This window comes from Streptomyces sp. NPDC087901 (assembly GCF_044742205.1).
Lineage (GTDB): Bacteria > Actinomycetota > Actinomycetes > Streptomycetales > Streptomycetaceae > Streptomyces.
Genome location: NZ_JBIUUC010000009.1, coordinates 282,078 through 339,748, shown reverse-complemented (window position 1 = coordinate 339,748; position 57,671 = coordinate 282,078). Strand labels below are relative to the sequence as shown.

Below are 57,671 nucleotides of genomic sequence, written 5' to 3'. Positions count from 1 at the left end.
ACGTGGCCCCCGGCCGGCGTAAGGCGGCCGAGTTCTCCATGATGCCGTCTCACCCACCGAGGAGGCTGAGCACGCGGGGCCAGGCATCGGCCTGTGCGTGGGCGTTCCCGGACACGGTCCCGCCGAGATCCATGTAGCTGCCCGAGATCGGGTTCTTGGCGTACCGGGCCGTGGCGCTGTAGGGATACCAGCCGATGTGGTGCCCCGCGTTCTTGTAGACCAGTGCCTCGCGCTGCCGGCCCGGGCGCGTTCGCTCGTCCCCTATGCTGCGGGCGGCGTCGGCCGACTGCCAGAGCCGGTCGTCGTTCCCCGCGACGGCCAGGATGTCGCCGTTGACGTCGTCCAGTGGGATGGGTGTGAAATCGACCGGGTCGTTGTCCCGGGTCCATGCCACGCCGTGCGGGTACCCCGGGGTGGTGCTCCGGGACGGTGCGTAGAGCACGAGGTCGCTGACGAGGCCGGGGTAGGTGTGGGCGAGGAGCTGGGCTGCCTCCGTGCCGCGGGAGATCCCGATCACGACAGGTTTGCGGCTACCCGCGCCGTACCGCCGGTCCAGAAAACGGGCGGCCGTGGCGAAGTACTCCAGCTTGATGTTCTCCAGGGTCTCCGGACGTCCCGGGCAGCCGAAGTAGCAGAGAGCGAGAACGGGGTGCCCGTGGGAGGCGAGCAAGGCGGCGGCGAACGAGTTGCTGACTCCGCCTTCCGAGCCGCCGATGCTCAGGACCGGTGCGCGTCGAGGCGCGTGGGGCGGCGGCAGGTAAAGGGCCCCGAACACGCCGATCCTGCCCCCGCTCAACGCCTGGTGGGTCGTGCCCTCGCTCATCCACGTTCGCGTCAGCGAGCGCGTCGCGATCGGCTTGCCGCCCGCCTCCACAGCGAGATTCACCTTGTACGACGCCTGCTGTTCCGGCAGCTTCGGGAAGAACGCCGCCTTGCCCGCGTCCATGTCACGCGGCTTCATGGACCAGAACAGCCCCATGCCGTCCACGCCGCGGTAGGTGCCTGACCGGGATCGTGCACGGTCCAGGTCCACCGTTCCCGAATCGTTCGCGGTGACGACAGCCTGACTGGCCCATCGAACGCCCTCACGATCCACGGAGCCTGCGGTCAGGGTGACCTCCTCGTGCGGATGCAGGCCCGTGACCCGGACCTGGACAGGGGCATCCGCCAGAGATTCGGGCCGGTCCACCTGGATGCGCGCCCGGGTGCTGTGTTCGGGCCCCGACGAACAAGCCCCCGCACCCGACAGGGTCAGGCAGCACGCCGCCGCGACTGCGCGAGTCCGCCACCCTGCCGCACGGCCGTTCACGCTCTTCGTCCTCACGATGCGCCCCCTCAACTCGGCGTTGCCGCAGTAGCTGTACAGGGAAAGAAACCAATCACGTGGAGGAGGTTCCGCGCCGAGGATCGGACAACCCGTAATCGGACTTGTCGAATTCTTGGCCGAACGAGGCGCGAACCGAGAGGCGCGAACCGAGAGGCACGAACCGATAGGCGCGAGACGCGAAACCTCCGGCGGCGACGGTCGTCTGTCGCGGCCGGAGGCTGCCGGGGTGGCCCCTACGCCCTCACTGAGAGGTCAGGCGGCCTTGCGTGAGCGGCCCGCCGCCACTTCGCGGGCCAGCTCGGCGTAGCGCCGGCCGCTGCTCTTGACGGTGCGGCGCTGCGTCCCGTAATCGACGTGAACCAGGCCGAACCGCTTGTCGTAGCCGTACGCCCACTCGAAGTTGTCCAGCAGGGACCAGGCGAAGTAGCCGGCGAGCGGGGCGCCCTTGCGGACGGCGCGGGCGCAGGCGGCGAGATGCTCCTCCAGGTACTGGGTCCGTTCCGGGTCGTGCACCGATCCGTCGGCGAGGACGACATCCTGGTAGGCCGCGCCGTTCTCGGTGACGTAGATGCGCTGGACGCCGTAGTCCCCGGTCAGGCGCAGGAGCAGCTGTTCCAGGCCTTGCGCGTGGACCTCCCAGTCCATGTGGGTGTGGCGGGAGCCGGGCAGATAGACCTGCTTGGCGTGCGGCACGGGGCCATGCGCGTCGGCGGTGACGACCTGGCGGAAGTAGTAGTTCACGCCCATCCAGTCGAGCGGCGCCGCGATGAGTTCCATGTCGCCTTCCTGCACGGGGAGTTCGACTCCGTACAGGTCGACCATGTCCTGCGGATAGCCGCGCCCGAGGATCGGGTCGAGCCACCAGCGGTTGGTGTGCCCGTCACCGCGCACGGCGGCGGCCCGGTCCGCCTCGCGGTCGGTGGCGGCCTCCACCGGGCTGAGGTTGTTCACGATGCCGACCCGGGCGTCCGGGCACGCGGCCCGTATCGCCTTGACGGCGAGACCGTGTCCGAGGTGCAGGTGGTACGAGGCGCGGACGGCGGCGGTCAGGTCCGTGAGACCCGGCGCCATCGTGCCCTCCAGATGCCCGATCCAGGCCGAGCAGAGCGGTTCGTTGAGGGTCGCCCAGTCCTTCACGCGGTCGCCGAGGCGGTCCACGACGACGGACGTGTACGCGGCGAAGTGCTCGGCGGTCTCGCGGACGGTCCAGCCGCCGCGGTCCTGGAGCGCCTGCGGGAGGTCCCAGTGGTAGAGCGTGGCGAACGGGGTGATCCCGGCGTCGAGGAGGCCGTCGACCAGCCGGTCGTAGAAGTCGAGACCGGCCGCGTTGACCGGGCCGTCACCGCCCGGGACGATCCGCGGCCAGGCGAGCGAGAAGCGGTACGCGCCCGCCCCCACCTCCTTGATCAGGGCGATGTCCTCCGGGACCCGGTGGTAGTGGTCGCAGGCGACGTCCCCGGTGTCGCCGCCGTCCACCTTCCCCGGGGTGTGGGAGAAGGTGTCCCAGATGGAGGGCGCGCGGCCGTCCTCGGCCGCGGCTCCTTCGATCTGGTACGCGGCGGTGGCGACGCCCCAGGTGAAGTCGGCCGGGAGGGCGCTGAGGTCGTTCACGGACTTCCTTTCCGAAGTGGTCACTTGACGGCTCCCGCGGTGAGGCCGGCGACGAGGTAGCGCTGGAGGAGCAGGAACCCGCCGACGATCGGCACGCTGACGACGAGCGAGGCGGCCATGACCTGGTTCCAGTAGACGTCGTTCTGTGTCGCGTAGCCCTGGAGGCCGACGGCGAGCGTGCGGGTGGTGTCGTTGGTCATGACGGAGGCGAAGAGGACCTCGCCCCAGGCCGTCATGAACGCGTACACGGCGACGGCGACGATGCCGGGCACCGCGGCCGGCACGACGACCCGGAACAGGGCGCCGAGCGGTCCGCAGCCGTCGACGAGGGCGGCCTCGTCCAGGTCCCTGGGGATCGAGTCGAAGTAACCGATCAGCATCCAGATGGAGAACGGCAGCGAGAACGTCAGATACGTGAGGATCAGTCCGCCGCGCGAGCCGTACAGCGCGATTCCGGTGCTGTTCCCGATGTTGACGAAGATGAGGAACAGCGGGAGCAGGAAGAGGATGCCGGGGAACATCTGGGTGGAGAGCACCGTGACGGTGAAGACCCGCTTGCCGCGGAACGTGTAGCGGCTGACGGCGTACGCGGAGAACACCGCGATGATCACCGAGAGCACCGTCGCCGAGCCCGCCACCACCAGCGAGTTGACGAAGTACCGGGCGAGCGGGACGGTGTCCCAGATGTCGAGGTACGGCTTGACGGTCAGCCCGGACGGGATCCAGTGGAACTTCCCCGAGACGTCCTGGAGCGGCTTGAGGGAGCTGCTGATCATCACGTACACGGGGAGCAGGACGAAGGCCGTCAGGAAGGCCAGGATGATGCGGCGGGTCCAGAGGAAGGACTGCGGCGCGGCCATCGGCGACCGCGACCGTGATCTTGATTTGGCCGCTCTCGACAGCGCGGCCGGCTGGGCATGGCTAGGCATCTGCACCCTTCCTTCCGCGCGAGGTGATGAGCAGGTAGACGGCCGTCACGACCAGCAGGAACAGCAGCAGGAGCACGGACATCGCGGATCCGGTGCCGAAGTTCCAGGTGACGAACGACGACTGGTAGATATGGATCGAGATGAGGTCCGCGCTCGAAGGTGCCGCCTTGCCGAACAGCACGTACGGGGTGTTGAAGTCGTTGAACGTCCAGAGGAACAGGACGAGCACCAGGACCTGGTTGACCGGGCGCAGCGACGGCAGCGTGATCTTGCGGATCTGCTGCCAGATGCCGGCGCCGTCGATCGCGGAGGCTTCGTACAGCTCGCGCGGGATGTTCTGCAGCCCCGCCATCACGATGAGGAAGGCGAACGGCCAGCCCTTCCAGACCGAGACGACGATCAGCGCGTAGATGCTGTTGTCACCGATCAGCCAGAAGGACGGCTGGTCGGTCAGCCCGAGCTGGTCGTGGAGCACGTGGTTGACCAGCCCGTTGTCCCGCTGGAACATGAACGCCCAGGTGATGACGGCCGCGTAGACCGGCAGGGCGTACGGGACGAGGAAGATCGCCCGCAGGAATCCGCGGCCGCGGAAGTTCTCCTGGAGCATGATCGCCGCCGTGACACCGAACAGCCACGCCAGGCCGACGGCGAAGAACGTGAAGACGCAGGTGACGAAGAACGAGTGGAGCAGCGCCTCGCCGATCGGGGCGTTGAAATCGACGGCGATCCTGTAGTTGTCGAGGCCGGTCCAGGGCGCTGCGCCCCAGTTGCCGATGAAGAACTGTGTGAGCCGGCGGAAGCTCATCACGATCCCGATGATCATCGGGATCACATGGATGAGAAGTTCGAGCAGGACGGCCGGCAGGAGCAGGAGATAGGGCAGTCCGCCCTGGCGGATCCGGTCGGGGATGCGCGGCAGTCTCCTGCGCGCACCCCCGGTGCCCCGGCTCGTCACCCTGTCGGAATTCTCCGCCCGGCTGTCGGTGGTCACGGTGGCGGTCATCAGGAGTGCCTTACTGCTGCATCGTCTGCTGGGCCTTTTCGAGGCGCGCCTTGACGGATTCGGTGGTCACGGGGCGTCCGGCTGCGGCGTCGGCCCACAGTTCCTTGACCGCGGTGCCGACGGCCGTCTCGAACTGCGACTCGTTGGGCACCTGCGGCAGCGGGGCCGCGCTCTTGGCCAGCGTGTCGCGCAGGACCGCGAGGTCGGGCGCCGAGAACGCGGCGTCGGCCTGGGCGGTCTTGACCGGGGGGATGGACCCGTAGGTCTTGTTGAGCAGCTTCTGCTCGGCGTCGCTCGTCATGAACTTCACGAACTTCTTCGCGCCGTCGATGTTCTTGGTGTTCTTGAACACCGCCATGTTGATGCCGGCGACCATGGAGTTGATGTTCTTGCCCTGGCCGGGGGTGCCGGACGCGACGGGCACGGGGGCCGCTCCCCAGTCCTCGGGCTTCATGCCCTGGGAGGCGAACGTCGAGGCGGCGGCCTGCCACAGCACCATCGCGGTCTTGCCCTTGGCGAAGTCCGTCAGGGACTGGTTCTGGGCGTACTCGGCGTTGCCCGGCGCGATGATCTTGTCCTTGGCCATGAGGTCGATGTACTGCTTCACGGCCGTGACGGCACCGTCGGAGGTGAAGGTCGGCTTTCCGGCGGCGTCGAAGAAGTCCGCACCGTGCTGCTGGCCCAGGACGAATGTCTGGTGGATGTTGTTGGACAGGTTGGCGCCCTCGGCGCCCAGCCCCCACTTGCCGTCCTTGGACAGCTTCTTGCCGTCCGCGACCAGCTCGTCCCAGGTGGCCGGGGGCTTGGTGATGCCCGCCTCGGCGAAGCTCTTCTTGTTGTAGTAGAGGGCGTACGCGAGCGAGTAGAGCGGCACCGCGGAGGGGTCCTTGCCCTCCGCCCCGGCCGAGGCGACCGCCGAGTCGACGAAGCGGTCCCGGCCGCCGATCGCGTCGAAGTTCGCCTTGTCCCAGGGGAGCAGCGCGCCCGTCGCCTGGAGGGAGGCCGACCAGGTGTTGCCGATGTTCAGCACGTCCGGGCCCTGACCGGACGTGGTGGCGGCGAGGATCCGGTTGAGCAGGTCGGCCCAGGGGACGACCTCCAGCTTGACCTTGATGCCGGTCTGTTCCTCGAACTTCTTCAGCTCGGGGGTCAGGATCTTCTTGTCGGCCTCGATGCTGGGGCCCTGGTTGGACGCCCAGTACGTGAGGGTCTTGGGTGAATCGTTGCTGCCGCCGCCCGAGGACGTACCGCCTCCGCAGCCGGTGACTCCGGCGGCGATGGAGATCGCGAGGGTGGCGGCTGCTGCGGCTCTGATGGTGCGCATGCGGGATGGCCCCTTTCCGGGGAGGAAGGCCGCGTTCAAGAAACGAACGACCTTCAGGGCTTAATTTATGACGTGATTTAAGAGGTGAGAGAAGGTCGCGTCAAGTCCCGCGGTCACGGTATGTTGCGGGAAGGGAAGGAGCCACATGGCTGAGCGCAACAGACGGACCGTGCGTGACCTGCGACGGGGCAACCGGGCGAGGGTATTGCAACGGTTGTATTTCGACGGCCCGCTGAGCCGCCAGGAGCTCGGTCCCGTCACCGGGCTGAGTTCAGGTTCCATCAGTAACGTCGTCGCGGAACTTGCCGCGGAAGGTCTCCTGGAGGAGGCCGGTGTCGTCGACTCCGACGGCGGCCGTCCCCGCACTCTGCTGCGTGTGGCCCCCGGGGGTGGCCTCCTCATCGGCATCGACATCGGCGAGACCCGGATCAGGGTCGAGCTCTTCGATCTCGCCCTCACCGAACTCGCCCGCACGGAAAGGCTGCTGGCCCAGCACGGCTACGACGTCAACCGCATCGTCGGCCACGTCCGCAGCGGGGTCGCCGACGTCCTGCGGGACGCCGGCGCCGATCCGCGCCGGCTCCTCGGCATCGGGATCGGCGTCCCCGGCATCATCGAACGCGACGCACCGGACGGCTCGGTCGGGGACGTGGGCTCCGTCGTTCACGGCCAGACCATCAACTGGAGCGCCGTCCCCTTCGAGCGGCTGCTCCGTGACGCCGTCCGGGTCCCGAAGGAGGTGCCGTTCTTCATCGACAACGGTGCCAAGACGCTCGGCCAGGCCGAGATGTGGTTCGGCGGCGGACGCGGTGCGGGGGCCTCGGCCGTCGCTCTCATCGGCTCCGGCGTCGGCGCCTGCGTCAACCACGGCGACCTGCTCGACGAGGACCGCAGCAGCATGGCCCTCGAATGGGGCCACACCACCGTGCAACTGCGCGGCCGACGCTGCCGGTGCGGCTCGACAGGGTGCCTGGAGGCGTACGCAGGCGCCGAGGCGATGCGCGAGCGCTGGCACGAGGCGGGCGGCCCGCTGCCCGCCGACGCCGACGACGAGACCGCGCTCGCCGCGCTGCTCGCCGCCGCCTACCCCGGCCCCGGCGGCGAACCCGACCCGCTGGCGGTCTCGGTCCTCGACGAGACAGCCGCATGCCTGGGCGCTGCTCTGGGCGACCTGATCAACCTCTTCCTGCCCGAGCGCATTCTGCTCGGAGGGTGGGCGGGCCTGCTGATCGGCCCGCACCTGCTGCCCGACATCCGCCGTTACGCACGGGAGTACGCGCTCCGCCATGCCGCGGCCCGGACCACGATCGAGCTGGGCCGGCTCGGCCCCGACGCGGTCACGGTCGGCGCCGCGACCCTGCCGCTCGCCGACTTCCTGGCGAGGGGCGGCAGCCGCCCGTCGCCCGAGCCGCAGCCCGGCGGCCCGGCACCGGGTTTCCGGACCGCCGCGGATGCCGTACGGAACCGGGAACGGTCACGGACGACGTCGGACGCGACGGGGTGAGGTGAGACGCGAGGAGGCGGGCGCTGACGGGCGTGCATGGCGGCAGCGGGCATCGGCGACGTGCATCGGCGACGTCGGCACCTGGGCAGGGCCGGTATTCGGGTAGGGGCGGCATCGGGGCAGGCTCGGCATCCGGGCCGGGGAGCGACCGCAGGGCCGGCCCTCCCCGGCTCATGGCGAGGGCGACGACCGGGGCGTGGGGCGCCACGCGGCCGGCCAGGTCACCTCCCGAGCGACGGCCCCCGGCACGCCGAGGCTCGCCGGGCGCGTTCCACGTAGCGGCTCCTTTCCGTTGCGGCCGGGCAGCACAACACCCCCCGGGGCGGCGGACGATGACCGCACCAGCACCAGCACCAGCACCAGCACCGGCGCCCGCGTCCGCACCCGCATCCGGGCCGGCGCCCGCATCCGGGCCGGCGCCCGCACCCGGACCGGCGCCGGACTACGCCGAGTCGCGGACCACCAGCGCGGGTTCGAAGATCACCGACGTCGTCGCCCCGTCCGGCTTCGACAGCCGGTCGATCAGCAGCCGGGCCATCTCGGCTGCCATCGCCTCGACCGGCTGGCGGACCGTGGTCAGCGGCGGCCGGCAGGCGGACGCCGCGCTGCTGTCGTCGAACCCGATCACCGCGACGTCCTCGGGCACCCGCTTGCCGTGCTCCCGCAGGACGTGACAGGCGCCCATCGCCATCAGGTCGTTGGCGGCGAACACCGCGTCCAGATCCGGGTGCTCGACCAGCAGCCGTTCCATCGCCGCCTCGCCGCTCTCCTGGGTGAACTGCCCCTCGGCGATAGGGATGTACGGATGCCCGTGCTGTGTCATCGTGTCGCGGAAACCGGCCAGCCGCTCCTGCCCGGCCGGCACATTGAGCGGCCCGGTGATGGTCGCGATGCGCCGGCATCCGCGGGTCAGCAGATGCTCGGCGGCCAGCCGCGCACCGTCCTGGTGGGCGAGGTCGACATAGCTGATCCGGACCGGCCGGGCGGGCCGGGCGTACAGCACCGCGGGCAGTCCGGCGTCCGTGAGCAGACCGGGCAGCGGGTCCTCCGCGTGGGTCGAGACGACCAGTGCGCCGTCGGCGCTGCCCTGGCGCAGGAACGAGACCACGTCCTCGCGGGCGCGTGACGTCTCGGCGAACATCAGGACCGGGTGCATCCCGCGCGGCCGGAGGTAGTTGACCACCCCGGTGACGACCCGGCCGAAGAACGGGTCGGCGAAGACCTGCGCGGTGAAGGACGATCCGCTCTCCGGATCGGCCGCGTCCGCCGTCGGCCCCCCGTCGGAGGGTTCGGGCTCGACGCCCGCGCCCGACACCACCAGGGCGATGGCGTCCGTGCGCCGGGTCACCAGGGAGCGTGCGGCGCGGTTGGGCGCGTAGCCGGTGAGAGCCACCGCCTGGCGCACGGCCTCCTGGATCACGGGGTCGACATTCCGTACGCCGTTGATCACCCGGGAGACGGTGGCGCGGGAGACACCGGCCGCCCTCGCCACGTCCTCAAGGGTGGGTGTACCGGCCGAGCGCAGATCATCCGTCATGAGCGCATTTATAGCATCAGCGGAGAGCGCTCTCCGTGGCGATCCGAACCGTTACCGCAGCCCGTACCGGCCGGAGTGGTCGTTGCGGTCGCCGTCACTGTCGCGCCGAGCGGCAGATCGCCCGCCGAACGGCCGCTCAGCAGCGCGAAGTCGCCCGCCTCCGTGTCCCACCCGTGCAGCGGGACCGACCAGTGCGCCAGGGCCCGCCCGGACACCCGGACCACCGCGACCACGCTCTCGCCGGGATCCGCCTCGACCGCCGCGTACTCGATCAGGCGCAGGGCCGGCCGCTCGACCGCCGATCCGCTCCTGGCCACATAGACCTGGACCACCTCGCGCCCGCGCCGCCGTCCCGAATTGCGTACCCGTACGTGTACGTCGAAGGCCTCCCCGGCCCGTACCGTCGCCGGGGCCGTCAGCCCCTCGTACTCCCAGCTCGTGTAACCCAGGCCGTGGCCGAACCAGTAGGCCGGCACGGCCCCGGACCGGAGCCAGGCCGCATAGCCGATGTGCAGGCCCTCCTCGTAACGAAGCCGCCCGTCGGCTCCGGGGGCGGTGTCGAGCACCGGTACGTGGTCCTGGTCGGCGCCCCACGTGGTCGGCAACCGGCCGCCCGGCTCGGACCGGCCGAACAGGACGTCCGCCAGCCCGCTTCCGGCCTCCTGGCCCGGGAACCACTGGAGCATCAGCGCGGGCACCCGGGTGTGCCAGGGAAGGGCGACCGGGCCGCCCGCGTTCACCACGACCACCGTGCGCGGATTGGCCCGCGCCACCGCCCGTACGAGCGCGTCCTGGTCCTCCGGCAGGCTGAGGTTCTCGCGGTCATGGCCCTCCGACTCGCTCTCCTCGGTCGTGCCCACGACCACCACCGCGACATCCGCCGCCCGCGCGGCGGCCACGGCCCGGGCGAGCTCGTACCCGGCGTCCCCGGGCGGCGGGGCGGCGGCGAGAACGGTCGCCACTCCGGTCCCTGGATCCAGTGAGCGCCGTGCCACCACCTCCACCTCCCGGCCCGCGACCATTTCGGTCTGCACGGAGCGCAGGGGAGGCGCGACATGCACCCGGGTCGGGTCATCGCTGTCCAGCGGGAACGACCCGGAGAGGACTTCCCGGCCGCCCACGGACAGCGAGAGGTCGCCCCAGCCGCCCACCGCCCAGGTCCACACACCGCCCACGTCAGGCCGGACCAGGGACCGGATCTCCACGGCCGCGGAGCCTTCGGTCACGACGGAGGGCTCCACGATCCGCCCGGACAGCCGGTGCTCGGTGCGGAGTTCGTCCCCGTTCCCGTCCAGCAGCCTGACGAGCACGCCCGGTTCTCCGGTGCGCGGATCCCGCGCCCCTTCCCGGGTGAGCGGGAGGGGGCGGGCGGACGGCGGCAGCCCGGGGTGGTGGGTCACTGTCGCCGAGCCGTCGAGTGCCTCCTCGATTCCGGCCAGTGGCGTCACCACCGAGTCGGGGAACACCTCCGCGCTGCCCCCGCCCTGAATGCGCACCGCGGTGGCGTGCGGGCCGATGACCGCGACCGAGCGCAGCTCCGCCGGATCGAGTGGCAGCAGATTCCCGTCGTTGCGGAGCAGCACCGAACCGGCGGCGACGGCCCGACGCAGCAACGTCCGCTGGGCACCGGGCGCCACCACCGGCCGCCATACCGGCCCGGGTGATCCCAGCGCACCCACGCGCCCGGCGAGCCGGAGCAGGCGCCGCACCTTGTCGTCGATCGCCTCGGGGGAGACCAGTCCCTGTTCCAGGGCGGTGAGCAGGCCGGCCGCCCACGGGCCGGCGGGACCCGGCATCGCCAGGTCCTGCGCGGAGCGCGCGGTGTCCAGAAGTGTGCGCACGCCGCCCCAGTCCGAGACCACGGGCCCTTCGAACCCCCAGTCCTCCTTCAGCGGGTGCTCCAGCAGCGGAGAGGCGGACATGGTGACGCCGTCGACCTTGTTGTACGCGGACATGACCGCCCAGACGCCGGCCGCCACCACTGCCTCGAACGGGGCGAGGTAGAGCTCGTGGAGCGTCTGTTCGTCCATGCGCACGTCGACGTTCAGCCGTTCCGTCTCGGCGTCGTTGGCGACGAAGTGCTTGGCGGTGGCGGCGACCCCGCCGGACTGGATGCCCTTGACGAGCGCGGCGCCGGTCCGCCCGGTCAGGAGGGGATCCTCGGAGAAGCACTCGAAATGCCGCCCGCCCAGCGGGGACCGGTGCAGATTCAGCGTGGGCGCGAGGAGGACGTCCACTCCTTTGCGTCGGGCCTCCGTGGCGAGCAGCGCACCGAGATCCGTGAGGAGCCGTTCGTCCCACGAGGCTGCCAGCGCGGTCGGGGAGGGCAGGACGAGCGACGTCTCGCGCTCGTCCCAGGTCTCGCCGCGCACCCCGGCGGGTCCGTCGGAGAGGACGAGGGGTCGTAGTGCGACGGCCGGCTCGCCGTACGTCCGCCACGTACTCGCGCCGGTCAGCAGACGCACCTTCTGTGCCAGGCCGAGCTTCTCCAGCAGCGGATCGATCTCTTCGTCCGTCATGACGGTCATGCCCTTTCAACCCCCGCACCCCAGATGGATTGGAGAGCGCTCTCCCAAACTGCCGCGCCCAGCGTCGCTGGCCGACGCCGACCGTGTCAATGGGGAACGGTTCCGGACGGGCCAGGGGCTGCCCGCCGCCGACGGTGGCCGGAACTCGCTGTGCCCTTGTCATCACCCGTTGTCTGCACATAAGTTGACCGCTTGCGACGTGTCCTACTGCCTGTGGGGGAGCCACATCATGGCCGCGAACGGACGGCACCGCAGATACCAGCCCAGCCGCATCAACCGTGCTTCGCTCACGGTCACGGTGGGCGGCGCGGGCATTGCACTCCCGCTCATCACCGCCGCATCGGCCGGTGCTGCGTCAGGAGATGTCTGGGAGAAGGTCGCCGCGTGCGAATCCACCAGTAACTGGCACATCAACACCGGCAACGGCTACTTCGGCGGGCTTCAGTTCACCCGGTCGACCTGGGCGGCCTACGGTGGCACGGTCTATGCGCCGCGCGCGGACCTGGCCACCAGGGACCAGCAGATCGCCATCGCGGAGAAGGTCCTTCAGGGTCAGGGCCCGGGTGCGTGGCCGGTCTGCTCCGGGAAGGCGGGCCTGACGCGGGGCGGTGACGGACCCGACATCAACGCGCAGTCCGAGCGGACGGCCGAGGTCGCGACGCCGAAGAGGGCCGATTCCCGGACATCCGTGCCGACCAGGGCCGAGACGAAGAAGGCCTCGTTACCCGCCACCCCGACGACGGTGCCGGGCAAGCGGGACTCGTACACCGTGGCCCGCGGGGACTCGCTCTCCGGGATCGTGGCAGACCGGCGTCTGGAGGGCGGCTGGCAGCGGCTGTACTCGGCGAACCGCACGGTTGTCGGTGACGACCCGGACCTGATCTTCCCGGGCCAGCGTCTGAGCCTCGACCTGGCAGGGACCGCCAGGACCGCCACCGGCGCTGCTCCGAAGCAGGATGCCAAGTCGGAGCCGCGGGCCAAGGAGAAGGCGGCACCCGCACCGAAGAAGGCGGCACCCGCACCGAAGGGGACGGCGCAGCCCGAGCGAAAGCAGACGGCGCAGCCCGCGCAGCAGGCGAAGCCGAAGCCGGCGGCGCAGCCGAAGCAGACACAGCAGGCGAAGCCGACACCCAAGAAGACGGAGACCCACAAGACCGAGACCCACAAGACCGAGACCCACAAGACCGAGAGCCACAAGGCCCAGACCCGCAAACCCGAGACCCGCAAACCCGAGCGGGCGGAGAAGCACTCCGGGCTCACCGCACCGGTGGCGGCTCGCACAGGCACCCCGTATCACCAGGCAGGTTCCTGGTCCAGCGGCTATCACACGGGCGTCGACTTCCCCGTGCCCACCGGCACGTCGGTGAAGGCGGTCGCTCCCGGCACGGTCGTCTCGGCGGGCTGGGGCGGGGCGTACGGCTACCAGATCGTCATCCGGCACGGCGACGGCAAGTACAGCCAGTACGCGCACCTGTCGTCGCTGCTCGTGCGCTCCGGGCAGCACGTCGGCGGGGGACAGCGCATCGCCCGCTCCGGCTCCACCGGCAATGTCACAGGGCCGCACCTGCACTTCGAGGTCCGGACAGGACCCGACTACGGTTCCGATGTCGACCCGCTGGCCTACCTCAGGGCGGGCGGCGTCAGGGTCTGAACGCCGGGGCGCTCACCGGCCGCGGTGGCGGAGGCGGTGGACTCCGCGGATGACGCGCCCTTTCGCACGGCGCCTCCGCGCGGCCGCGGGTCCGGTCCGAACTCCGCCTGACCCACCCGGCGCTCCAGCGGCATCCGCACGGGCAGCGGCAGCAGCGGGGCGGGAAACGTTTCCGCGGCCGCCACTGGCGGCATCGGCCCCGTGGGTTCGGGAAAGGCCACCACGGTCGGCGTCGCCGACCGGACCGGGCGGGGCGGAGCGCCCGCCGGATCGGTCGCTGCCTCCGCCGGTTCCGGCGAGCCGGCGGGCCCGGCGAAATCCGCCGGGTCCTCGCCGGAGGCGCTGGACGCGGCGGGGGACAGGGGCCCCGGCGGAGATGAGGGGGCGGTGGCGCCGTCGCCGTCGGACGCCCCGTCCGCGCGGGCAGTGGCCTGCGAGTGCTCGCCGGGGGTCTGCCGGCCCTCCCGGCGCTCCGCGCTCATCCGTTCCGTGGTGAGCATGATCAGTCCGCCTGCCGCGACGGCCCCGCAGGCGAGGGCGAGCATCGTGCCCGCGGTGCCGTAACGGAACTGCTCACCGAACAGCGTGATGCCGACCGCGGCGGCCACCACCGGGTTCACCACGGTCACCGTGGCGAGCGGGGCCGTCAGACCCGCGCCGCGGTAGGCGGCCTGGGACAGCAGCAGCCCGGCCCCTGCGAGCGCAGCGATCACCAGCAGTGTCGGAAGGCCCGCGCCCACCGAGCCCGAGGTCCACTGCATGGCAACGGTCTTCGTGAACACCGACGCGATACCGAAGGCGACACCTGCGGCCCCGGCCAGGACCACGCTGCGCATCACCGGCCGGCGCATGGCCTTCGCGACCAGGATGAGCGCGGCCACCGCACCGAACGTCACGACGGCGAGCATCAGTTGCTGCGGCCCGCCCAGAGAGTGCGCATCGGAACTTCCGGTCAGGGCCAGCAGTCCCGCAAGCCCCGCCGTCGTCATGACCGCGCCGCGCCAGGCGGTCGCCCCGGCCCTGCGGCGTACGAAGAGGGCGGCCATCGGCAGGGCGAAGACGATGGTCAGGGCGCCCAGCGGCTGCACGAGGCTGAGCGGACCGTACGCCAGCGCCACCACGTGCAGGACGGCGCCCACACCGTTCAGCGCCACCGCGGCCCACCAGACCCGGTTGCGCAGCGGTGCGAGTGAGCGGCCGTCGGAGGCCGTGGCCACGCGCTCCTGGACGATCGCCCCGGCCGCGTAGGCGACCGCGGAGACCAGTGACAGGAGCACGGACAGCGCGAGGGAACTCATGTACACCACGATCTCCCTTCAAAGCGCCCGCGTCGTCGTCCCTGAGACGGCGATTCGGCGTACTGCTTTGGTAGTACGGGAGCGGTCCCGGTGTCCTCCTCCCGACGGTAGTCCTCCCTGTGGCCGACGTCAGAACGATCATCCCGCACAGTTACGGTGAACCGCGAGCCGCGGCACTGCCGGTGCCCGCGGGGTCACATCAGGTGGCCGGGCGGAGCAGGAGGCGGCAGCGCGATGGACGAGAACGAAGCGGCCGGCCCGGGCGGGTTCTTCGCGTTGCGGACGGCCCCGGTGCCGGACGGTGGGCACCTTGCGCTGGCACGGCTGTACGCGGGGGAGGACGCACCGCTCACAGCCCGGATCGACACCGTGGCGGAGCGCCTCGGCACGTCGGAACGACGGGTCGCCGCCTCCGTCGCGCATCTGGGGCTCGCCGCGCGGCTGTGGTCGACCGCTCTGGGCCCGGCCGCCCTCACCGGGGGATTCCCCGCTCTGCGGGCCGAGGACCTTCATTGGGACCCCCGGCTGTCCGCCCCGGACGACCTGCGGCTCGATGGAGGCGCCATGCTTCCTGGTTCGGCGTCCCGGATCAGGGACGCCGTCCACTACGGCCATCTCGAACCGCTCTGCGCCGCGATCCGCCGGGACACCCCCGTGCCGGTCCGCCTGCTGTGGGGCAACGCCGGTTCCGCGCTGGCGGGAGCCGTGCGCCAGCTGGTCGGGTGGGCGCGTACGCACAGCAGGCCGGATGTCGCCGCGCGCACCCGCGCCCTGGCAGCCGAACTCTTCGACCACGCGGATCTGCGCGATACGGGCGCACCGCACGGTCCGGGCTTCCGCAGGCGCACCTGTTGTCTCTACTACCGAGTCCCGGGCGGTGGGCTGTGCGGTGACTGCGTCTTCGACGATGCTCCCCGCACACCGCCGGGGCGGCCAGGACCGGGCTGAGCGGACAGCGCGCGCCGCGTGCCGGTCCGGCGCCGGACAGAGCCTTTCGGGTGTCTCCCGCCGGCCGTGCGGCACGTACTGCACCGGGCGGAAAGGCGCGGGTTGTGAAGTCGACGGAGAATGTGTCATCTCTGCGACGAGGAGCTCGAGCATGCAGCAGTCCACCGTGAGGGCGCTCGGTGCCGGGCCGCGTGCCCGCACCCGTGGGGCGATCGGCGCCACGCATGGTTCTTGACCTCGTCATCATCGGCCTCGCCATCAATGTGGGGCCCCTGCACAACAGCGCGTTCATCCTGTTGCTCTCCGCGCCCCGTGGTGTCCGGAAGGGACTGGCGTTCGTCCTGGCGTGGCTCGGCTGTCTGGTCCTGGTACTTGCCGTGGTGATTCTGCTGACCGGTGGCAAGCCGCCGGTTCCCCGAAGCGCGCCCTCCACGGTCGCCCTGGCGCTCAAGCTGGCGCTGGGTATCGGAATGGTGGTCTACGCGGAGTCGAAACGGCGCCGGAGCGGTGGCGGGCGGCAGCACCGGACCCCCAAGTGGCTGGGGAGACTGGACAGTGCCTCCGGGTGGACCGCTGCGGGGCTGGGCGTCATTCTGCAGCCCTGGGGTCTGGTCGCCGCGGGTGCCGCCACGGTCGTCCAGGCGCATCTGTCCTCGCTCGGCTCGTACGTGTCGCTCGTGGCCTTCTGCCTGCTCGCCACCTCCGGCCTGATCACGATGGAGTTGTACGCGACGTTCCGGCCCGCGAAGTCCCGCGCGAAGCTCGGTGCGCTGCGCGACTGGACCGAGAGCCATCAGGACCAGGTGATCGTCACGTTGTCGCTGCTGGTCGGAGTGTGGCTGGTCGCCAAGAGCATCTACCAGCTCGTCTGATCCATGGCTCCCTGCGTCCAGCCGAGCTGGTCTGATCCGTGATCTGGCCTTCCGTCGTACGCGCCTGATCCGCAACCCCGTCTCCCGTCGTGCGCGCATGGTCCGTGCCCCGTCTCCCGTCGTGCGCGCATGGTCCGTGCCCCGTCTCCCGTCGTGCGCGCCTGGTCCGCGACAAGCGCAACCCCTCGCCGGGCATGCCAAAAGACGGCGTGGCGTTCCGGTCCGCGCCGTGGTGCCAGGGGCTCTGACGTGGCCTCCTCCGGTGTTCCTCCGCTCCGCATCCGGGCTTGTCATGGACCTGGACAGCGCCACATGCGGCGTGCTGTCATGCCAACTGCCATTCCTTCCAACGTTGTACATCGTGTTGCAACGAGCCGCCACCCTTCCTCACCAAGGAGGATCCGTGCGCATCGACAAGAGACTGATTCTGTTCCTGGCAGGCGCTGTTGGGGCCGCCGGACTGTCTGCCGTACCCGCTGCTTCGGCGGTCGGGCAGCAGCCCGGAGGCTCCGCCGAAGTGCAGGGGCTGAAGGGGGAGTACTACACCCAGACGGCCCCGGGCGCCTTCGACTTCGGGGAGCTCAAGGCCACCGGATTCGATACCTCCATCGACTTCCCGACCCTGGAGTCGCGGCTGCTCTCGGCCACCGGACAGGCCGACGACGCCAGCATCCGGTGGACCGGGAAGATCGTGCCGGAGAAGTCCGGCGCTCATACGTTCTCCATGATCGGGGACAACGGCTTCCGCCTCTGGATCGACGGGAAGCCGGTCATCGATCACTGGGTCGACGACTGGGAACGGGAACAGACCTCCCAGCCGGTCGAGTTGACCGCCGGTACCGCCTACGACTTCAAGGTGGAGTTCTTCGAGCACCAGGGAGGCTCCAACCTCCATCTCAAGTGGACCGAACCGGGCGGCACGAAGGTGCCGGTGCCGCAGTCGGCCTTCCGGCTGCCGGACGACTTCGCGTACGACGGGGCCATAGGCGCCACCGTGCTCGCCGACGGCCGCACACTCAAGCTCGACTTCGCGCAGAAGCTCGGCACCCTGCCGGCCGGTCTGGTGAACCACCTGGACGCCGTCATCGGCGGGGCCGAGTGGCCGCTCGGGGCGGTCGAGGCCGACCCGGCCGACCCGCGCAGTCTGACCGTCGCACTCAAGGAACCGGTCGTCGGGAACAAGGCCGGTGACGCCACGGGCCTGGCCGACATCCGTTACGACGGGGACGGCGCTCTGTCCGGCGAGGACGGCAAGGCCGTCGGTGCCTTCTGGTCCAGCGGGCCCAACCACTCCACGTACCAGCTGCGCACGAAGTGGGCCGACGAGGTCGGGCCGAAGAATGCCCTGCCCGAGTATCCGCGTCCCCAGCTCACCCGCGACAACTGGCAGAACCTCAACGGGTCCTGGGAGTTCGCCGCGGCGAAGACAGGGGAGCAGCCGCCGGTGGGCAAGAAGCTCGGCGAGAAGATCCTCGTCCCGTACCCGGTCGAGTCGCAGCTCTCCGGGATCGAACGGCACGAGGACCGCATGTGGTACCGCCGGACCTTCACCGTCCCGAAGGACTGGAAGGTCGGCTCGGGCAAGCGTCTCCAGCTGAACTTCGGGGCCGTGGACTGGCAGTCCGAGGTGTACGTCAACGGCCACAAGGTCGCCGAACACAAGGGCGGCTACGACAAGTTCGGCGCCGACGTCACCGACGCGCTGAAGCCCGGCCGCACCCAGGAGCTGATCGTCGGCGTCTACGACCCGACGGACGCCGCGGACGGCGAGAACCCGCCCATGGGCAAGCAGCGCCTGGACCCGAGCGGCATCTGGTACACCCCGTCCTCCGGTATCTGGCAGACCGTCTGGATGGAGCCGGTCGCGGCCGACCACGCGGACTCCCTGAAGCTCACCCCGGACGTCCCGGGCGAGAGCGTCGCCGTCGAGGTGCGCGGGGCACGGGACGGGGTCCCGGTCACGGCGACCGCGTACGACGGCAAGCGCAAGGTCGGCACCGCCACCGGCCGGACCGGTTCGGCGCTGACGGTGCCCGTCCCCGATCCGCACCTGTGGTCCGCCGACGATCCGCACCTCTACCAGCTGAAGGTCACCGTCGGATCCGACCGGGTCGGCAGTTACTTCGGGATGCGGTCCATCGCCGTCGAGAAGGTGAACGGCACCCCGCGCACCGTCCTCAACGGCAAGCCGGTCTTCCTGATGGCCACCCTCGACCAGGGTTTCTGGCCGGACGGGCTGCACACCGCACCCACCGACGAGGCGCTCGCGTACGACCTGAAGATGCACAAGGCGCTGGGCTTCAACTCGGTCCGCAAGCACATCAAGGTCGAGCCCGACCGCTGGTTCTACTGGGCGGACAAGCTGGGTCTGATGGTCTGGCAGGACATGCCGGCGATGAACACCGTCAATCCGTCGGCCGCCGCGCGTGCCGAGTACGAGCACGAGATGAAGGAGATGATCGACGAACACTCCAGCCACCCGTCCGTCGTCATGTGGGTCACCTTCAACGAGGGCTGGGGCCAGTACGACGAGGCCCGGATCGCCGACCAGGCCAAGGCCTGGGACCCGACACGGCTGGTGAACAGCATGTCCGGCATCAACCTCGGCGTCGACGGCGGGACAGGGGACATCATCGACGAGCACGGCTACCCGAGCCCCGCGCTTCCGAAGCCGGACGGTCAACGGGCCCTGATCAGCGGTGAGTACGGCGGACTCGGCCTCGCGGTGCCGGGCCACGCGTGGGCCGTGCAGCAGTCGTACATCGCGGTCGACCCGGCCACCTACACCGACGACTACCTCACCAAGCTCGACGAGGTCCACGCGCTGGCCTGCAAGGGCGGCAACGGCGCGGTGTACACGCAGATCTCCGACGTGGAAGGTGAGCTGAACGGTCTGCTCACCTACGACCGCAGGGTCGTCAAGCCCGATGTGAAGCGGGTCCACGACGCCCAGCGGGCGCTGATCCGCGACGCGTCGAAGCCGGTCGTGGCGGGCTGCCCCGCCGCGTGACCTGTGGTGCCGCTCCGGTCCGCCCCGCATCGGGCGGACCGGAGCGGCACCGTCCGACCCCTTGACGCGGATCAACGGGGAACCAAGAATGATCGCGCTCTGACAACGTTGTCCGAAGGAGTATCCCCATGCACCGGACCCCACGGCCGCGCCTTCGCGGCCCGGCGGCCGCACTCGCCGCCGTCGCGCTCCTGGGCGGTGTCCTCACCACCGGGGCCACGGCCCAGGCCGCGCCCCGGACCGACGGCCGGCTGACCGACCTGGTCAACCCGTTCATCGGCACCCAGAACGAGGGCAACACCTACCCCGGCGCCTCCGTGCCCTTCGGCATGGTGCAACTCTCCCCGGACACCGGCCACAACACCGGCTACGACTACGGCGAGAACCACATCCGCGGCTTCTCCTCGGTCCACCTCTCCGGCGTGGGCTGCGGCCTGGGCGGCGACCTGCCGACCCTGCCCACCACCGGTGACGTCACCGAGACCGACTACGCGAAGTACGCGGCCGAGTTCAGCCACGACGACGAGAAGGCGAGCCCCGGCTACTACCGGGTCGGGCTCAAGACCGGCATCGAGGCGGAGCTGACCGCGACGCAGCGCACCGGCGTCCAGCGCTACACCTTCCCGGCCACCGACAAGGCCAACGTCCTGCTCAACGCGGGCCAGTCGCTGCACAGGACGCTCTCGTCCAAGGTCGAGATCCTGGACAACCACACCGTCCGGACCGCGATCACCGGCAGCGGCTTCTGCCAGGACACCAAGCCGTACACGGTCTACACCGTCACCCACTTCGACCGGCCGTTCACCACGTCCGGCACCTGGAACGGCGACACCGTCACCGAGGGTTCGAAGCAGTCCTCGGCCACCGATGCCCGCAACGGTGCCTGGCTGCGCTTCGACACCACCAAGGACCGCACGGTCGAGGCCACCACCGCACTGAGCTACGTCGACGCCAAGGGCGCCGCGCTCAACCTCCGTGCCGAAGGCGGCCACACCTTCGACCACGCCGAGCGCGCCGCGCAGCGCACCTGGGAGGAACGCCTCGAAGGCGTGAAGGCCCAGGGCGGCAGCGACGAACTCCGCCGCACCTTCTACTCCTCCCTCTACCGGTCCTTCCTCGCGCCCAACGTCGGCAGTGACGTGGACGGCCGCTACACCGGCTGGGACCAGAAGAAGCACCGCGCAAACGGATTCACGTACTACCAGAACTGGTCCCTCTGGGACACCTACCGCACCCAGGCCCAGCTCCTCTCGCTGCTCGCCCCGCGCGAGTCCCGCGACATGGCGATATCCGTCCTGCGGATCGACGCCGAGAGTGGCTGGCTGCCCAAGTGGGGCTACGGCACCGTCGAGACGAACATCATGACCGGCGACCCGGTCACCCCCTTCCTCACCAACGCCTACCAGCAGGGTCTGCTGAAGGGGTACGAGGAGGAGGCGTACCGCGCCCTGAAGAAGAACGCCGACGGGGTGCCGGCCACGGACTCCGCACCGGTGGGCCGCGAGGCCAACGTCGAGTACCTGAAGGACGGCTACGCCCCGTACATCAAGGACCGTCCGCACGCCAAGCCCGGCGACTCCGACTACGACCACGGCGCCTCCGCCACCCTGGAGTACGCCCTGTCGGACGGCATGCTCGCCGAGATGGCCCGCGACCTCGGCCACGACGCCGACGCCGCCCGCTACGACGCGCGCGCCCAGAACTACCGGAAGATCTTCGACGCCTCCACCGGCTTCTTCCGCGCCCGCGACGCCTCCGGCGCCTTCACCGGCCCCGCCGACCCGGCGCAGAGCGAGGGCTTCCACGAGGGCACGTCCTGGCAGTACCAGTGGATGGTGCCGCAGGACATCCCCGGCATGGTCGGCCTGATCGGCGGCAAGGACGCCGCCAACCAGCGGCTCGACTCCTTCTTCGCGTACGACAAGCTCCTCGCCGACCCGGCGAAGACCGCGCGCGAGGTGTGGGTCAACGGCCCGTACGCGTACTACAACGCCGACAAGTACAACCCGCAGAACGAGCCCGACCTCATCGCCCCGTACACCTATCTCTCCACCGGCCAGCCGTGGAAGACGACCGACGTGGTCCACGCCGCCCTGACGCTCTTCACCAACGGGCCGACCGGCATGACGGGCAATGACGACCTGGGCACCATGTCCGCCTGGATGGTCCTCTCCTCGATCGGTGTCTTCCCGGTCCAGCCGGGCACCGACACGTGGGGCCTGTCCACACCGGCCTTCGAGCGCGTCGACATCAAGCTCGACCGCCGGTACTACCCGCGCGGCTCGCTCACGGTGAGCGCGCCCGGCGCCTCGGACACCGACCGGTACATCCAGTCGGCGCGGCTCGACGGTGCGCAGCAGTCGCGCACCTACCTCACCACGGACGACATCCGCTCGGCCCGTTCGCTCTCCTTCACGGTGGGCAGCGAGCCGTCTGCCTGGGGCACCTCGCCCGAGGACGCTCCGCCCGCGCTGGGCTGACCCGACACCGCACGGCATGTTGAGCGCCCTTCCCCCCTTCGGACGGGGGGAAGGGCGCTCACGTGCCTTGGCCTCAGGCGGGCGGCGGGGCGATCGCCTCGGCGACGGTAGGGAAGACCGGAAGGGCGCTGTCGAGGCCAAGCACCCCGATGAGCCGTTCCATGAACGGGGACGGCGCGGCGAGCCGCAGTCGGGGGCCCAGCAGGGTCTGGCCCTGAAGAAGCACGTTCACCGTCGTCGAGTCCGCGAAACTCACGTCGGAGAGGTCGACGACGACGGGCTCGTCGCCGTTCGATGCCGCGCTCTTCAGCGCGGCGCCGAGCGGGGCGACGTTGTCGATGTCGAGGTCGCCTGTCACGGCGAGGACCAGCGCTCCGGGGTCCTGGCGTGGGACGATTCTCATGGCTCTGCCGGCGCTGGGGGATGGAAGCACGGTCACCTCGTGATGCACTGGACGGCGGGGGAGAAAGCCGGTTGGTGTGGACGGTCCGGTGCAATTCCGTCCCTGCTCGCGGCGGGTGTCGGCCAACGATAGAAGTAACAGTTGCCATTTGACAACATTCTTCGTTGGGTAACAATCTGTACCCCAATGATCAACGTACGCACCCCGTCGAGGAGTGCCTCAGCACGCGGAAGCAGGGGCTGGATGAAGCTAGGCGCTGTCCGCGATGTCGTCGCGGAGCCGGTCGGCCGGGCTCCGGCCGGCAGCGAGACGCTGCGACGCGGCCGAGTGGAAGGCGGCCAGCCCTTCGGCGAGCGCCGCCACCTCGGCGGGCTTCATCTGTTCCAGCACGGCGGAGAGTTCGCGCGTGCGGATAGCCCGGCATTCCTCCAGAAGGGCGCGGCCCCGCACGGTCAGCCGGAGCTCGACCTCGCGGCGGCTGATCGGGCTGGGGTCCCGCTGGACGAGGCCCATGGCCTCCATCCGGTCGCAGAGCCTGCTCACCGACGGGGCGCGCGAACCGAGCGCCTCACCGAGCGAGCGGAGGTTGCTGCCCTCCTGCCTTTCGATCACGAGCAGGGCCCGCAGCTGCGAGGGCGAGACCGTGCCGGGAGGTGCGGCCTCCTGGCCGCGTCCCCACAGCACCTCCAGCAGTTCGGAGGCGGCGCAGACATCCTCGGAAACCCGCTCGAGACGGTGAGGAAGGCCGGTGCGGTGGGGCATCCATCCACTCTGTCATCCGGAGCGTCCTCCTGTCAGCCCGGCCCCGCCCCTGTCACCCGGCGAAGAATGAGCGGAAGACCGTGAACGCCCGTACCGAAATCGAACGAGCCGTGCGCGCCGCCGCGCCGCACGCCCTGGTGGAGACGGTGCGCGAAGCACTCGCCACCGCGTACGACGCCCGGTCCGTCGAGCTGCTGCTGGCTGACTACGGGATGACCGTGCTCAAGCCGGTCGGTACCGCACCGGGGCACGAACGTACTCTGTCGATGCACAACAGCCCGCAGGGCCGTGTCTTCGGCAGCCAGCGTCCGCACGAGGAGCCGGCCGGCCACGGCGACCAGGTCGACCATCACTTTCCCGTGACGGTACGCGGTGAGCGCCTCGGAGTCCTCAGCGTCCGCCTCCCGGCCGGCGCCACCCCGCAGACCATGGACGAGCTGGCCCACGTGGCCGACCTCCTGGGCCACGAGATCGTAGTGGCGGAACGGGGCACCGACCACTACCAGCGGGCCCGCCGCATCACCCGGCTCACGCTCGCCGCCGAGATGCAGTGGCAACTGCTCCCTGCCAGGTCCTTCACCGCGGCCGAGTACGCCATCGGCGCGCAGCTGGAACCCGCCTACGCCGTCCACGGGGACAATTTCGACTGGGCCGCAGACGGTGACCAGCTGACCGTCGCCGTGACCAACGGCCTGGGCGAGGGCATCCAGGCATCCCTGCTCACCAACCTCGCGGTGAACGCTCTGCGCAACGCCAGAAGGGCCGGCATCGGCATCGCGGACCAAGCAGCCCTCGCCGACCAGGCGCTGTACGAGCAGCACCGCGGCAGCGCACATGTATCGACCCTGCTGCTCCGCTTCGACCTCGCCACCGGAACGGTCGGCGCAGTGGACGCGGGCTCCCCGCAGCTGTGGCGGCTGCGTGGCCGGACGGTCGGCCGGGTGGAACTGGACGCGCAACTGCCGCTCGGCATGTTCGAGGAGTCGCAGTACGTGGTCCAGAACCTCCAGGCACTCCCCGGCGACCGGCTGCTGCTCGTCAGCGACGGGGTGTACGACGCCGTGTCACCTCTCGGCGAGGCGTACGTGGAACGTGGCCTGGCCAGGGCGATCCTCGCGACGCGGCTGCTGCCCGCGGCTTCGGTCCCGGGCGCCGTCCTGCGTGAACTCGCGGACTACCGCGACGCGGACACGCTCGACGACGCACTGGTCGTCTGCATCGACTGGTTCGGCAGGCAGGGGAGTGACGGCTGATCCCATGGCCCGTGCCGCCGGAGCCGATCAGCTGCTGAGCATGAACTCGGCACGGATGCGCTTGCCGACCGGCACCCGCTCCGCCGTCAGGCGGTCGCACAGGGCCACGACGATCTCCATGCCGTGGCCGCCGAGCCGGCTCGGGTCGGGGGAGTAGAAGACCGGGAGCGCGCTGCTGCTGTCGTACACCGTGACGCTGATGCGCTCGGCGGTGCCTTCGAGCTCCAGCAGGTAGGGACCGTGGCTGTAGCGGTCGGCGTTGGTGACCAGCTCGCTCACGGCGAGCATCAGATCGTTGCGGGTGTGAGTGCCGAGCACGGCCGTCCATTCAGCCACGAGCCGCGCGAGAAAGCGGTCGGCCAGCGCGCGTGCCTGCGAGATGCACCCCGGTTCGCCGTCGAACACCTCGGCACTGTGCAGTGCCTCCGTGGGCGGAGAACTCTTCGGGGAGTCGTCCGGCCGGGAGATGGCCTGTTCGTTCATGTGCTCCAGCCAGGGCGCAGCGGGGGAGGCCGTGGACCTCTCTTCTCGCTGGTCGTGTACCCGCGCCGGGAGATCCCACTCCCGAGTGATGTCAGCAGATATTACGCACGTCCGGGAAGCCGTACCACGGTCACGAAGAACTCGTCGATCTGGCGGACCGCCGCGATGAACTGGTCGAGGTCGACAGGCTTCGTGACGTAGGCGTTGGCATGCAGTTTGTAGCTGCGCAGGATGTCCTCCTCGGCGGAGGACGTGGTCAGCACGACCACGGGAATGAGCGAGAGCTCGGGGTCCTGCTTGATCTGCTCCAGCACCTGGCGCCCGTCGTACTTGGGCAGGTTCAGGTCGAGCAGGATCAGGTCGGGACGCGGGGCGTCGCCGTAGGTGCCGCGTCGGTAGAGGAAGTCGAGCGCTTCCTGCCCATCGCGGACCACATGGAGGGTATTGCGGATCTTGTTGTCCTCGAACGCCTCACGCGTCATGAGCTCGTCGCCGGGGTCGTCCTCGACGAGAAGGACCTCGATGGGCTGTACGGGGTTGGTCACGCGGTGTCTCCGGAGGTCTCGTCGGGGTCGGCCGTTTCCCCGGCCGCTGATGGGGAGGTGTCGGCGTCGGCGGGCAGGCAGAAATGGATGCGGGCGCCCTGGCGGGGTTCGGGGTCGAGCCAGATCCGGCCGCCGTGGAACTCGATGATCTTGCGGCAGAGGGCAAGTCCGATGCCCGTGCCGTCGTACTCGTCGCGGGCGTGCAGACGCTGGAAGATGACGAAGACCTTGTCGGCGAACTCGGGGGCGATGCCGATGCCGTTGTCCGTCACGGTGAAGTGCCAGGCGTCCTCCTCCCGCACACAGCCGACCGTGATGACGCACGGCTCGTCGGGGCGGCGGAACTTCACGGCGTTCCCGATCAGGTTCTGCCAGATCATCGCGAGCGTCGTCGAGTCACCGTTCACCTCGGGGAGCGGGTCCGCACGCACGACCGTGGCTCCCGCCTCCTCGATGACCAGTGCCAGATTGGCCAGGCCCCGGTCCAGAGCGTGGTCGAGATCGACGGAGCTCCAGCTGTCGTGGACCCGGCCGACCCGGGAGAAGGTGAGCAGGTCGTTGATGAGCACCTGCATGCGCTTGGCGCCGTCGACCGCGAAGTCGATGTACTGCTTGCCGCGCGCGTCCAGCTCGGTCCCGTACCGCTTGTCCAGCAGCTGGCAGAACGACGCGACCTTCCGCAGCGGCTCCTGGAGGTCGTGCGAGGCGACGTAGGCGAACTGCTCCAGCTCGGAGTTGGAGCGGCGGAGCTCCTCCGTCTGCTGCGCCAGCAGCTCCTCGCGCTCCTGGGAGGCGTCGAGCTCCTCGACCAGCCGGCACCGCATGTCCTCGACGGCGGCGGCCACGGCCCGTACGTCGGACGGCCCACGTACCTGGATCCGCCGGCGGAAGGTGCCGGACCGCACCTGGCGGGAGGCCTCGGCCAGGGCGTTGAGCGGCCGTCCCACCACCCGGTGCAGCAGCAGGCTGAGGGCGATCACGCACACGACGAAACAGGCCACCAGCGCGACCAGCGTCTTGTCGCGTGTGGCACGTGCGTCGTTGAGCTGGGCACGCGCGTGGTCCCTGGCGGCGTCGAGATGGGACTGCTGCACGGTGTAGAGCTGCCGGAGTCTGTCGAAGGCGGCCTTGCTCCCGGCGGTCCTGGCGGACGACCGGCCCTCCGGGCCGTCGCGCCGGACGGCGGCGATCAGCGGTTCGGCATGCTCCTTGCGCCACTGCGCGGAGGCGGCGGCGATCCGGTCCAGATCGTGGGTGTACGGCTCGCCGTCACCCATGGCGGCGCGGACCCGCGCCAGGCGCTGCTCCTCGTCGCGCTTCCCGGTCGCGTACGGCTGGAGGAAGGAGGGGTCACCGGTGAGGGCGTAGCCACGGACCCCGGTCTCCTGGTCGAGCAGCGCGTTCTGCAGCTGGAAGGAGGCCGAGCGGGCCGGCTGGATGCGGTCGACCAGTTCGGTGGTCCGGTCGGATATTCGGGCCAGGACGAGTCCGCCGGCCACCAGACAGCCGCACACGACCAGGACGAAGCAGCCCAGGATCAGATGGACCCAGTTCTGGACCGACAGCCGCGCCAGCCGTCCCGGCCGCTGCGGGGAGTCGTCCGGTGAGTCACTGCTCATGAGGTGTCCTTTTTCCAGGCGAGATGCAGCACGGCCACATCGTCGGCGAGGCCGCCGTAGGGAGCGGCCCCCTCGGTGGCGCCGGCGACCAGCGCGTCGACGAACGGCCGGGCCGGCAGCGCCGCCCGGTCGCGGGCCATGGCGAGCAGGCCTTCCTCGCCCAGCCGGGTGTCGAGCCCGGTACGGCCTTCGAACAGCCCGTCGGTGAAGAGTACGAGTCCGGCGCCCGACGCCAGCGCGTGCTCGGTCGAGACCCACTGGCCGTGGCCAGGCAGCAGCCCGAGGGCGATACCGCCCTCGGGCTCCACCCAGTCGATGTCCGTGCCGTGGCGCAGCAGAAGCCCCGGGTGTCCCGCCCTGACGATGCGGACGTGGTCCCTGCCGGGCGGAAAGACGAGCGAGGTGACGGTTGCGAAGACATGGGGGTCGGAACGCTCGGCGACGAGCATCTCTTCGAGCAGCGCGAGCTGTTCGAGCTGGTCGGTGCCGCACAGGACCGCGGTGCGCCAGGCCACCCTCAGGCAGACACCGAGCGCGGCCTCCGCCGCACCGTGCCCGGACACATCGCCGATCACGGCGTGGACCGTGCCGTCGGATCTCTGGACCACGTCGTAGAAGTCGCCGCTGAGCAGTCCGTGGGCACGGCCCGGCTCGTAGCGGGCGACGGCCTCGAAGGAGTCGTCGTTCAGCAGCGGGACGGGCAGCAGCCCTCGTTCGAGGCGCGCGTTCTCCTGGGCCATCAGCTGAGTGGAGCGAAGGGCGGCCGCGGCCCGTTCGACGTGCTTGCGCTGGAGTGCGTAACGGACCGCGCGCGACAGCGCCTGCGGGTCGATCCGCCCCTTGACGAGATAGTCCTGCGCACCGGTGGCCACCGCGTCGAGCCCCGCCTCGGCCTCCGCCAGGCCGGTCAGCACCACGATGGCGGCGTCCGGGGTGGTCTCCAGGATCCGTTTCACGGCACTCAGCCCGTGCACATCGGGAAGGTGCAGGTCCAGCAGCACGCAGATAGGTGTCCGGTGACTGCTCAGGAAGGTCAGCGCCTCGGTCAGGGTCTTGCACCAGGTGAGCGCGGAACCCAGTTCACCGTCGGCGAGCATCTCCTCGACGAGCAGAGCGTCGCCGGCGTCGTCCTCGACCAGGAGGATGGCGGCGTCGACGTCCCAGACGGAAGGCCGTTCGGCCGGCACGGAAGCGGCCTGCACCGGAAACGCCGCCGGGACCGGCTGCCGGGTGTGGGAGCGGGTACGCATCTCAGCCACGGTTCACCCTCTCGTCGCGCCCGAGCGGGCCGCCATTCCTCGCCCCGCAGCATATGTGAACAACGTCCGCCGCTCCGCGGTCGGGCGTCGTCCGGCTGCCGGGGGGCCGGTGGTTCAGCTCGGGGGGATGTCGCCGGTGAGTTTCTCCAGCCTGAGCAGATCGTGCGGGGTGATGCCGGCGAGCCCGGACACCGTGTCGATGTCAGCGCCCGTGCGGACCGCGAGCACCGCTTCCAGTTCGACGTCGGCGCGGGCGGCGTCGGCTGCCGCCTCGGCGTCCCGAAGCCGGTACACGGCCAGTTCCAGTGGGGAGAGGGACGGGATGCTCTCACGCGCCGGGCTCACGCCTCGACGGACATCCCTGCCCGCAGCTGCTTGACGATGCGCGCGATCAGCCGGGAGACGTGCATCTGCGACACCCCGAGCTCGGCACCGATCTGGGACTGCGTCATCTCCTGGCCGAAGCGCATCTGAACGATCCTGCGCTCGCGGTCGTCGAGCTGTTCCAGCAGCGGCGCCAAGGTGTGGAGGTTCTCGACGGTGTCCATCCCCGGATCGGCCTCGCCGATCACGTCGGCGAAGGACCGCTGGTCGTTGCCGGAGTCGGTCTCGGCCGAGGGCGTGTCCAGGGACCCCGCTGAATAGCCGTTGGCCGCGACGAGCCCCTCGATGATCTCTTCCTCGGGAAGGCCGAGGTGGTCGGCGAGCTCCTTGACCGTCGGGTCACGGTCCAGGTCCGCGGCGAGCTGCTCCTTCGCCTTGGCGAGCTCCACCCGCAGCTCCTGGAGCCGTCGCGGCACATGCACCGCCCAGGTGGTGTCCCGGAAGAAGCGCTTGATCTCCCCGACGATGTAGGGGACGGCGAAGGTGGCGAACTCGACCTCGCGCGAGAGGTCGAACCGGTCGATGGCCTTGATCAGCCCGATGGTGCCCACCTGGATGATGTCCTCGGTGTCGTCGCCACCACGGTTGCGGAACCGCGCGGCGGCGAACCGGACCAGCGTGAGGTTCATCTCGATGAGGGTGTTGCGCGCGTACTGGTACTCGTGCGTGCCCTCTTCGAGGACCTGCAGACGGTCCAGGAACACCTTCGACAGGGCACGCGCGTCCTTCGGGGCCACCTTGCCGGTGTCCTCGATCCACGGCAGCTCCGAAGCTCCCGCGCCGTCCTCGCCGGGCAGCTTGCGCGTGCCGCCGAGGATGGTGCCGGTCTGCTCCGTCGTGCACGTCATGATGTCGCCCCTCCGTTTTGCCAAGTGCGTTGGAGCTCGTGTGCCCGGTAAAGGCGAAGTCATGCCGAACGGACGCGATTCCCTTATTTTTCGACGGCCGCCGTGACGGAGGGCCCGGCGGCGGGTGAAGCCGCTCCCGCACCCGAATGGAGCAGCATCCGGGGCATGGCAGACTTGTCGGGGGCGTTCGGCCCGCAGTGCGGCGGCTTTGCGCAGAAGCCCGCGGCCGGGCCTCAGTCCCGTGGACGTCAGTCCTCGTGAGCCCGGCTCGGCGGCGCGCCACGGTCCGCCGGGAGACTCCGGCGGCACAAGCAACAGAGGAACGGCAATGACGGTGACAGAGGACAGCCCGGAGCTCGCGCCCGGTATCGAGGAGTTCGGTCCCGGTATCGACCCGCAGCGGCTGGCCGTCTGCCTGAGTGTGCTCGACGAGCTCGACTCCATCGACGTCGACCACCCGGACGCCATCGCGGTACGCCGCGCCACCGCCGGTGTCTACCGCACCGTGAAGCAGCGGCGCCGCCAGGAGCGCCGCGCCGCGAAGACGGCGCACGACAAGGCCGTGACCGAGGCGACCGCGACGGGCTCGGCCGAGCGCATCGACGACGAGACCGAGGGCGTTCTTCCGTCTTCCTCCGCCGCCTCCGAGATCGCGGGGGTCCTCCAGCGGCCCAGGTCCTGCTACATCTGCAAGACGCGGTACGTCGAGGTCGACGCCTTCTACCACCAGCTCTGCCAGGACTGCGCCCGCGAGAACCGCGCCCGGCGCGACGCGCGCACCGACCTCACCGGCCGCCGCGCGCTGCTCACCGGCGGGCGCGCCAAGATCGGCATGTACATCGCACTGCGGCTGCTGCGCGACGGCGCGCACACCACGATCACCACCCGCTTCCCCAACGACGCGATCCGTCGCTTCAAGGCCATGCCGGACAGCGACGAGTGGATCCACCGCCTGAAGATCGTCGGCATCGATCTGCGCGACCCGGCCCAGGTCGTCGCCCTCGCCGACTCGGTGGCCGCCGAGGGACCGCTGGACATCCTGATCAACAACGCCGCGCAGACGGTCCGTCGTTCCCCTCAGGCGTACAGCGAACTGCTCGCTGCCGAGTCCGCCCCGCTGCCCGCGGGCGAGCTGCCGGCCGCCGAGGTCATCGGTACCTTCGGCAGTGGCACCGTCGACCGCGTGGCCGCGCTGCCCGCTGCCCGCAAGGAGGGGCTGAGCGCGCAGGACGTCACCGAGCTTGCCCTGGTGACCGGATCGGCCTCGCTGGAGCGCATCGCCGCAGGCACCGCGATCGACGCGGGCGGACTCGTCCCGGATCTGCACCACACCAACAGCTGGATCCAGACGGTCGAAGAGGTCGAACCGATAGAGCTGCTGGAAGTCCAGCTCTGCAACTCCACCGCACCGTTCATCCTGATCAGCCGGCTCCGCCAGGCGATGGCCGCGACTGCCGCGAAGCACTCCTACGTGGTCAACGTATCCGCGATGGAAGGCGTGTTCGGCCGTGGCTACAAGGGCGCGGGCCACCCGCACACCAACATGGCGAAGGCCGCGCTGAACATGCTGACCCGCACCAGCGCCCAGGAGATGTTCGAGAAGGACGGCATCCTGATGACCGCCGTCGACACCGGCTGGATCACCGACGAGCGCCCGCACCCGGACAAGATGCGGCTCGCCGAGGAAGGCTTCCACGCCCCGCTCGACCTGGTCGACGGAGCTGCCCGCGTCTACGACCCGATCGTCCGCGGCGAAGCGGGCGAGGCGATGTACGGCTGCTTCCTCAAGGACTACGCCCCCGCCAACTGGTAACACGTCCTGTGGTCACAGACCCGGTCCGGGAACCCTCCCGGGCCGGGTCTTTTCCATGACCGGTGGCTGAAAGTGACCCAAGGCACACGTTCCATCGAGCATGGGCGCGCTCATTTGGTTACGCTGAGGCCAACGGACGTCATCAAGGGATCCACGAAGGTTCCTCGACCGTCCTGGGACAGGCTCGTCAACCGGGCCGCAGTCCCGTCTCTTACCCGGCGCCACCGCGACCGAACAGATTCTTCCCTGCCCCGCACCATGGGCGGTCGACCACCGGATACGACGCCGGAACGTCGGATGCGCCCGGGGCTACGTGACACAAAGGAGTGCGCGGTGACGACACCAGAACTGACGAAGCGCGAACAGGGGACGGCCGAACGGCACGGAGACCGGGCCCGCAAGCCCGAGAAGCTCCGGAACATCGAGGTCTGGGCCAGGTCCGCACCGATCCGGCTGGCCGGCTACGAGGACGACCTCGCCGAGCCGCACATCCTGCCCGGCATCGACTGAGTGCTTCCCACCCGAGCTCCGGTCCGCGCCCCGAGGGGCGGGGCCGGAGCTCGGTGGTGCCGCGGTGTTCGAGGTTGTCAGAAGACCGCGTTCGCGACGGCGGCCCCGGCGAACGAGAGACCCACCCCCGCGCAGACCGTAAGCAGCAGATATCCCCCCGCCAGGCCCAGCCGGCGGGCGGACGTCAGGGTGAGCAGTTCGTAGGAGAACGTCGACCAGGTCGACAGGGCCCCGCAGAAGCCCGTGGCGAGGAGCAGATTCAGCCGGGTTCCCAGATCGCCGTCGGACGCCGCCTCCGCGATGAAGCCGAGGAGCAGGGCCGCGCCCGCGTTGGCGGCGAAGGTGCCCCACGGAAAGGCGGTGTGGAGGCGGAACTTCGCGTCGACCCCGAGGTAGTAGCGCAGCGGCGCCCCCACCAGTCCGCCGGCGAGTACGAGCAGCCAGTCGGTCACGAGGCGTCGCCTCCCGTGCCGTAGGAGCGCCGGAAGGCGAAATGGGTGGCGAACGCGCCCGCGGTCACGGCGGCCAGCGCGGCCACCACGGTCAGCAGGAGGCAGCCGACCGCGTATCCCGGCTGATCGTTCTCGAACAGCTCCCGCACGTTGTCCGTGTAGTGCGAGAACGAGGTGAACCCGCCCAGCACACCCGTGCCCAGCAGCGGACTGATCAGCCGGGGCGCGTCGGGGAAGCGCAGCTTCAGGGTGACCATCAGGATGCCCATCAGGAAACATCCCACCGTGTTGACCAGCAGGATCGTCCACGGGAAGGCCGATGTGCCGGTCGGCCACAGACGCTCGGCCCCGTAGCGGGCCACGGCTCCGGCGGCGCCGCCGATCGCGACGGCGCCCACGACCGACAACTGCACCCCGGGATGGTGATCGGGGTGGCTGCGGCGGTGCAACTGCATCTTGAGGGACATGCCGCGAATCTACGGAGCCGACCGGGACGGCCCGGGCGGAGCACGCTGGCAGCCGCGGCCCCCCACCTGACTGGGCCAATCAGGCCACCACACAACGCGACAGCTCGGTAACCCTGTGTCTTGATGTGGGTTGTAAGGATCCGCCTCCTCCTGACCCGCGGTCCGGGAGCAGGCCCCGCTGCCGAGTCGTTGGAGCCAGCCTTGCCTCTCGCCGAGCCGGAAATCGTCCGGCGCCTGGAGAAGCGTCAGCCGTCCGCATACCTCCTTGCCTCCCTGCGGGGTGTCGGACAGGTAGACCTCCAGCCCGCCCTGCTGACCGGCGTGGCGATCCTCGTCGCGCTCTGGGTGTCGGGCTGGGAGAACGGGCTCTTCGCCACCCTCGGCACGCTGATCGCCACGGCGACGGCCTACGCGCTCGGTGTCGACCGCGCGGGTATCGCGCTCGGCCTCCAGGGGTATGCGGGCTGCCTCACGGGCATCGCCCTCTACTCCTCGCTGGGCAACCATCCGGCCACCTATGTACTGACCGTCGTCGGCGCCATCATGTGCACCCTTCTGATGGCGGCTCTGGGCACCTTCCTCACCCCTTACGGGCTCACCCCCCTGACCGCGCCCTTCTGCCTGGTCTCCGGAGTGATGGTGGTGGGAGCCCCGTCGTTCGAGCGGGTCTGGCACGGCGCCCCGGCCGCCGTTTCCAGCACCACCAGCGGTGACACCGCGATGTCGTGGGACGTCCTGTGGCACGCGTTCTTCAACAACGTCTCGCAGATCTTCCTGGTCGAGAGCTGGTACGTCGGCCTGATCATGCTCGTCGGACTCGCCCTGGCCGGCCTGCGCGTCGTCCTCTACGCGGCGGCCGGCAGCGTGGTCGGGATCGTCGCCGCGTGGCTGCTGGGCGCCCCCACGGCTCTGATCTCCAACGGCATCTACGGATACAACGCGGTGCTCGTCGGCATCGCCGTCGGTGCCGTCTTCATGGCCAACACGGTCTGGACGGGGGTCTACGCGCTGTTCGGCGCGGCGGCGACCACCGGCCTCACCGCGTCGCTGACGTCGTTCTTCAAGTCGTTCGGCGGCCACACCTTCACCTGGCCGTTCATCCTCACCACCTGGGTGTTGATGGCGGCCGTACCCCTGCTGCCACGCCTGCGCCGGAGCGAGTGACCGCTTCCGGCCGGCACCGGACCTCCTGCCCTCAGCCCGTACATCACCGAGGAAGGTACTGACGATGAACCTCGCACCTCGCGAGATCGACAAACTGCTCGTCTACGTCGTGGCCGACCTGGCCCGCAAGCGCCAGGGCCGCGGTCTCAAGCTCAACTACAGCGAGTCGGTCGCGCTGATCACCGAGGCGATCCTCGAAGCGGCCCGCGACGGCAAGAGCGTCGCCGACTGCATGGAACTGGGCCGCCATGTCGTGGGCGAGGCCGACACCATGGACGGCGTACGGGAGATGCTCGGGCTGTTGCAGGTCGAGGCGTCCTTCGTGGACGGGACCAAGCTCGTGTCCTGCCACGACCCCATCGGCGGCTGACCCGTGGCCGAGCCCGTTGCCGTCATCGCCGTGTGCGGTCACGAAGCCGCCTACGGGCGTGCGCTGGACGGCGTCCTGGACGCCGGGGTCAGCGTCGTGTCGAGCGGGCGCGAACTGTTCCGGAGCATCGCCGAGCACGGGCGCCGGGGCGTGGAGACCGTGGTCGTCCCCATGACGCTCGGGCGCGATCCGGAACTCGTCGCGGACGCCGCCCGGACGCTGCGCGCCGTGCCCGCCGGCGAGCGCGGCACCACCGTGCTCGCCGAGCCGTTCGGCACCGCCCAGCACCTGGTCGCGTGGCTGCGGGCGGCGGCGGGCAAGGTTCCCGAGACCTCCGCGCTGCTGGTCACCGCCCCGTCCGGCGACCCGTTCGAGGACGCCGAGCTGTACCGGATCGCCGCGCTCGTCCGCCGCTACGGCCGCGACGGCCTCGTCGAGGTGGCGTTCACCGGGGGAGACCCGGACCCGGCCGAGGGCATCCGGCGGTGCCGGCTGCTCGGCGCGCAGCGGGTGGCGCTGTTCCCGGCCGCGTTCGCGCTGCCGGATGTGCCCGCGGCGGCCGCTGAGGCAACGGTGCCCGTCGACCGGATGGGCCCGCTGATCCCGGCGTCGGCACTGCGACGCGTCCTCGGCGAGCGGATCGCCGACGCCCGACGGCGCCTGCGTGAGCACGGGGACGACGGCGTCGCGGCCGGCCTGACCGCGGCGGAGAACCACGGCCACTCCCACACGCACCCGCCCGGTGAGGGACACGACCACCACCACGATCCGGGCCACCAGCACGAGCACGGCCACCACCACGACCCGGGCCACGAGCACGGTCCCGGACTCCTGCACACGCACCACCGCCCGTCCGCCCCTGGCGCGGACCGAGTCATCAGGAGCATCGCATGACGTTCCGTCAGAAGTATCTGTACGGCAAGGGCCCCATCGAGCTCAACGCGGGCCGTCGCACGGTGAAGCTCACCGTGAGCAACACCGGTGACCGCGCCGTTCAGGTCGGTTCCCACTACCACTTCTTCGAGGTCAACTCGGCCTTGTCGTTCGACCGCCAGAAGGCGCTCGGGATGCACCTCAACATCGCCGCCGGCACCTCCGTGCGGATCGAGCCCGGCGGCTCGCGCGAGGTGGAGCTGTGCGCGTACGGCGGCACCGGGCGTCTCGTCGGCTTCAGTGGACTGCTCAACGGCAGCCTCTCCTCCCACCCCGCCCGCGTCGAGGCCGTCCGCAGGGCCATCGAGCAGGGGTTCGAGGGAGCGCAGGGCACCCCCGACGCCAAGCGCGCCACCAAGGAATCCAAGGGCTCCAAGGCCACCAACGAAAAGAAGAAGGGTTCGCGCTGATGCCCATCCTGCCCCGCAAGCAGTACACCGACATGTTCGGCCCGACGGTCGGCGACCGGTTCCACCTCGCCGACACCAACCTCATCGTCGAGGTCGAGAAGGACTACAGCGAGGGCCAGTACGGCGACGAGGTCCTCTACGGCGGCGGCAAGACCATGCGCGACGGCATGGCCTCCGACCCGCAGGCCACCGCCGCCCAGGGCGCACTCGACACCGTCATCACCAATGTGGTCGTCATCGACCCGATGATCGGCGTCGTCAAGTGCGACATCGGCATCAAGGACGGCTTCATCGTCGGCATCGGAAAGTCCGGCAACCCGCAGACACAGAACAGCGTCGACCCGGACCTGGTCATCGGGCCGGGCACGGAGGCCATCGCGGGCGAGCACCTCATCGCCACCGCGGGCGCCATCGACACCCACGTCCACCTGATCGCCCCGCAGCAGGCCGAGCAGGCGCTGACCAACGGCATCACCACTCTGATCGGCGGTGGCACCGGTCCTTCGGACGGTTCCAACGGCACCACCTGTACCCCCGGCCCGTACAACATCGGCAAGCTCCTCCAGGCCGCCGAGACCATGCCGGTCAACCTCGGCATCATGGGCAAGGGCAACGGCAGCCTGCCGGAGGCGCTCAACGAGCAGGTCGTCGCCGGTGCCTGTGGGCTCAAGGTGCACGAGGACTGGGGCGCGACCCCGGCCGTCATCGACAACGCGCTGAATGTCGCCGACCGGTACGACGTCCAGGTCTCCATCCACACCGACAGTCTGAACGAGGGCGGATTCTTCGAGGACACCCGCTCCGCGATCGACGGCCGGGCCATCCACACCTTCCACAGCGAGGGCGCGGGCGGCGGTCACGCACCCGACATCCTGCGCATCGCCGGCGAACCGAACGTCCTGCCGTCCTCCACCAACCCGACGCTGCCGTACACCGTCAACTCGGTGGACGAGCTCCTGGACATGGTCATGGTCTGCCACCACCTCAGCCATGACATCCCCGAGGACGTGTCCTTCGCCGACAGCCGGGTCCGCGCCGAGACGATCGCCGCCGAGTCGGTGCTGCACGACCTCGGCGTGATCAGCATCTTCTCCTCCGACTCCCAGGCCATGGGCCGCATCGGCGAGTCCGTCACCCGCGCCTTCCAGACCGCGCACCACTGCAAGGACAAGCTCGGCACGCTGGAGGGCGACTCCGCCCGCAACGACAACCAGCGGGTGCTGCGCTACCTCGCCAAGGTCACCATCAACCCGGCGATCGCCTCCGGCATCTCCGACCACGTGGGGTCGATCGAGAAGGGCAAGCTCGCCGACATCGTGCTCTGGCCCATCCACTCCTTCGGCGCCAAGCCGAAGATGGTGATCAAGGGCGGCATCATCTCCTGGGCGCAGATGGGTGACCCCAACGCCTCCCTGCCGACCCCGCAGCCCGTCATCTACCGGCCGATGTTCGGCCAGTACGGCAAGGCGATGCAGGCGACGCACGCCACCTTCATGTCCCAGGCGGGCATCGCCGCCGGGGTGCCGGCCGAACTCGGCCTGGAACGCAAGGTCCTGCCGGTGCGCCGCACCCGCACCATCGGCAAGCACAACATGGTCCGCAACGACGCCCTGCCCGACATCCAGGTCGACCCGGAGACGTTCAAGGTCACGCTCAACGGCAAGGTCGCCACCATCGACCCGGCCGAGAAGCTGCCCCTCAACCACCTCTACTTCCTGGTGTAGGGCCGATGTTCCGTGATGAGGGCGGCACTGCCGGGGACAGCGTGGGCGCGGTGAACGGGACCGGTACGGGTCTGGGACCGCTGCTGGTCAGCCTCCAGCTGACCGACTCCGCGTTCCCGAGCGGCTTCTACACGCTGTCGCACAGCCTGGAGGGCTTCGCGCAGGCCGGGGCCGTCGACTCCGGCAGCCTGCCGTCGCTGCTGGAGGACCTGCTCCTGCACGGCGTCGGGCCCGCCGACGCCACCGCGCTCGCCCTTGCCCACCGCGCGACCGCGGCCGGCGACGTGGCGGCCGTCGTCCGGGTCGACGAGCACCTCCTGGCCACCAAGCTGGGCCGGGAGATGCGTCAGGCCGCCACCCGGACCGGCCGCCAGCTCCTGGATCTGGGCCAGGAGGTCTTCGGCCGCCCGGAGATCGGCGACTACTTCGACCGGGTCGTGCGGCGTGAGGCACCGGGGACCCAGGCCGTGGCCGCAGGGGTCATCTACGCGGCGACCGGCGTCCCGGCCCGGCAGGCCGTCGCAGCAGACCTGTTCGCGTTCTGCGTCAGCTTCGCCGGCGCGGCCCTGCGGCTGCGGCTGACCGACCACCGTACGACGCAGACGCTGATCCGGGGAGCCGCCCCGGTCATCGAGAAGACCGTCGAGGCCGCTCTGCGGCGCGAGCTCGACGACGTCGGCGCCACCGTCTTCGCCTCGGACATCATGTCGGGCCGTCATGAGCGCGCAGAGGCACGGCTCTTCGCCAGCTGAAATCCACCCCGAATCACACAGGGAGCACCATGGACGACAACGTACTGCGGGTCGGCATCGGCGGACCGGTCGGATCGGGCAAGACCGCGCTCATCGAGGCGCTGGTTCCGATGCTGATCGAGCGTGGCCACCGGCCCGCCGTCATCACCAACGACATCTACACACAGGAGGACGCCCAGCACGTCCGCCGCACGCTGGCCGGGGTCCTCGAACCCGAGCGGGTCGTCGGTGTCGAGACGGGCGCCTGCCCGCACACCGCCGTGCGCGACGACCCCACGATGAACCTGGCTGCCGGCGCGGAGATGCTGGAGCGCTTCCCGGACACCGACACGCTGTTCTACGAGTCCGGCGGCGACAACCTCACCCTGACATTCAGCCCCGCCCTCGTGGACCTCTTCATCTTCGTCCTGGACACGGCCGAGGGCGAGAAGATGCCCCGCAAGCGCGGCCCCGGCATCACCGACTCGGACCTCCTCGTCATCAACAAGATCGACATCGCGAAGTACGTGCGCACGGACATCGGCATCATGGAGTCCGATGCCCACCGGGTGCGGGACAACCGCCCCGTCGTCCTCACCGACTGCCTCACCGGCGTCGGCATCGACGACATCGCGGTGTACCTCGAATCGCGCCGCAAGGTGCTGATCTGACATGCAGCTCGCCCCGTACCGGCCCCGTGCCGACCGGCTTGCCGAGGAGTACTACACCGCGGTCCGCGTCCCCCCGGACGTGGCGGCGCTGGCCTCCCTGCCGGACACGCTCGCCCCCGGCTCCCCGGCCAAGGTGGGCATCCTGGACCTGGCCTTCGCGGTACAGGGCGGGCGCACCGAACTCGTCGAGCGCTACCAGAAGACACCGCTGCAGATCATGCGGCCGCTGTGGATCGACCCCGAGATGCCCGGCATGAGTTACGTCTACGTGATGGCGACCGGCGGCGGCGTCGCCCAGGCGGACCGCTACCGGATGGACTTCCGCTGCGGACCGGACACCGAGGTCCATCTGACCACCCAGGCGGCCACGAAGATCTTCCGGATGGAGCACGACTACGCGAGCCAGCGGGTGCACCTGACGGCGGAGGCCGGGAGTTACGTCGAGTACCTGCCGGATCCGCTGATCCCGTTCAAGGACGCCCGCTTCTACCAGCGCACCGAGGTGACCGTCGCGCCCGGTGCCACCGTCGTTCTCGGCGAGACGGTCACCGCCGGACGGCTCGCCCGCGGCGAACGGCACGCCTACCGCGTGCTCGCCACCGATCTGCACGTCAGCCGGCCCGACGGCACCCTGCTCGCCGTGGACACCCTGCGCCTGGCCCCCGGCCGGCGCGGCGAAGGAGCCCTGGGCCCCGGTGTGTTCGCCGGCCACGACCATGTCGCCTCACTCTTCGCCGTGACCGACCGGGTCCCCGCCACCGAACTCGCCGACGCCCTGCACGACGCGCTCGCCGGGCTCGGTGTCCTGTACGGGGTGAGTGTCCTGCCCCGGGACTGCGGCGCCTGGGTGCGCCTGCTGGACGACAGCCCGATCCGGGTCGCCGCCGCGCACGAGGCCGCCCGCCAGGCCGTACGCCGCCTGCTCACCGGCCACCGGGCCCCCGACCTGCGCAAGCCCTGAGACCCCCCACCGACACGAGGATCCGCCGATGAACACCGCTCCCGCGCCGATGCCGGCCGCGTACGACTCCGGGGACACCGCCTGGCTCCTCGCCGCCACCGCCATGGTGCTGTTGATGACGCCAGGTCTCGCCTTCTTCTACGGCGGCATGGTGCGCACCCGACAAGTGCTCATGATGATCAAGATGAGCTTTGCCGCGCTTGCCTTCGGCACCCTCGTCTGGTGGGTCATCGGATACACCCTGGCGTTCGGCCCCGATGTCGGCGGTGCCGGAATCATCGGGAACCTCGACCACGTGTTCATGCACGACATCGAGCTGAACACGCTGACCGGGGCGATCCCCACCTACGTCTACAGCACCTTCCAGATGGGCTTCGCCATCATCACGGTGGCGCTGGTCAGCGGATCGATCGCGGACCGCGCCACGATGAAGGGGTGGCTCGTCTTCGTCGTGCTGTGGCTGCTCATCGTCTACATCCCCATCGCGCACTGGGTGTTCGACACGGACGGCTGGATCGTGAAGCACCTCGGAGCACTCGACTTCGCCGGCGGTCTGCCGGTGGAGCTCAACTCGGGCGTCGCCGGTCTCGCCGTCGCCCTCGTCCTGCGCGCGCCGCGCGACTTCGCCCGCCGCGAGGAGCGCCCCAACAACATTCCGCTTGTGGTCATCGGCGTGGGCCTGCTCTGGTTCGGCTGGTTCGGCTTCAACTCCGGTTCCGCGCTGACCGACCAGGGCACCGCCGCCGCGGCCTTCATCAACACCCAGCTCGGGGCGGCGGGTGCCATGGTCACCTGGCCGCTGGTGGAGAAGTGGCGCACCGGCAAGGTCACCACCATGGGCGTCGTCTCCTCCGCCGTCGCGGGCATGGTCGCCATCACCCCGGCCTGCGGTGAGATCGACACACTCGGCGCGGTCATCACCGGCCTCGTCGTCGGCGCGGTGTGCGCCTTCGCGATCACGCTCAAGTTCCGCTTCAACGTGGACGACACACTCGACGTGGTGGGCGTGCACGGTGTCGGAGGGCTGATCGGCCTGATCATGGTCGGGCTCTTCGCCACCGCACGCATCAGCGGCAAGGAAGGGCTCTTCTACGGCGGCGGCTGGGGGCTGCTGGGCAAGCAGCTCGTCGCCATCGTCTCCGTGATCGCCTTCTCCTTCATCCTCACCTGGCTCATCGCCAAGGCCGTGGACATGACCGTCGGATTCCGCGCCAAGGAGGAGTACGCGAACGTTCCCGGCGAGGAGGAGGAGCGCGCGTACGACTTCCAGACCGCCGAGCGCCTCGGCGCACTGGTCTCCGGCAAGCCGGCGTCCGAGGACGACGAACTCGTCAGGCAGATCAGTACGTTGCTGCGGGCCCGCGAGGGCGACCGGTAGCCGGCCCGGTCCGGCCGGGCGTCGAACGCCCGGCTCGTCCCGGTCCCTCCCCTCAGTCATCCGATGGCTATGGGTGGGGAGTTTCGTTCTGTCTGGAAGATTGCATTGACAGGTTCGCGTCGCGCTCCAATCATCGGATGTCATGACCGAACTTCCCAGGCGCCATGTACTCGGAATGACGGCAGGGGCGGCAGTCGGCGCCGCCCTGCTCACCCCCGCCACCGCCGAAGCGGCCCCGCGCACCGGAGCCGCCCCCGAGCCCCTTCACCGGGATGACTGGGGCGCCGTACCCCCGGCCGTTCCCGTTCCCCTCGACGACTGGTTCGACAACGACGGCATCGACACCGCCGAGGCCCGCGGCGGCAACTTCGACGGCTCCGGCTACACCTTCCCTGGTGAGGAACTCCCGGCAGGGGACCGGGAGATAGCGGGCACCACGTTCCGCTTCCCGGCAGCCGCCGCCGGGGCCAAGAACAACATCGTCGCGCTCGGGCAGCGCATCGAAGTACCGCCGGGGCGTTACCTCTCCGGTCTCTTCCTCACCTCGTGCAGTTACGGTGCCGCATCCGGCAAGGCCACCGTGCACTATGCCGACGGCAGCACGGCGTCCCCGGGCCTCGCCGGGCCTGACTGGTACTCAGGTAGCGGGGAGCTGACCGCCGCCTACCGGTACACCGCCGACGGTACGAAGGACCCGCACCCGGTCTCCCTCGCCGTGTCGGAGATCGCGCTCGACCCGACGAGGGAAGTCGTCGCGCTGACGCTTCCCACCACCCTGCCCGCCGAGGAGAACAAGTCCAGCCTGCACATCTTCGCCCTCTCCCTCCAGCCCGCAGCGGAAGGAAGGGCGCTGGCGGTGCGCGACGCACACTCCACTACCTCGCTGCTGGACCACGGGGCCCAGAGCGTCGAGGCGACCGTCGTCAACGCGGGCACGGTGGGCATCCTCGCCGCCGACGGCCTCACGCTCTCGGTGGACGTCCCCGGCGCGCGTACAGTCGCACCCGCCCGCATCACCCGGCTCGCCCCCGGCGACCAGGCCCGCGTCCGCATCGGCATCCGCAACAGACCGGGCACCTCTCCCGGCACCGCCCAGGACGGCAGCGTGGTCGCACGCGGCCGCGGTAAGCAGGCGGCAACGGTCCGGCGCTCGCTGACCCTCGGCGTGCCCGACTACACGCCGACGGACACGTCCCTCTCCACCCACCAGGCGCCCTACTGGTTCCAGGACGCGAAGTTCGGCATCTTCATCCACTGGGGCATCTACTCCGTGCCGGCCTGGGCGCCGGTCGGCACGCAGTACGCCGAGTGGTACTGGAACCAGATGCAGGACCCCGGCAACCCCACCTACGCGCACCACCGCGACACCTACGGTGAGGCCTTCGCCTACGACGACTTCATCCCGCAGTTCCGCGCCGAGCGCTTCGACCCCCGCTCCTGGGTGGAGCTGTTCCGGGACGCGGGCGCGCAGTACCACGTCCTCACCTCCAAGCACCACGAGGGCTTCGCGCTCTGGGACACCAAGCTCTCCGACCGCAACTCGGTGAAGATGGGGCCCGGGCGCGATGTGATCAGGGAACTCTTCGACGCCTCGCGGCGCTACACCCCCGAACTCCACCGGGGCCTGTACTTCTCCATGCCCGAGTGGTTCAACCCCGACCACCCGTGGATGGGGCACGCCCCGCGCAACCCGTACACCCAGGAGCCCGTGCCGTACACCGGCCACACGGCGGGCAAGGACTACGTCACCGAGTTCCAGGGCCCGCAGATGCTGGAACTGATCGAGGGGTACGACCCCGAGATCATCTGGTGCGACATCGGCGGCGACAACGACAGTCACCGGGTGCTGGCCGAGTACTTCAACCAGGCCAAGAACCGGGCCCGTCCGGTCGACGTCACGGTCAACGACCGCTCCGGGATCGGGTCCCACGACTTCACGACGCCCGAGTACACCACGTACGACCAGATCGTCACCGCCAAGTGGGAGTCCAGCCGCGGACTCGATCCGTTCAGCTACGGGTACAACGCGCAGACCCCGGACGAGAAGTACATGACGGCCGAGGAGATCGTGCACTCGCTCGTCGACATCGTCTCCAAGAACGGCAACTTCCTGCTCGACATCGGGCCCAAGGCCGACGGGACCATCCCCGACATCATGCAGCGCAGGCTGCGCGAGACGGGGGCGTGGCTGAAGACCAACGGGGAGGCGATCTACGACACCACCTACTGGTCGCGGATGCCGCAGCTCGGGGAGGATCTGCGGTTCACCGTCCGCCCCGACCAGGCGTTCTACATCCACTCGCTGGTCAGGCCCGGGGCGACGCTGACTGTCGAGGCTCCGGTGCCGGTGCGCAGCGGCGACCGGATCACGCTGCTCGGGCACGACCGGCCGCTCACCTGGCGCACAGCGGGCGGCTCGCTCGTGATCGACGTGCCGGCGGCGGCCCGCAGGACCGGAGAGCACGCCTGGGTGTTCAAGATCGCCTGGACGCGCTGAGCGGAGAGGGGCCCGGCGGCTCCGGCCGCATGAACTCCCGCACGTAGGTGCGGTGCCACCAGTTGCCGGTGGCCCGCAGTTCGCGCCAGGTCGTGTACCGGTAGCGGTACACCCTGGCGCGCACGTGTGCCGGAGGGTCACCGGGGAACGGGTTGTGCCGCAGCAGCCGCAGGGTGTCCCGGTCGTTCTCCAGCAGCCGCTCCACGAACGGCCCGAACCAGGGCCGGGCGTACGCGGGCGAGAGCGCCGCGAACCACATCATCCAGTCGAGTCGCAGATGGTACGGGGCGAACTGGCGCGGCAGCCGCCGCGGATCGCCCGGCTTGCCGCGGAAGCCGTACTCCTGCCACACCGTGCCCGGGTGGATCACCTGCTCGCCGGTCCCCTCGACGACCACCTCCATCCGGACCCGGCTGATGCTGCCGAACGCGCCGTAGGTGTTGACCAGGTGCAGCGGGTCGAAGGACCGGTTCATCACCTGCCGGCGCGAGAGCAGGTTGCGGGCCGGGCGGTAGCTGAGGACCACGACCAGGGCGGTGACGGCGATGACCACCACCTCGTACCAGAGGGGCGCACCGGCCTGCGAAGGCGGCTCGGCGACCGGGGACCAGTCGACGGCCGACAGTGCGAGGGCGATCGTCAGCCAGTTGAGCCACGCGAAGTTGCCCGACAGCACCAGCCACAGCTGAGTGAGGACCATCAGCCCCGCCGCTGCGCTCGCCACCGGCTGCGGGGTGAAGAGCAGCACCGGCACGAGGAGTTGGGTCACGTGGTTGGCCGCCACCTCGGCACGGTGCAGGGGCCGGGGAAGGCGGTGGAAGAACCAGCTCAGCGGGCCCGGCATCGGCTGGGTCTCGTGGTGGAAGTACAGACACGTCAGCTTGCGCCAGCACGCGTCCCCCCGGATCTTGATCAGCCCGGCGCCGAACTCCACCCGGAACAGCACCCAGCGCAGCAGCCACAGCACGAGCACCGGTGCCGCCGTGTCCGCGTTGCCGAGGAAGACGGCGAGGAACCCCGTCTCCAGGAGCAGCGACTCCCAGCCGAAGCCGTACCAGACGCCGCCGATCTGCACGATCGACAGGTACAGCGCCCAGGGCAGGGCCCACAGGAGCATGGAACCCCACAGTGGTACGAAACGGTCCGCACCCGCGAGCAGAGCGACGGCGAGCACACAGCCGGTCCAGGCGACCAGGGCGAAGAACCGGTCGGAGTAGTGGAGGCGGAAGAGCCCCGGTGCGGCACGCCAGTCCGTGCGCCGCAACAGTTCGGGGGCGGGCAGCATGCCGCGCTCGCCGATCAGCGCCCGGAACTGGAGCGCGGCGGTGAGGAAGGCGGTCAGATAGATGACGGCCAGGGCCTTCTGGAAGAGAAGCCGGCCGAGCCGGTACCCGTCTGCGGTGAACCAGTCCATCGCTTCCAGTATCGGCCCGCCGCCGCTCCCCGGCGCCTCAGTTCCGGTGGGCGCGTCCGTCCGCGACGATCCGGCGCAACGTGCGGCCGAGCCGGCGCGCGTACCAGCGCTGGGCCACCGGCACCAGGGGGCCGGCGAGCCGGGCGTACCAACGGGCGGGCCGGCTGAACGCCATCACGGTGAACGAGACCGTACCGTCGTCCGCGAGCTCGGCCACGAAGCACTCCTCGCCGCGTTCGGGGTGGCGGGCGAGCGTTCCGTACGCGAATCCGATGCGCGCGGGGCCGTACTCGGCCCAGACGACCCGGCAGGGCGCGGTGAACCTGAACGGGCCGGCCCCCAGCGCCACCCGAACGGACGCACCGGCCTCGGCGCGCGGAGCCGAGGCCGTGACCCGGGCCCCGGAGACGCGGTGCATGCGGAACTCGGTGATCGCGGCGCCCGCTGCCTCGAAGTCGGCACGACCGTGTCCGATCCGGGTGCGGTGGTGCAGGTGGTGGTAGCCGTCGGGCAGCGGGCCGAGACGGGTGGCGCCCGCCTCCGGATACGTGAGGGTGCTCATGCGGTCCTTCCTCCAGGGGTGGTGGGGTGGCTCAGGCGCTGCCAGGCGAGCACCGAGCAGAGGGCGAAGCCCAGCGCGTTGCCCACGCCGTGCGTGGCGGCCATCCAGGTGAGGGTGGGGTGCGGGAGACCGGTGGCCTCGCCCAGCGCCCAGCTCAGTGCGAGCACCATGGTCGCGGCGAGTACGGCGGCCGAGGCGGCGAGCAGTAGCCGGGTGGCCCGGTCGCGGGCCGAGGGGCGTACGGTGCGCCAGGTCAGGAAGGCGACGGTCCACATTCCCGCTGTCAGGACGACCGCCCCCGCCAGTTCGGCCCAGTCGCCGATGAAGTAGCCGGTCAGGACGAGCAGGGTGCCCAGCGGAACGCTCAGCGCGGCGAACCGGCCCGCCGCGCTGTCGGCGACGCGGCTGACCAGCCCCGAGACCAGAGCGGCCGCGAATCCGGCGAAGTGGAAGTGCGGCACGGTGAGCGCCAGAATTCCGAGGCCGAAGCCGAACAGCGGACGCCCCGAGCGCTCGGCGACCAGCGCGGTTGCGGCGATTGCCGGGGTCACCAGCGCGGTGCACAGTGCAACCTCGGCGGGTGCCGTTCGCCATGACAGCAGCGGCCGCGGGCACCGGACGATACGGGCCGCGGCGTGCAGGGCGAGGAGGGCGGCGCCGAGTCCGTAGCCGAGGGCCAGGACGGTGGCGGCCGGTCCGCGCGGCAGCCAGAGGGCGACGGCCCCCGGCACGGCGAAGACCGGCCACAGCCGCCGCATCCGTTCCAGCTCCGGTACGTCCGCCAGCCGTAGTCCCGCGGGCACGATCACCAACATGCCCAGCATCACGATCAGCCCCACCAGGACCGACATGGCTCCGCCTTCCCCCGCACTTGAACGTGTTCAACTGCTCACGGTGCTGACTCTAGGGCTTTTCTTGAACGCGTTCAAGGTGGTGGTCGCACGTCTCCCCGAGCCCGTGTGCACGCCATGTGACTCCGGCTTGCGGGGGAGGGGGAACTACGGCAGACATGAGGGAACCACCCGGGACCGGTGACCAGGCAGGAGACCCCTTCGTGCACGCACCGATACGCATGCGCCGCGCCGTGCTCGCCGCGCTGTCCGCCGGCATCCTTGTCACGGCGGGCTGCGCCCGGGAGGCAGGGGACGGCGGACACGGCACCGAAGGAACGGCCGACGCCGAGGAGGTCCTCCTCCAGCCGGCTGCCGCGCAGGGCCCCGACCCCTTCACCAGGTCCACGGTGGAACCGGCCGGCGCCGCGCCGGCCGCACCTCCCACGGGCCCGCCGCGGACGTCCGCGCCCGGCGACGCGGCCCCGCACAACCTTCCCGGATCGACCCCCGGCCTCTACGGGGGCACCCGCTCCGTCGCCTCCTGCGACGTCGGGCAGCAGATCCGCCTCCTCGCGGCCGACCCGTCCAGGGAAGAGGCTTTCGCGCAGGCTGCGGGCGTGCCCCGGGCCGGTGTCCCGGACTTCCTGCGCGGCCTGACGCCCGTGGTCCTGCGCGCCGACACCCGGGTGGGCAACCACGGCTTCCGTGCGGGCTCCGCCACCACCTTCCAGTCCGTGCTCCAGGCCGGCACCGCCGTGATGGTGGACGGCCGGGGGCTCCCGCGCGTGCGCTGTGCCTGCGGCAATCCGCTGAGCCGGCCCGCCGGTGCGGGGAGCGCGGAGGGTGGGCGCGGCGAGGAGTGGGCGGGCTACGACCCGGCGCGGATCGTCACCGTCGCACCCGCCGCGAAGACGGTCACGGACCTGGTCGTCGTCGATGCGGACCACAACAGCTGGATGGAGCGGCCGGTCGGTGACGAGGGCGCCCGGGACCACGCCCCCGAGGTGCCGCCGCCCTATGCTCCCGGCACCGACATCACCGGGCCGCTGCCCGACGCGCCTCCGGCGAAGCCGAAGGTGCCGGAGAAGCCGGAGAAGTCCGCGACGCCGACCCCGTCACGCTCCACCCGCGCGCCCGGGGACTGCCCGACGCCCGTCGCCCCGTCGCCGCCCGGCGAGGCGGTCGCGGCGACGGAGGGGCCGGCCGGGCCGGTGCCGACGAACTGCCCGCCGACCGCCGTCCCGTCCGACGGCTCCACCGAGGAGTACCCGGAGCTCCCGACGGACGAGCCGACCGGTACCCCCGTCGACCCGGACGATCCGCCGCAGGACCTGGTGCCGCTCATGACCGAGGAGCCGCAGACCTCCATCCGGCTGCCGTGGCAGGACGACACGGACGCGTCCGTCGACGGCTGAGCGGCCGCGCCTCCCCCGGGCGACAGGTTCTCTGTGCCACGGAAGAGCGGGACTGAGCCGCCCCTCTGCACCGGCCGAGCCCCGCCTCTGCACCAGGCAGGGGCCCCGCGGTCCGTCCCCTCACTCCTCGGTGGGCAGCCAGTTGCCGTGCAGTCCCAACGGAACCCGTACCGGGATCCGCACGCGGGCGACCGGGCCGGAGCCGGGGTCATCGGCGGGGATCACGAGCAGCCAGCTGGTGTTGTCGGTGCGGTCGGTGGCGTACGTCATCCAGTGGCCGCCCCCGCCGCCCCCGCCGGGCTCGGTGCCCGGCGAGGGCGCGAAGACCGGTTCGCCGACGGACAGATCCCCGGCCTGCCACACCACGCTCGTCCCCGACGAGTCCCTGCCGTCGTACCAGCGCAGCGCGTCGAACTCGCCCGGGAGCAGATCCGGGTTCCCGGAGTCCGCTGCCACGGCCAACTGGTGGTGAGGTCGGCCGATCAGGCGGTCGTCCGTGCGGGGGAGTTCCATCCTGGCGTCGTCCAGCACGGTCCGGTGCATCGTGCCGGCCACGGGGTCGATGACCGCGCGGACCAGACCGGCGGTGTTGGGCTTCTGTGAACCGTCAGGCGCGCCCAAGGAGAGGCGGGTCCACTGCACGTAGTCCAGTACGACATCGCCGCCGCCGGCCTCGGTGTCGTACGCGTTGACCGTGTGCCACAGCCAGAAGGCCTCGTCGGACGCCCACCGCACCGGGCCGCCGTCACGGGGGACCAGGGCCACCCGGGTGCCGCGCTCGGGCCGCCAGTCGATCATGGATCCACCGTTCATCGCCGCGGCGATGTCGAAGAACACCGGTGCCAGCACGATCACCAGGAAACGTGCGGTCAGCCCCATGTCGTGGATCATCATCGGTTCGTCGAGCCCGTCGACGGTGGTGGGGCCGCGGGTCACCTCGCCGGTGGGACCGATGGCCGACCAGGTGAGGTAGGGCGGTTCCAGGCCGTAGCAGAAGACCATCATCTCGCCGGTGACCGGATCGATCTTCGGGTGCGCGGTGCTGCCGGCCGGCAGCGCCCCGCCGAACGTCTCCTTGCCGGCCGTCTCCAGCTCCGGCGTCATCAGGAACGGGCAGTCGGATTCGGCGAGGGCCAGCAGGCGTCCCGCGTGGCGCACCACGTTGATGTCCGGCAGATCCCGGAAGGTGCCGGCCAGCTCCGGTTCCACATCGGGGACCTGAGGCATGATCATGGATTCGATACCGCCCCACAGGGCCCGGCCCGCGCGTTCCTCGGCGACCACGGCCGGTGTCCGTACGAAGCGGTTGCGGTACCGGGCCCGGCCGCCGGACAGCCACACCCCGTGCAGCATGCCGTCCCCGTCGATCGGGTAGAGGAACGAACCGATCGGGCTGAAACGGGGGTTGGGGCCGTTGCGCAGGAACAGCCCGTCCAGTTCGTCCGGCAGTTCGCCCAGCACCTGGAGTCCGGTCTCGTCGACCTCCTCGGTCACCGGGGCGAACCGGCCGGACAGGTGGACGACGCGGGTCGGGTCGAAGCTCTGCGAGGCGTTCGCGGCCATGGCGGCCTCCCTTGCCGGGGCGTGCGCGCACCAGGGTGCGTGCCGTGCTGACTTTTCATTCAATCCCCGGCCCGGACCCGCTGCAACGCGGTCCGGGCCGGGCGGGGATGCGGCGGGCGGGTCCCGGCGCCACCATGGAACGTGCGGCAGGGTGCCGTGCCGGGCCACACCCGGAGGTGTCCGTGACCCAAGCCAAGTCCGGACGGCGGACCGGGAATCTGTTCTTCGCGTTCGCCCCGTGGATCATCTTCGACGTCATCGCGGGTCCCAGTACCTGGGAGTACGCCGCGCTGGCCGGCCTCGTCGCCGCCGTGGTGCTCAACCTGCCCGATCTGCGCAGGGGTTCCTACAAGGTGCTGGAGATCGCCGGTATCGCGTTCTTCGCGGTCCTCAGCGTCCTGGCGCTCTTCCTGGACCGGCAGGATCTGGACTGGCTGGAGCGGTACGCCCAGGTCCTCTCCAGCGGGGTGATCGCGTTGGTGGCCCTCGGATCACTGGCCTTCGTCCCGTTCACGGAGCAGTACGCGCGGGAGACCACACCCCGCGAGGTCTGGGGTACGCCCGTCTTCCGTCACGTCAACCGGGTGCTGACGCTGGTCTGGGGAGGGGTCTTCGTCGCCATCGCGCTGCTGGGCCTGCTCGCGGTTCACACCTCGTCCGGCTCCGACTGGTACAGCTGGGTCATCCCCGTGGTCCTGCTGGTCCTGGCGGTCCGCTTCACGGAGCGCTACCCGGACCAGGTGCGCGAACGGTCCCTGAGGGCGCGCGGCGCCCCGTGAGTGTTGCCTCGCGAGCGTGCCGAAGCCGCTGCTTTTGGTCCAGACCTATTGACGGAAGGTCTGGACCACTTTACGTTGGGCGCGTCCGTGGCCCTGGCCTCGATTGTCAGGGACATGCCAATCGGGAGAGGTGTCGCCGTGTTCGGTCGCACATCACGTCTGCTGGGGGCCGGCCTCGCGGCGGCATGCATCGTGCCGATGCTGGTCGCCGCCACGCCGAGTTCCGCGCAGGAGGACACCTGCGCGGTCAAGTCGAAGCCGTCGGGCAAGGTGCTCCAGGGGTACTGGGAGAACTGGGACGGCGCGTCCAACGGCGTGCACCCGCCCCTGGGGTGGATCCCGGTCACCGACAGCCGTATCCCGCAGCACGGCTACAACGTGATCAACGCGGCCTTCCCGGTGATCCTCTCGGACGGCACCGTCCTGTGGGAGGACGGGATGGACTCGACCGTGAAGGTCCCGACCCCGGCCGAGATGTGCCAGGCGAAGGCGTCCGGGCTCACCACCCTGATGTCCATCGGCGGTGCGGCCGCCGGCATCGACCTCAGCTCCAGCGCCGTCGCCGACCGTTTCGTCGAGACGGTGGTGCCGATCCTGAAGGAGTACAACTTCGACGGTATCGACATCGACATCGAGACCGGCCTGACGGGCAGCGGCAACATCAATCAGCTGTCCGCCTCGCAGGCCAACCTGATCCGCATCATCGACGGCGTGCTCGCGCAGATGCCGTCCAACTTCGGGCTGACCATGGCGCCGGAAACCGCCTACGTCACGGGCGGCAGCATCACGTACGGATCGATCTGGGGCGCGTACCTGCCCATCGTGAAGAAGTACGCGGACAACGGCCGGCTCTGGTGGCTGAACATGCAGTACTACAACGGCAGCATGTACGGCTGCGCGGGCGACTCGTACTCCGCCGGCACCGTCGAGGGCTTCACGGCGCAGACGGACTGTCTCGACAAGGGGCTCGTCATCCAGGGCACCACCATCAAGGTGCCCTACGACAAGCAGGTGCCGGGTCTGCCCGCCCAGCCGGGTGCGGGCGGAGGCCACATGGCGCCCAGCCTCGTCTCGCAGGCCTGGAACCACTACGGCGGCAGCCTCAAGGGCCTGATGACCTGGTCCCTGAACTGGGACGGCTCCAAGGGCTGGACCTTCGGCGACAACGTGAAGGCGCTGCAGGGCCGCTGACATCCCGCGACGGCGAAGGCCCCGGAACACCCCTGAGCGGGGTCTTCCGGGGCCTTCGCCGTCATGTCAGTTGCCGGGCTCCGAGGCGTCCAGCATCGCGCCGCGCTCCACGACCTTCACCCGCTCGCGGCCCTGCGCCTCGCCCAGGGCGCGCTCGTGCGCGTCCAGGCGGTACCAGCCCTCACGGGTGGTGTAGCGGACGCCGCGGGACTCCAGGAACTCGGTCACGGCCGCCGGCTCGGGCTGTGCCGGGGCGGGCAGCCGGCCGGTGGTGTGGTCCTCCAGCAGGCAGGCGACCGTCTCGTTGGCGTCGCCCTTGGTGTGGCCGATCAGGCCGATCGGGCCCCGCTTGATCCAGCCGGTGACGTACACCGACTCCATCGGCTCACCGCCGGCCAGGACACGTCCGGCGGCGTGCGGAACCGTGCCGGACGCGACGTCGAAGGGGAGCTTGGGCAGCTCCTGCGAGTAGTAGCCGACCGCGCGGTAGACGCTCTGCACGTCCCAGTCGTTGAACCGGCCGGTGCCCTTCACGTTGCCGGTGCCGTCCAGCTCGGTGCGCTCGGTCCGCAGCCCGACGACCTTGCCGTCCTCGCCGAGGATCTCCACGGGGGACTCGAAGAAGTGCAGGAAGAGCTTGTGCGGCCGGTCGCCGACGTCGCGGATCGCCCAGTTCTCCAGGGTGGAGGCGACCATGTTGGCCTGCTTGTTCCCGCGCCGGGTCTCGATCGAGCCCGCGTCGTAGTCGATGTCCTCGGGGTTGACGATGACCTCGATGTTCGGCGAGTGGTCCAGCTCCCGCAGCTCCATCGGGCTGAACTTGGCCTGGGCGGGGCCACGCCGTCCGAAAACGTGCACCTCCAGCGCCTTGTTGGCCTTGAGGCCGTCGTGGACGTTGGCGGGGATCTCCGTCGGCAGCAGCTCGTCGGCGGTCTTGGCGAGGATGCGGGCGACGTCCAGGGCCACGTTGCCGACGCCCAGCACGGCGACCTTCTCGGCTTCCAGCGGCCAGGTGCGCGCCACGTCCGGGTGACCGTCGTACCAGGAGACGAAGTCGGCGGCACCGTGCGAGCCGTCCAGGTCGCCGCCGGGTATGTCGAGGGCGCGGTCGGCGTCGGCGCCGGTGGAGAAGATCACGGCGTCGTAGAACGTGCGGAGCTCGTCCAGGCCGATGTCGTTGGGGTAGTCGACGTTCCCGAAGAGCCTCAGCTGCGGCTTGTCCAGGACCTGGTGCAGTGCCTGCACGATGCCCTTGATCCGCGGGTGGTCCGGAGCCACGCCGTAGCGGATCAGGCCGAAGGGGGCGGGCATCCTCTCGAACAGGTCGATGGAGACACCCGGGTCGGCGGCGGCGTCGGATTTAAGCAGCGCGTCCGCTGCGTAGATGCCGGCGGGGCCGGCTCCGACGATGGCGACGCGGACGGGGCGTGTCATGGAGGGCTGTTCCTTAGGACGGGTGAGCAGGGGCAGGGCGGGCCGTGGTAAGGCTTGGCTTACTCCGCCCCGACGCACACGTTAGCCGCTGGTCCTGCCCGGTTTCGGAGGGGGGCGGTGTTCTGCGGCGATATCCGGCACCCCGCACCTTTGCCGGCCCTCGAAATCCCGCGGAATCTCTGGGAAAACGCTTCCGTCGAGTGACTCGAAAATGTGTTTCATCGCACGTTCACCTGGTGGACGGCTCGCTCGAAGAATCGGACAAATGATGGCAGAGTTGCACACATGGATGATCGGGTAGCGGGTGCCCTGTCACTCCCGGACGACTGGCCCGCCCACCCGGACCTCAGTCTCGCCCTGAACCGTATGGGCAGCTTCGACTGGGATCTCGACAGTGGCCTCATGCACATGGACCAGGCGGCCCTCGACGTGTTCGACCTGAGGGCCGACGAGTACGACAACAAGCCGGCGACGCTCGGGATCAGGGTGCCGCCGGACGAGGGCGTGCGGCTCGACGCCATGGTCACCGAGGCGCTCAAATCCGGCCTGACCAACTACGGGGCCTACTTCCGCACGATGCGGCGCGACGGCACCCTGCAGTGGACGCACACCCAGGGCTTCGTCCGCCGCGACGCCAACGGCCGGCCGCATCGCATCATCGGCATCGTCCGGGACGCCACCCAGGAGCTGGCCGACTCCACCGCCCGTCGCGACCTGGACGCGGAGCGGCGGCGGCGCACCAGCCTGGTGGAGGCCACCACGGCCGCGCTGGCCCACGCCCGTACCGTCAAGGACGTCATCGACGTGCTCAAGAACTCCCAGGGGCTGGCCCACCTGGGAGCGACCAGTCTGGTCATGGGGCTGATCGAGGCCGGGCGCATCCATCTGGTGGCCGACGGGCCCGAGGGCGCCTTCGTGCCGGGTACCCGGTACACGCGGACGGACGAGCAGTACCCGATGAGCGAGGTGGTCCGCACGCTCGGCCCTCGTTTCATCGAGTCCGCCGAGGACTTCGCCGATTCCTACCCGGTCCTGTGGCCCCACATCAGCCATCTCGGCATCACCTCCGCCGCCTATCTGCCGCTGATCGCCCAGGCTCGCCCGATCGGCGCACTGGGGCTGCTCTACAGCGACAAGAACGGATTCACCGGCGACGAACGCAATCTGCTGGTCGCCCTGGGCAGCTCCATCGCCCAGAGTCTCCAGCGCGCCATGCTGTACGAACAGGAGCACGACCTCGCCGAGGGGCTCCAGCAGGCGATGCTGCCGCGCCGCGTTCCCGAGGTGCCCGGGGCGCAGATCGCCGTGCGCTACCGCTCGGCGAGGCTCGGCCGGGACATCGGCGGCGACTGGTACGACGTCATCCCGCTGCCCGGTGGCAGGGTCGGCACCGTCATCGGGGACGTACAGGGCCACGACACGCACGCCGCCGCTGTCATGGGGCAGCTGCGTATCGTGCTGCGCGCCTATGCGGCCGAGGGGCACAGCCCCGCGACTGTCATGGCGCGGGCCTCGGTCTTCCTGCACGAGCTGGACACCGACCGCTTCGCCACCTGCACCTACGCCGAGGCCGACCTGACCACGGGTGTGGTGCAGGTGGTCCGGGCCGGTCATGTGGACCCGCTCGTGCGGGATGCCGACGGGAGCTGCCACAAGGTGCTCGTCGAGGGCGGGCTGCCGCTGGGGCTCTCCGCGGAGTTCGGGCGGCTGGAGTATCCGGTCAGTACGGTCGAGCTGGACCCCGGGCAGACCATGGTCCTGTTCACCGACGGCCTGGTGGAGCTGCCCGGAGCCGACCTCGACGAGGGTATGCAACTGCTCACCGCCATGATCAGGAACGGCCCTCAGGACCTCCAGCGGCTCGCGGACCGGCTCTGCGAATCGGTCGACGAACGCGGCGGCGAGGACGATGTGGCGGTGCTGCTGCTGCGCCGCAAGGCCGCCCACGCCCCGCAGCCCGGCGGCCGGCTCCAGCAGCACGTGGGGCAGAACGACCCGGAGGCGCTCAGCTCGGCGCGGCACATGATCCGTGCGGCGGTGCGGGCCTGGGGTGCCAAGGAGCGGGCCGACGAGGTGGAGCTGGCCGCGGACGAGCTGACGACCAACGCCCTGATGCACACCGACGGCGGCGCGATCGTCACCATCCGGGTGCTCACCGGGCCCGAGCGCCGCCTGCGCGTCGACGTCGAGGACCGGTCCAGCGCGCTGCCGCGCCGCAGGGACGCGGGCGAGTCGGGCGTCTCGGGCCGCGGGCTGATGCTCGTCGACCGGCTGGCGGACGCCTGGGGCGTCGAATCGCGGGGCACCGGCAAGTGCGTCTGGTGCGAATTCGTCATCCCGCCACGCGACTGATCCGTTGACGGGTGCTGCCGTTCAGGGGGACTGAAACATTACTGAAAAGTAACTGAAAGTAACATGTCTGTACTTGACCGTAACCGATCGCGAGGGATTGACTGCGACTTCGTCAGTCTTCGTCTTCCATGACATTTCGCCTTCCATGACATGAGGACCCGTTGGGCATTGAGCTACTGGCACCTCTCGATCTGGCCTTCTGGCACCTCGAGTCCGATGCGCATCCCATGCACCTCGGTGCGCTCGCCGTCTTCTCGCCGGGGGACCGCCGGACCCCCGCCCCCGACGACCTTCTCGAACTGCTCGGCACCCGGGCCGCCGCCATCCCCCGGCTGCGGATGCGGGTGCGTGACGTGCTGCTCCCCGTCGGGGGTGCGGCCTGGTCGGTGGACAAGGACTTCGACGTCCACCGGCACGTCAAGCGGGTGCGCCTGCCCGAGGCGGAGACCGCCGGCGCGGGCGAGGCCGGATTCATGGCGGCCGCCACCCGGCTCGCGGGTGAGCTGATGGAGCAGCCGCTGCGCAGAGGACTGCCGCCCTGGCAGATGTACGTCATCGGCGGCGCCCCGGACGGCCCCTTCGCCGTACTCGTCAAGCTCCACCACGCGCTCGCCGACGGGATGCGTGCGGTTGCCATCGGTGCCGGGATCTTCGACGAGATCGCCTCGGTCGCGGGCCGGGCCCGGCCGGGCCCGCCGGCCGTCCGGGTCCGCCCCGTGCCGCCCCGCTCCTGGATGCCCGGACCCCGCCAGGTCGCCGGTCTCGCCCTCGGGCGGATCGAGGACCTCGGCCGGGCCTTCGGCGTCGGAGCCTCGCTGGTACGCGCCAGCCGCCTCGATCTGCGCGGCGCCCCGGCCCTCAGCGCCAGCTCCTCCGGCACCCGGCGCCTCGCCACGGCCGATCTCGACCTCGAATCCGTGCAGCGGATCCGCCGGGCGGCAGGCGGCACGAGCAACGACGTACTGCTCGCGGTCGTGGCGGGCGCGCTGCGCCGCTGGATGCTGGAGCGCGGCGAACCGCTGCCCGGCGCCGATCCGCGCGCCCTGGTTCCCGTCTCCCGGCGCCGCCCCGGCGGAGCGGCCACCGGCAACCGGCTCTCCGCCTATCTGCTGGGCCTCCCCGTGTCCGAACCCGACCCCTGGCAGCGGCTGCGGGCGGTCCGTGGCGCCATGGACCGCAACAAGTCCGCCGGGCCGCTGCGCGGAGCCGGGGCGGTCGCCGTGCTCGCCGACCAGCTGCCGTCGTTGGCCCACCGCTTCGGTGCGCCACTCGCCGGGAACGCCGCCCGGATGCTCTTCGACGTGCTGGTCACCAGCGTGCCGCTGCCGCGCTCGGCCCTCTCGCTCGGCGGCTGCCCGCTGCGCGCGCTCTACCCGATGGCGCCGCTGGCCCGCGGTCAGTCCCTGGCCGTCGCGCTGACCACATACGGCTCCACGGTGCAGATCGGGCTGGTGGCGGACGGCAAAGCGCTGCCCGATCTGGAACGGCTGGGGCGCTGCGCCGAGGACGAGGTGGCCGAACTGCTGGCCCTGCTGCCTGCGCACGCGACCTCATAGATCGGACTGATCGCGGAGCAATCGCCGCGGTTGATGTCCCCCGAGGTGTTGACGCACCCAAGTGATCCGATGAATATTCACTGTATGCAGGAAGTGATCTTCGGGGAGGGCGGCGGATACATGCGGCGCAACAGGCTGGGAAACAGCGCGGTCGAGGTCACCGAGGTGTCCTTCGGGGCGGCTGCCATCGGCAATCTCTTCAGCGCGGTGGAACCGGCACAGGCCGCGGCCGCCGTCGACGCGGCCTGGGACGAGGGCGTCCGCTACTTCGACACCGCGCCGCACTACGGGCTCGGTCTCTCCGAGCGACGGCTCGGCGAGGCCCTGCGCGCCCGGCCCCGCGACGCATACGTCCTGTCCACCAAGGTGGGCCGCGTGCTCGACCCGCTGCCCGACGGCGGGGCCGCCGCGTCCGAATCGCTCTCCGAGGGCTTCGCCGTCCGCGCCACGCACCGCAGGCGCTGGGACTTCAGCGCCGCCGGTGTCCGCCGCAGCATCGAGGACAGCCTGGAACGCCTCGGGCTCGACCGCATCGACATCGCCTACCTCCACGACCCCGACGACCACGCGGAAGCCGCCTTCGACGAGGCCTACCCGGAACTGGAGAAGCTGCGGGCCGAAGGGGTCATCGGCGCCATCGGCGCCGGGATGAACCAGACCGGGATGCTCACCCGCTTCGTCGTCGAGACCGACGTCGACGTGGTGCTCTGCGCCGGCCGCTACACCCTCCTCGACCAGTCGGCCCTGACCGATCTGCTGCCCGCTGCCGCCGCCCGCGGCCGCAGCGTCGTCGTCGGCGGCGTCTTCAACTCCGGCCTCCTCGCCGACCCGCGCCCCGGCGCCACGTACGACTACGCTGCCGCGCCACTGAACCTCCTCGACCGGGCGCTGCGCCTGAAGGCCGTCACCGAGG

The 57,671-nt window shown here is 70.4% G+C and carries 48 protein-coding genes (1 of these 48 only partly in view); 25 read left to right on the top strand and 23 right to left on the bottom strand.

Going from position 1 to position 57,671, the window contains the following annotated elements:
• Nucleotides 1–49 precede the first annotated feature (49 nt).
• From ACIOEW_RS27110 to ACIOEW_RS27090, 5 genes are all read right to left on the bottom strand, one after another.
• Nucleotides 50–1,324, bottom strand: a complete 1,275-nt coding sequence (locus ACIOEW_RS27110) for an acyl-CoA thioesterase/bile acid-CoA:amino acid N-acyltransferase family protein (protein ID WP_401966589.1) — start codon at nt 1,322–1,324, stop codon at nt 50–52.
• Between the two features lie 255 nt (nt 1,325–1,579).
• On the bottom strand, nt 1,580–2,938 hold the full coding sequence (locus ACIOEW_RS27105; RefSeq protein ID WP_401966634.1) for a GH1 family beta-glucosidase: 1,359 nt from the start codon (nt 2,936–2,938) through the stop codon (nt 1,580–1,582).
• A 20-nt stretch (nt 2,939–2,958) separates the two neighbouring features.
• Nucleotides 2,959–3,867 (bottom strand): carbohydrate ABC transporter permease, encoded by a 909-nt coding sequence (locus ACIOEW_RS27100; RefSeq protein ID WP_401966586.1) that lies wholly within the window; start codon nt 3,865–3,867, stop codon nt 2,959–2,961.
• Nucleotides 3,860–4,870, bottom strand: a complete 1,011-nt coding sequence (locus tag ACIOEW_RS27095) for a carbohydrate ABC transporter permease (RefSeq protein ID WP_401966583.1) — start codon at nt 4,868–4,870, stop codon at nt 3,860–3,862. Before ACIOEW_RS27095 ends, ACIOEW_RS27100 begins: the two co-directional genes overlap by 8 nt.
• 10 nt (nt 4,871–4,880) lie before the next feature.
• Nucleotides 4,881–6,194: an ABC transporter substrate-binding protein gene (locus ACIOEW_RS27090; protein WP_401966581.1), complete on the bottom strand. Its 1,314-nt coding sequence runs from the start codon at nt 6,192–6,194 to the stop codon at nt 4,881–4,883.
• A gap of 145 nt (nt 6,195–6,339) precedes the next feature.
• Here ACIOEW_RS27090 and ACIOEW_RS27085 point away from each other — a divergent pair, with 145 nt between their 5' ends.
• Nucleotides 6,340–7,698, top strand: a complete 1,359-nt coding sequence (locus tag ACIOEW_RS27085; RefSeq protein ID WP_401966578.1) for an ROK family protein — start codon at nt 6,340–6,342, stop codon at nt 7,696–7,698.
• Between the two features lie 442 nt (nt 7,699–8,140).
• Here the strand turns inward: ACIOEW_RS27085 and ACIOEW_RS27080 are convergent, their stop codons facing one another.
• Together ACIOEW_RS27080 and ACIOEW_RS27075 are read right to left on the bottom strand one after the other, a co-directional pair.
• Entirely contained in the window at nt 8,141–9,235 is a 1,095-nt protein-coding gene (locus tag ACIOEW_RS27080) for a LacI family DNA-binding transcriptional regulator (protein ID WP_401966577.1), read from the bottom strand.
• Between the two features lie 8 nt (nt 9,236–9,243).
• Nucleotides 9,244–11,763, bottom strand: coding sequence for a glycoside hydrolase family 3 C-terminal domain-containing protein (locus tag ACIOEW_RS27075; RefSeq protein ID WP_401966574.1), 2,520 nt, complete (start codon nt 11,761–11,763; stop codon nt 9,244–9,246).
• Between the two features lie 229 nt (nt 11,764–11,992).
• Here ACIOEW_RS27075 and ACIOEW_RS27070 point away from each other — a divergent pair, with 229 nt between their 5' ends.
• Complete coding sequence (locus ACIOEW_RS27070) at nt 11,993–13,414, top strand: transglycosylase family protein (RefSeq protein ID WP_401966572.1); 1,422 nt, start codon at nt 11,993–11,995, stop codon at nt 13,412–13,414.
• On the opposite strand, the gene ACIOEW_RS27065 is transcribed toward ACIOEW_RS27070, so the two are convergent.
• Entirely contained in the window at nt 13,384–14,721 is a 1,338-nt protein-coding gene (locus tag ACIOEW_RS27065) for a DMT family transporter (RefSeq protein ID WP_401966570.1), read from the bottom strand. The two genes, ACIOEW_RS27070 and ACIOEW_RS27065, sit on opposite strands and share 31 nt — an antisense overlap.
• Before the next feature lie 225 nt (nt 14,722–14,946).
• Here ACIOEW_RS27065 and ACIOEW_RS27060 point away from each other — a divergent pair, with 225 nt between their 5' ends.
• The 4 genes from ACIOEW_RS27060 to ACIOEW_RS27045 all read left to right on the top strand — a co-directional run bounded on the left by ACIOEW_RS27060 (nt 14,947) and on the right by ACIOEW_RS27045 (nt 22,022).
• The gene (locus tag ACIOEW_RS27060; RefSeq protein ID WP_401966568.1) at nt 14,947–15,660 is read left to right on the top strand and encodes a (2Fe-2S)-binding protein; all 714 of its coding nucleotides are present in this window, start codon (nt 14,947–14,949) and stop codon (nt 15,658–15,660) included.
• A gap of 224 nt (nt 15,661–15,884) precedes the next feature.
• A complete protein-coding gene (locus tag ACIOEW_RS27055; protein WP_362554968.1) occupies nt 15,885–16,532 on the top strand; it encodes a GAP family protein in 648 nt (215 codons plus the stop codon).
• Between the two features lie 403 nt (nt 16,533–16,935).
• On the top strand, nt 16,936–19,542 hold the full coding sequence (locus tag ACIOEW_RS27050; protein WP_401966567.1) for a PA14 domain-containing protein: 2,607 nt from the start codon (nt 16,936–16,938) through the stop codon (nt 19,540–19,542).
• A gap of 128 nt (nt 19,543–19,670) precedes the next feature.
• On the top strand, nt 19,671–22,022 hold the full coding sequence (locus tag ACIOEW_RS27045) for a GH92 family glycosyl hydrolase (RefSeq protein WP_401966564.1): 2,352 nt from the start codon (nt 19,671–19,673) through the stop codon (nt 22,020–22,022).
• A gap of 73 nt (nt 22,023–22,095) precedes the next feature.
• Here the strand turns inward: ACIOEW_RS27045 and ACIOEW_RS27040 are convergent, their stop codons facing one another.
• Complete coding sequence (locus ACIOEW_RS27040; RefSeq protein WP_362552479.1) at nt 22,096–22,425, bottom strand: STAS domain-containing protein; 330 nt, start codon at nt 22,423–22,425, stop codon at nt 22,096–22,098.
• Between the two features lie 249 nt (nt 22,426–22,674).
• Nucleotides 22,675–23,187 carry a MarR family winged helix-turn-helix transcriptional regulator gene (locus ACIOEW_RS27035; protein ID WP_401966561.1) on the bottom strand — a complete coding sequence of 171 codons (513 nt, stop codon included), beginning with the start codon at nt 23,185–23,187 and terminating at the stop codon, nt 22,675–22,677.
• 80 nt (nt 23,188–23,267) lie between these two features.
• On the opposite strand from ACIOEW_RS27035, the gene ACIOEW_RS27030 reads away from it, so the two are divergent.
• The gene (locus ACIOEW_RS27030) at nt 23,268–24,440 is read left to right on the top strand and encodes a PP2C family protein-serine/threonine phosphatase (RefSeq protein ID WP_401966559.1); all 1,173 of its coding nucleotides are present in this window, start codon (nt 23,268–23,270) and stop codon (nt 24,438–24,440) included.
• A gap of 27 nt (nt 24,441–24,467) precedes the next feature.
• Here the strand turns inward: ACIOEW_RS27030 and ACIOEW_RS27025 are convergent, their stop codons facing one another.
• The 6 genes from ACIOEW_RS27025 to ACIOEW_RS27000 form a co-directional block, all read right to left on the bottom strand.
• Nucleotides 24,468–24,923, bottom strand: coding sequence for an ATP-binding protein (locus tag ACIOEW_RS27025; protein ID WP_362552470.1), 456 nt, complete (start codon nt 24,921–24,923; stop codon nt 24,468–24,470).
• A gap of 101 nt (nt 24,924–25,024) precedes the next feature.
• On the bottom strand, nt 25,025–25,468 hold the full coding sequence (locus ACIOEW_RS27020) for a response regulator (protein ID WP_350993180.1): 444 nt from the start codon (nt 25,466–25,468) through the stop codon (nt 25,025–25,027).
• Nucleotides 25,465–27,087, bottom strand: a complete 1,623-nt coding sequence (locus ACIOEW_RS27015) for a CHASE3 domain-containing protein (RefSeq protein ID WP_401966556.1) — start codon at nt 27,085–27,087, stop codon at nt 25,465–25,467. Before ACIOEW_RS27015 ends, ACIOEW_RS27020 begins: the two co-directional genes overlap by 4 nt.
• A complete protein-coding gene (locus ACIOEW_RS27010) occupies nt 27,084–28,337 on the bottom strand; it encodes a PP2C family protein-serine/threonine phosphatase (RefSeq protein WP_401966555.1) in 1,254 nt (417 codons plus the stop codon). The genes ACIOEW_RS27015 and ACIOEW_RS27010 overlap by 4 nt, the downstream gene beginning before the upstream one ends.
• Nucleotides 28,338–28,460: 123 nt before the next feature.
• Complete coding sequence (locus tag ACIOEW_RS27005; protein WP_401966552.1) at nt 28,461–28,691, bottom strand: hypothetical protein; 231 nt, start codon at nt 28,689–28,691, stop codon at nt 28,461–28,463.
• Nucleotides 28,688–29,578, bottom strand: a complete 891-nt coding sequence (locus tag ACIOEW_RS27000; RefSeq protein WP_362552458.1) for an RNA polymerase sigma factor SigF — start codon at nt 29,576–29,578, stop codon at nt 28,688–28,690. The genes ACIOEW_RS27005 and ACIOEW_RS27000 overlap by 4 nt, the downstream gene beginning before the upstream one ends.
• Nucleotides 29,579–29,906: 328 nt before the next feature.
• Between ACIOEW_RS27000 and ACIOEW_RS26995 the strand changes: the two genes are divergently transcribed.
• Nucleotides 29,907–31,391, top strand: a complete 1,485-nt coding sequence (locus tag ACIOEW_RS26995) for an SDR family NAD(P)-dependent oxidoreductase (RefSeq protein WP_362552455.1) — start codon at nt 29,907–29,909, stop codon at nt 31,389–31,391.
• 333 nt (nt 31,392–31,724) lie between these two features.
• A complete protein-coding gene (locus ACIOEW_RS26990) occupies nt 31,725–31,901 on the top strand; it encodes a hypothetical protein (RefSeq protein ID WP_362552452.1) in 177 nt (58 codons plus the stop codon).
• 77 nt (nt 31,902–31,978) lie between these two features.
• On the opposite strand, the gene ACIOEW_RS26985 is transcribed toward ACIOEW_RS26990, so the two are convergent.
• Both ACIOEW_RS26985 and ACIOEW_RS26980 read right to left on the bottom strand, forming a co-directional pair.
• Entirely contained in the window at nt 31,979–32,353 is a 375-nt protein-coding gene (locus tag ACIOEW_RS26985) for a CrcB family protein (protein ID WP_362552449.1), read from the bottom strand.
• Nucleotides 32,350–32,820 carry a fluoride efflux transporter FluC gene (locus ACIOEW_RS26980; RefSeq protein ID WP_401966549.1) on the bottom strand — a complete coding sequence of 157 codons (471 nt, stop codon included), beginning with the start codon at nt 32,818–32,820 and terminating at the stop codon, nt 32,350–32,352. The genes ACIOEW_RS26985 and ACIOEW_RS26980 overlap by 4 nt, the downstream gene beginning before the upstream one ends.
• Before the next feature lie 201 nt (nt 32,821–33,021).
• Between ACIOEW_RS26980 and ACIOEW_RS26975 the strand changes: the two genes are divergently transcribed.
• The 10 genes from ACIOEW_RS26975 to ACIOEW_RS26930 all read left to right on the top strand — a co-directional run bounded on the left by ACIOEW_RS26975 (nt 33,022) and on the right by ACIOEW_RS26930 (nt 43,659).
• Nucleotides 33,022–33,984: an urea transporter gene (locus ACIOEW_RS26975; RefSeq protein WP_401966546.1), complete on the top strand. Its 963-nt coding sequence runs from the start codon at nt 33,022–33,024 to the stop codon at nt 33,982–33,984.
• Nucleotides 33,985–34,048: 64 nt separating this feature from the next.
• Nucleotides 34,049–34,354, top strand: coding sequence for an urease subunit gamma (locus ACIOEW_RS26970; RefSeq protein WP_326656109.1), 306 nt, complete (start codon nt 34,049–34,051; stop codon nt 34,352–34,354).
• Nucleotides 34,355–34,357: 3 nt separating this feature from the next.
• Nucleotides 34,358–35,248, top strand: coding sequence for a sirohydrochlorin chelatase (locus tag ACIOEW_RS26965; protein ID WP_401966543.1), 891 nt, complete (start codon nt 34,358–34,360; stop codon nt 35,246–35,248).
• A complete protein-coding gene (locus ACIOEW_RS26960; RefSeq protein ID WP_401966541.1) occupies nt 35,245–35,697 on the top strand; it encodes an urease subunit beta in 453 nt (150 codons plus the stop codon). Before ACIOEW_RS26965 ends, ACIOEW_RS26960 begins: the two co-directional genes overlap by 4 nt.
• Nucleotides 35,697–37,421 carry an urease subunit alpha gene (ureC, locus tag ACIOEW_RS26955; RefSeq protein ID WP_401966540.1) on the top strand — a complete coding sequence of 575 codons (1,725 nt, stop codon included), beginning with the start codon at nt 35,697–35,699 and terminating at the stop codon, nt 37,419–37,421. Before ACIOEW_RS26960 ends, ureC begins: the two co-directional genes overlap by 1 nt.
• Before the next feature lie 5 nt (nt 37,422–37,426).
• Complete coding sequence (locus ACIOEW_RS26950; RefSeq protein WP_401966539.1) at nt 37,427–38,173, top strand: urease accessory protein UreF; 747 nt, start codon at nt 37,427–37,429, stop codon at nt 38,171–38,173.
• Nucleotides 38,174–38,202: 29 nt separating this feature from the next.
• Nucleotides 38,203–38,823, top strand: coding sequence for an urease accessory protein UreG (gene ureG, locus ACIOEW_RS26945; protein WP_362552429.1), 621 nt, complete (start codon nt 38,203–38,205; stop codon nt 38,821–38,823).
• Nucleotide 38,824: 1 nt separating this feature from the next.
• The gene (locus tag ACIOEW_RS26940) at nt 38,825–39,784 is read left to right on the top strand and encodes an urease accessory protein UreD (protein WP_362552426.1); all 960 of its coding nucleotides are present in this window, start codon (nt 38,825–38,827) and stop codon (nt 39,782–39,784) included.
• 28 nt (nt 39,785–39,812) lie between these two features.
• On the top strand, nt 39,813–41,162 hold the full coding sequence (locus ACIOEW_RS26935; RefSeq protein ID WP_362552424.1) for an ammonium transporter: 1,350 nt from the start codon (nt 39,813–39,815) through the stop codon (nt 41,160–41,162).
• Between the two features lie 142 nt (nt 41,163–41,304).
• The gene (locus tag ACIOEW_RS26930; protein WP_401966536.1) at nt 41,305–43,659 is read left to right on the top strand and encodes an alpha-L-fucosidase; all 2,355 of its coding nucleotides are present in this window, start codon (nt 41,305–41,307) and stop codon (nt 43,657–43,659) included.
• On the opposite strand, the gene ACIOEW_RS26925 is transcribed toward ACIOEW_RS26930, so the two are convergent.
• The 3 genes from ACIOEW_RS26925 to ACIOEW_RS26915 are packed head-to-tail and all read right to left on the bottom strand — an operon-like array spanning nt 43,637 to nt 46,486.
• On the bottom strand, nt 43,637–45,073 hold the full coding sequence (locus tag ACIOEW_RS26925; RefSeq protein ID WP_401966535.1) for a lipase maturation factor family protein: 1,437 nt from the start codon (nt 45,071–45,073) through the stop codon (nt 43,637–43,639). The two genes, ACIOEW_RS26930 and ACIOEW_RS26925, sit on opposite strands and share 23 nt — an antisense overlap.
• Before the next feature lie 37 nt (nt 45,074–45,110).
• Nucleotides 45,111–45,635: a DUF1990 domain-containing protein gene (locus ACIOEW_RS26920; RefSeq protein WP_362552416.1), complete on the bottom strand. Its 525-nt coding sequence runs from the start codon at nt 45,633–45,635 to the stop codon at nt 45,111–45,113.
• Entirely contained in the window at nt 45,632–46,486 is an 855-nt protein-coding gene (locus ACIOEW_RS26915; protein ID WP_401966532.1) for a YndJ family protein, read from the bottom strand. The genes ACIOEW_RS26920 and ACIOEW_RS26915 overlap by 4 nt, the downstream gene beginning before the upstream one ends.
• A gap of 203 nt (nt 46,487–46,689) precedes the next feature.
• Here ACIOEW_RS26915 and ACIOEW_RS26910 point away from each other — a divergent pair, with 203 nt between their 5' ends.
• A complete protein-coding gene (locus tag ACIOEW_RS26910; protein WP_401966531.1) occupies nt 46,690–47,883 on the top strand; it encodes a DUF6777 domain-containing protein in 1,194 nt (397 codons plus the stop codon).
• A gap of 120 nt (nt 47,884–48,003) precedes the next feature.
• Here ACIOEW_RS26910 and ACIOEW_RS26905 read toward each other — a convergent pair whose 3' ends face one another.
• Nucleotides 48,004–49,446 carry a carotenoid oxygenase family protein gene (locus ACIOEW_RS26905; RefSeq protein ID WP_401966529.1) on the bottom strand — a complete coding sequence of 481 codons (1,443 nt, stop codon included), beginning with the start codon at nt 49,444–49,446 and terminating at the stop codon, nt 48,004–48,006.
• Nucleotides 49,447–49,628: 182 nt separating this feature from the next.
• Here ACIOEW_RS26905 and ACIOEW_RS26900 point away from each other — a divergent pair, with 182 nt between their 5' ends.
• Nucleotides 49,629–50,225 (top strand): hypothetical protein, encoded by a 597-nt coding sequence (locus tag ACIOEW_RS26900; protein WP_401966528.1) that lies wholly within the window; start codon nt 49,629–49,631, stop codon nt 50,223–50,225.
• A gap of 198 nt (nt 50,226–50,423) precedes the next feature.
• Complete coding sequence (locus ACIOEW_RS26895) at nt 50,424–51,416, top strand: chitinase (RefSeq protein WP_362552488.1); 993 nt, start codon at nt 50,424–50,426, stop codon at nt 51,414–51,416.
• A 66-nt stretch (nt 51,417–51,482) separates the two neighbouring features.
• On the opposite strand, the gene ACIOEW_RS26890 is transcribed toward ACIOEW_RS26895, so the two are convergent.
• Nucleotides 51,483–52,850, bottom strand: a complete 1,368-nt coding sequence (locus ACIOEW_RS26890) for an FAD-dependent oxidoreductase (RefSeq protein WP_362552401.1) — start codon at nt 52,848–52,850, stop codon at nt 51,483–51,485.
• Between the two features lie 285 nt (nt 52,851–53,135).
• On the opposite strand from ACIOEW_RS26890, the gene ACIOEW_RS26885 reads away from it, so the two are divergent.
• The 3 genes from ACIOEW_RS26885 to ACIOEW_RS26875 form a co-directional block, all read left to right on the top strand.
• Nucleotides 53,136–55,202, top strand: a complete 2,067-nt coding sequence (locus ACIOEW_RS26885) for a SpoIIE family protein phosphatase (RefSeq protein WP_401966526.1) — start codon at nt 53,136–53,138, stop codon at nt 55,200–55,202.
• Between the two features lie 161 nt (nt 55,203–55,363).
• Nucleotides 55,364–56,758, top strand: coding sequence for a wax ester/triacylglycerol synthase family O-acyltransferase (locus tag ACIOEW_RS26880; RefSeq protein ID WP_362552395.1), 1,395 nt, complete (start codon nt 55,364–55,366; stop codon nt 56,756–56,758).
• A 120-nt stretch (nt 56,759–56,878) separates the two neighbouring features.
• Nucleotides 56,879–57,671: the 5' portion of an aldo/keto reductase gene (locus ACIOEW_RS26875; RefSeq protein WP_362552485.1), read on the top strand. It continues 191 nt past the right edge of the window; only the first 793 of its 984 coding nucleotides appear in the window; its start codon is at nt 56,879–56,881; its stop codon lies beyond the right edge, outside the window.

Excerpts from the sequence above, each read along its gene's own strand:
- ACIOEW_RS26940 (WP_362552426.1), top strand. The coding sequence starts at position 38,825 with ATGCAGCTCGCCCCGTACCGGCCCCGTGCCGACCGGCTTGCCGAGGAG.
- ACIOEW_RS27015 (WP_401966556.1), bottom strand. The coding sequence starts at position 27,087 with ATGAGCAGTGACTCACCGGACGACTCCCCGCAGCGGCCGGGACGGCTG.
- ACIOEW_RS27090 (WP_401966581.1), bottom strand. The coding sequence starts at position 6,194 with ATGCGCACCATCAGAGCCGCAGCAGCCGCCACCCTCGCGATCTCCATC.
- ACIOEW_RS27025 (WP_362552470.1), bottom strand. The coding sequence starts at position 24,923 with ATGAACGAACAGGCCATCTCCCGGCCGGACGACTCCCCGAAGAGTTCT.
- ACIOEW_RS26995 (WP_362552455.1), top strand. The coding sequence starts at position 29,907 with ATGACGGTGACAGAGGACAGCCCGGAGCTCGCGCCCGGTATCGAGGAG.
- ACIOEW_RS27000 (WP_362552458.1), bottom strand. The coding sequence starts at position 29,578 with ATGACGTGCACGACGGAGCAGACCGGCACCATCCTCGGCGGCACGCGC.
- ureG (WP_362552429.1), top strand. The coding sequence starts at position 38,203 with ATGGACGACAACGTACTGCGGGTCGGCATCGGCGGACCGGTCGGATCG.
- ACIOEW_RS27045 (WP_401966564.1), top strand. The coding sequence starts at position 19,671 with ATGCACCGGACCCCACGGCCGCGCCTTCGCGGCCCGGCGGCCGCACTC.
- ACIOEW_RS27010 (WP_401966555.1), bottom strand. The coding sequence starts at position 28,337 with ATGCGTACCCGCTCCCACACCCGGCAGCCGGTCCCGGCGGCGTTTCCG.
- ACIOEW_RS27035 (WP_401966561.1), bottom strand. The coding sequence starts at position 23,187 with ATGCCCCACCGCACCGGCCTTCCTCACCGTCTCGAGCGGGTTTCCGAG.
- ACIOEW_RS26930 (WP_401966536.1), top strand. The coding sequence starts at position 41,305 with ATGACCGAACTTCCCAGGCGCCATGTACTCGGAATGACGGCAGGGGCG.
- ACIOEW_RS27100 (WP_401966586.1), bottom strand. The coding sequence starts at position 3,867 with ATGCCTAGCCATGCCCAGCCGGCCGCGCTGTCGAGAGCGGCCAAATCA.
- ACIOEW_RS27075 (WP_401966574.1), bottom strand. The coding sequence starts at position 11,763 with ATGACCGTCATGACGGACGAAGAGATCGATCCGCTGCTGGAGAAGCTC.
- ACIOEW_RS26915 (WP_401966532.1), bottom strand. The coding sequence starts at position 46,486 with ATGTCGGTCCTGGTGGGGCTGATCGTGATGCTGGGCATGTTGGTGATC.
- ACIOEW_RS26980 (WP_401966549.1), bottom strand. The coding sequence starts at position 32,820 with ATGTCCCTCAAGATGCAGTTGCACCGCCGCAGCCACCCCGATCACCAT.
- ACIOEW_RS26920 (WP_362552416.1), bottom strand. The coding sequence starts at position 45,635 with ATGAGCACCCTCACGTATCCGGAGGCGGGCGCCACCCGTCTCGGCCCG.
- ACIOEW_RS26970 (WP_326656109.1), top strand. The coding sequence starts at position 34,049 with ATGAACCTCGCACCTCGCGAGATCGACAAACTGCTCGTCTACGTCGTG.
- ACIOEW_RS26895 (WP_362552488.1), top strand. The coding sequence starts at position 50,424 with ATGCTGGTCGCCGCCACGCCGAGTTCCGCGCAGGAGGACACCTGCGCG.
- ACIOEW_RS27070 (WP_401966572.1), top strand. The coding sequence starts at position 11,993 with ATGGCCGCGAACGGACGGCACCGCAGATACCAGCCCAGCCGCATCAAC.
- ACIOEW_RS27040 (WP_362552479.1), bottom strand. The coding sequence starts at position 22,425 with ATGAGAATCGTCCCACGCCAGGACCCCGGAGCGCTGGTCCTCGCCGTG.
- ACIOEW_RS26905 (WP_401966529.1), bottom strand. The coding sequence starts at position 49,446 with ATGGCCGCGAACGCCTCGCAGAGCTTCGACCCGACCCGCGTCGTCCAC.
- ACIOEW_RS27095 (WP_401966583.1), bottom strand. The coding sequence starts at position 4,870 with ATGACCGCCACCGTGACCACCGACAGCCGGGCGGAGAATTCCGACAGG.
- ACIOEW_RS26935 (WP_362552424.1), top strand. The coding sequence starts at position 39,813 with ATGAACACCGCTCCCGCGCCGATGCCGGCCGCGTACGACTCCGGGGAC.
- ACIOEW_RS27055 (WP_362554968.1), top strand. The coding sequence starts at position 15,885 with ATGGTTCTTGACCTCGTCATCATCGGCCTCGCCATCAATGTGGGGCCC.
- ACIOEW_RS27060 (WP_401966568.1), top strand. The coding sequence starts at position 14,947 with ATGGACGAGAACGAAGCGGCCGGCCCGGGCGGGTTCTTCGCGTTGCGG.
- ACIOEW_RS26960 (WP_401966541.1), top strand. The coding sequence starts at position 35,245 with ATGACGTTCCGTCAGAAGTATCTGTACGGCAAGGGCCCCATCGAGCTC.
- ureC (WP_401966540.1), top strand. The coding sequence starts at position 35,697 with ATGCCCATCCTGCCCCGCAAGCAGTACACCGACATGTTCGGCCCGACG.
- ACIOEW_RS26950 (WP_401966539.1), top strand. The coding sequence starts at position 37,427 with ATGTTCCGTGATGAGGGCGGCACTGCCGGGGACAGCGTGGGCGCGGTG.
- ACIOEW_RS26925 (WP_401966535.1), bottom strand. The coding sequence starts at position 45,073 with ATGGACTGGTTCACCGCAGACGGGTACCGGCTCGGCCGGCTTCTCTTC.
- ACIOEW_RS26885 (WP_401966526.1), top strand. The coding sequence starts at position 53,136 with ATGGATGATCGGGTAGCGGGTGCCCTGTCACTCCCGGACGACTGGCCC.
- ACIOEW_RS26890 (WP_362552401.1), bottom strand. The coding sequence starts at position 52,850 with ATGACACGCCCCGTCCGCGTCGCCATCGTCGGAGCCGGCCCCGCCGGC.
- ACIOEW_RS27080 (WP_401966577.1), bottom strand. The coding sequence starts at position 9,235 with ATGACGGATGATCTGCGCTCGGCCGGTACACCCACCCTTGAGGACGTG.
- ACIOEW_RS27085 (WP_401966578.1), top strand. The coding sequence starts at position 6,340 with ATGGCTGAGCGCAACAGACGGACCGTGCGTGACCTGCGACGGGGCAAC.